The organism is Amycolatopsis sp. NPDC058278, assembly GCF_042881395.1.
In the GTDB taxonomy this organism is placed as follows: Bacteria; Actinomycetota; Actinomycetes; order Mycobacteriales; family Pseudonocardiaceae; genus Amycolatopsis.
In genome coordinates, this window is the sequence record NZ_JBHVXZ010000035.1 from 1 (window position 1) to 54,345 (window position 54,345).

At 71.2% G+C, this 54,345-nt stretch carries 55 protein-coding genes (1 of these 55 only partly in view); 31 read left to right on the forward strand and 24 right to left on the reverse strand.

The annotated features are described in order from the left end of the window. Positions 1-104 precede the first annotated feature (104 nt). The 3 genes from ACFVYA_RS19725 to ACFVYA_RS19735 all read right to left on the reverse strand — a co-directional run bounded on the left by ACFVYA_RS19725 (position 105) and on the right by ACFVYA_RS19735 (position 5,374). The gene (locus ACFVYA_RS19725; RefSeq protein ID WP_285986650.1) at positions 105-1,274 is read right to left on the reverse strand and encodes an acyl-CoA dehydrogenase family protein; all 1,170 of its coding nucleotides are present in this window, start codon (positions 1,272-1,274) and stop codon (positions 105-107) included. Between the two features lie 95 nt (positions 1,275-1,369). Then, entirely contained in the window at positions 1,370-3,499 is a 2,130-nt protein-coding gene (locus tag ACFVYA_RS19730; protein ID WP_387046730.1) for a bifunctional lysylphosphatidylglycerol flippase/synthetase MprF, read from the reverse strand. Between the two features lie 105 nt (positions 3,500-3,604). After that, a complete protein-coding gene (locus ACFVYA_RS19735; protein WP_387046732.1) occupies positions 3,605-5,374 on the reverse strand; it encodes a sensor histidine kinase in 1,770 nt (589 codons plus the stop codon). Between the two features lie 141 nt (positions 5,375-5,515). Here ACFVYA_RS19735 and ACFVYA_RS19740 point away from each other — a divergent pair, with 141 nt between their 5' ends. The 3 genes from ACFVYA_RS19740 to ACFVYA_RS19750 are packed head-to-tail and all read left to right on the forward strand — an operon-like array spanning position 5,516 to position 7,121. Further along, complete coding sequence (locus tag ACFVYA_RS19740) at positions 5,516-5,878, forward strand: response regulator (RefSeq protein ID WP_387046734.1); 363 nt, start codon at positions 5,516-5,518, stop codon at positions 5,876-5,878. After that, the gene (locus ACFVYA_RS19745) at positions 5,875-6,486 is read left to right on the forward strand and encodes a sensor histidine kinase (protein WP_387046736.1); all 612 of its coding nucleotides are present in this window, start codon (positions 5,875-5,877) and stop codon (positions 6,484-6,486) included. Before ACFVYA_RS19740 ends, ACFVYA_RS19745 begins: the two co-directional genes overlap by 4 nt. Then, positions 6,477-7,121: a response regulator gene (locus ACFVYA_RS19750; RefSeq protein ID WP_387046739.1), complete on the forward strand. Its 645-nt coding sequence runs from the start codon at positions 6,477-6,479 to the stop codon at positions 7,119-7,121. The genes ACFVYA_RS19745 and ACFVYA_RS19750 overlap by 10 nt, the downstream gene beginning before the upstream one ends. A 53-nt stretch (positions 7,122-7,174) precedes the next feature. Here ACFVYA_RS19750 and ACFVYA_RS19755 read toward each other — a convergent pair whose 3' ends face one another. Together ACFVYA_RS19755 and ACFVYA_RS19760 are read right to left on the reverse strand one after the other, a co-directional pair. Next, on the reverse strand, positions 7,175-7,909 hold the full coding sequence (locus ACFVYA_RS19755) for a hypothetical protein (protein WP_387046740.1): 735 nt from the start codon (positions 7,907-7,909) through the stop codon (positions 7,175-7,177). 5 nt (positions 7,910-7,914) lie between these two features. Continuing rightward, the gene (locus tag ACFVYA_RS19760) at positions 7,915-8,874 is read right to left on the reverse strand and encodes an ATP-binding cassette domain-containing protein (RefSeq protein WP_387046742.1); all 960 of its coding nucleotides are present in this window, start codon (positions 8,872-8,874) and stop codon (positions 7,915-7,917) included. A 183-nt stretch (positions 8,875-9,057) separates the two neighbouring features. Between ACFVYA_RS19760 and ACFVYA_RS19765 the strand changes: the two genes are divergently transcribed. Together ACFVYA_RS19765 and ACFVYA_RS19770 are read left to right on the forward strand one after the other, a co-directional pair. Beyond that, positions 9,058-9,858 (forward strand): type II CAAX prenyl endopeptidase Rce1 family protein, encoded by an 801-nt coding sequence (locus tag ACFVYA_RS19765; protein ID WP_387046744.1) that lies wholly within the window; start codon positions 9,058-9,060, stop codon positions 9,856-9,858. A gap of 97 nt (positions 9,859-9,955) precedes the next feature. Next, on the forward strand, positions 9,956-10,642 hold the full coding sequence (locus ACFVYA_RS19770; protein WP_387046746.1) for a 4'-phosphopantetheinyl transferase family protein: 687 nt from the start codon (positions 9,956-9,958) through the stop codon (positions 10,640-10,642). Between the two features lie 9 nt (positions 10,643-10,651). On the opposite strand, the gene ACFVYA_RS19775 is transcribed toward ACFVYA_RS19770, so the two are convergent. Both ACFVYA_RS19775 and mihF read right to left on the reverse strand, forming a co-directional pair. Further along, positions 10,652-11,803: an isochorismate synthase MenF gene (locus ACFVYA_RS19775; RefSeq protein ID WP_387046748.1), complete on the reverse strand. Its 1,152-nt coding sequence runs from the start codon at positions 11,801-11,803 to the stop codon at positions 10,652-10,654. An 83-nt stretch (positions 11,804-11,886) separates the two neighbouring features. Then, complete coding sequence (gene mihF / locus ACFVYA_RS19780; RefSeq protein WP_167344432.1) at positions 11,887-12,198, reverse strand: integration host factor, actinobacterial type; 312 nt, start codon at positions 12,196-12,198, stop codon at positions 11,887-11,889. 444 nt (positions 12,199-12,642) lie between these two features. On the opposite strand from mihF, the gene ACFVYA_RS19785 reads away from it, so the two are divergent. From ACFVYA_RS19785 to ACFVYA_RS19820, 8 genes are all read left to right on the forward strand, one after another. Next, positions 12,643-14,271 (forward strand): long-chain fatty acid--CoA ligase, encoded by a 1,629-nt coding sequence (locus tag ACFVYA_RS19785; RefSeq protein ID WP_387046750.1) that lies wholly within the window; start codon positions 12,643-12,645, stop codon positions 14,269-14,271. 99 nt (positions 14,272-14,370) lie between these two features. Continuing rightward, the gene (locus ACFVYA_RS19790; protein WP_387046753.1) at positions 14,371-15,660 is read left to right on the forward strand and encodes an ABC transporter substrate-binding protein; all 1,290 of its coding nucleotides are present in this window, start codon (positions 14,371-14,373) and stop codon (positions 15,658-15,660) included. After that, entirely contained in the window at positions 15,657-16,565 is a 909-nt protein-coding gene (locus ACFVYA_RS19795; protein WP_387046755.1) for a carbohydrate ABC transporter permease, read from the forward strand. The genes ACFVYA_RS19790 and ACFVYA_RS19795 overlap by 4 nt, the downstream gene beginning before the upstream one ends. A 29-nt stretch (positions 16,566-16,594) precedes the next feature. Beyond that, positions 16,595-17,380, forward strand: a complete 786-nt coding sequence (locus tag ACFVYA_RS19800) for a carbohydrate ABC transporter permease (RefSeq protein WP_387046757.1) — start codon at positions 16,595-16,597, stop codon at positions 17,378-17,380. A gap of 53 nt (positions 17,381-17,433) precedes the next feature. Beyond that, the gene (locus ACFVYA_RS19805) at positions 17,434-17,826 is read left to right on the forward strand and encodes a DUF4190 domain-containing protein (RefSeq protein ID WP_387046759.1); all 393 of its coding nucleotides are present in this window, start codon (positions 17,434-17,436) and stop codon (positions 17,824-17,826) included. Between the two features lie 172 nt (positions 17,827-17,998). Beyond that, a complete protein-coding gene (locus ACFVYA_RS19810; protein WP_387046762.1) occupies positions 17,999-19,723 on the forward strand; it encodes a TIGR03767 family metallophosphoesterase in 1,725 nt (574 codons plus the stop codon). Positions 19,724-19,776: 53 nt separating this feature from the next. Beyond that, on the forward strand, positions 19,777-20,178 hold the full coding sequence (locus tag ACFVYA_RS19815) for a PaaI family thioesterase (protein WP_387046764.1): 402 nt from the start codon (positions 19,777-19,779) through the stop codon (positions 20,176-20,178). Between the two features lie 69 nt (positions 20,179-20,247). Further along, positions 20,248-21,510, forward strand: a complete 1,263-nt coding sequence (locus ACFVYA_RS19820) for a peptidase C39 family protein (RefSeq protein ID WP_387046766.1) — start codon at positions 20,248-20,250, stop codon at positions 21,508-21,510. A gap of 41 nt (positions 21,511-21,551) precedes the next feature. On the opposite strand, the gene ACFVYA_RS19825 is transcribed toward ACFVYA_RS19820, so the two are convergent. Next, positions 21,552-22,001: a carboxymuconolactone decarboxylase family protein gene (locus ACFVYA_RS19825; protein ID WP_387046768.1), complete on the reverse strand. Its 450-nt coding sequence runs from the start codon at positions 21,999-22,001 to the stop codon at positions 21,552-21,554. 77 nt (positions 22,002-22,078) lie between these two features. Between ACFVYA_RS19825 and ACFVYA_RS19830 the strand changes: the two genes are divergently transcribed. The 3 genes from ACFVYA_RS19830 to ACFVYA_RS19840 all read left to right on the forward strand — a co-directional run bounded on the left by ACFVYA_RS19830 (position 22,079) and on the right by ACFVYA_RS19840 (position 25,119). Further along, a complete protein-coding gene (locus ACFVYA_RS19830) occupies positions 22,079-22,933 on the forward strand; it encodes a sigma-70 family RNA polymerase sigma factor (protein ID WP_387046770.1) in 855 nt (284 codons plus the stop codon). Positions 22,934-23,401: 468 nt separating this feature from the next. Next, positions 23,402-24,499, forward strand: a complete 1,098-nt coding sequence (locus ACFVYA_RS19835; protein WP_387046772.1) for an S-(hydroxymethyl)mycothiol dehydrogenase — start codon at positions 23,402-23,404, stop codon at positions 24,497-24,499. Positions 24,500-24,564: 65 nt separating this feature from the next. Further along, positions 24,565-25,119, forward strand: coding sequence for a gamma-glutamylcyclotransferase family protein (locus ACFVYA_RS19840; RefSeq protein ID WP_387046774.1), 555 nt, complete (start codon positions 24,565-24,567; stop codon positions 25,117-25,119). Here the strand turns inward: ACFVYA_RS19840 and ACFVYA_RS19845 are convergent. Further along, entirely contained in the window at positions 25,097-26,716 is a 1,620-nt protein-coding gene (locus tag ACFVYA_RS19845; protein ID WP_387046776.1) for an FAD-binding oxidoreductase, read from the reverse strand. The two genes, ACFVYA_RS19840 and ACFVYA_RS19845, sit on opposite strands and share 23 nt — an antisense overlap. A gap of 97 nt (positions 26,717-26,813) precedes the next feature. Between ACFVYA_RS19845 and ACFVYA_RS19850 the strand changes: the two genes are divergently transcribed. The 6 genes from ACFVYA_RS19850 (at position 26,814) to ACFVYA_RS19875 (ending at position 31,887) form a co-directional block, all read left to right on the forward strand. Continuing rightward, positions 26,814-27,377, forward strand: a complete 564-nt coding sequence (locus tag ACFVYA_RS19850; protein WP_387046853.1) for a TetR/AcrR family transcriptional regulator — start codon at positions 26,814-26,816, stop codon at positions 27,375-27,377. Beyond that, positions 27,374-28,915: a glycerol-3-phosphate dehydrogenase/oxidase gene (locus ACFVYA_RS19855; protein WP_387046778.1), complete on the forward strand. Its 1,542-nt coding sequence runs from the start codon at positions 27,374-27,376 to the stop codon at positions 28,913-28,915. Before ACFVYA_RS19850 ends, ACFVYA_RS19855 begins: the two co-directional genes overlap by 4 nt. A gap of 72 nt (positions 28,916-28,987) precedes the next feature. Then, positions 28,988-29,257 (forward strand): helix-turn-helix transcriptional regulator, encoded by a 270-nt coding sequence (locus tag ACFVYA_RS19860; protein ID WP_043776467.1) that lies wholly within the window; start codon positions 28,988-28,990, stop codon positions 29,255-29,257. Next, on the forward strand, positions 29,254-29,793 hold the full coding sequence (locus tag ACFVYA_RS19865; RefSeq protein WP_387046781.1) for a DUF6498-containing protein: 540 nt from the start codon (positions 29,254-29,256) through the stop codon (positions 29,791-29,793). The genes ACFVYA_RS19860 and ACFVYA_RS19865 overlap by 4 nt, the downstream gene beginning before the upstream one ends. Beyond that, positions 29,786-30,700, forward strand: a complete 915-nt coding sequence (locus ACFVYA_RS19870) for an ABC transporter ATP-binding protein (RefSeq protein WP_387046782.1) — start codon at positions 29,786-29,788, stop codon at positions 30,698-30,700. Before ACFVYA_RS19865 ends, ACFVYA_RS19870 begins: the two co-directional genes overlap by 8 nt. Beyond that, positions 30,697-31,887 (forward strand): ABC transporter permease, encoded by a 1,191-nt coding sequence (locus tag ACFVYA_RS19875; RefSeq protein WP_387046783.1) that lies wholly within the window; start codon positions 30,697-30,699, stop codon positions 31,885-31,887. The genes ACFVYA_RS19870 and ACFVYA_RS19875 overlap by 4 nt, the downstream gene beginning before the upstream one ends. A gap of 87 nt (positions 31,888-31,974) precedes the next feature. Here the strand turns inward: ACFVYA_RS19875 and ACFVYA_RS19880 are convergent, their stop codons facing one another. The 4 genes from ACFVYA_RS19880 to ACFVYA_RS19895 all read right to left on the reverse strand — a co-directional run bounded on the left by ACFVYA_RS19880 (position 31,975) and on the right by ACFVYA_RS19895 (position 36,462). Then, complete coding sequence (locus ACFVYA_RS19880; RefSeq protein ID WP_387046784.1) at positions 31,975-33,321, reverse strand: cryptochrome/photolyase family protein; 1,347 nt, start codon at positions 33,319-33,321, stop codon at positions 31,975-31,977. Between the two features lie 61 nt (positions 33,322-33,382). Continuing rightward, the gene (locus tag ACFVYA_RS19885) at positions 33,383-34,699 is read right to left on the reverse strand and encodes a citrate synthase (protein ID WP_285986680.1); all 1,317 of its coding nucleotides are present in this window, start codon (positions 34,697-34,699) and stop codon (positions 33,383-33,385) included. 197 nt (positions 34,700-34,896) lie between these two features. After that, entirely contained in the window at positions 34,897-35,838 is a 942-nt protein-coding gene (locus tag ACFVYA_RS19890) for a carbohydrate kinase (RefSeq protein ID WP_387046787.1), read from the reverse strand. Between the two features lie 42 nt (positions 35,839-35,880). After that, positions 35,881-36,462 (reverse strand): TetR/AcrR family transcriptional regulator, encoded by a 582-nt coding sequence (locus tag ACFVYA_RS19895; RefSeq protein WP_285986682.1) that lies wholly within the window; start codon positions 36,460-36,462, stop codon positions 35,881-35,883. Between the two features lie 163 nt (positions 36,463-36,625). Here ACFVYA_RS19895 and ACFVYA_RS19900 point away from each other — a divergent pair, with 163 nt between their 5' ends. Genes ACFVYA_RS19900 through ACFVYA_RS19910 form a run of 3 tightly spaced genes read left to right on the forward strand, consistent with a single transcriptional unit; the run spans position 36,626 to position 38,925 of the window. After that, on the forward strand, positions 36,626-37,762 hold the full coding sequence (locus tag ACFVYA_RS19900) for an acyl-CoA dehydrogenase family protein (protein ID WP_387046788.1): 1,137 nt from the start codon (positions 36,626-36,628) through the stop codon (positions 37,760-37,762). Positions 37,763-37,811: 49 nt separating this feature from the next. Then, the gene (locus ACFVYA_RS19905) at positions 37,812-38,357 is read left to right on the forward strand and encodes a Uma2 family endonuclease (RefSeq protein ID WP_387046790.1); all 546 of its coding nucleotides are present in this window, start codon (positions 37,812-37,814) and stop codon (positions 38,355-38,357) included. A gap of 13 nt (positions 38,358-38,370) precedes the next feature. Then, positions 38,371-38,925 carry a Uma2 family endonuclease gene (locus ACFVYA_RS19910; protein ID WP_387046792.1) on the forward strand — a complete coding sequence of 185 codons (555 nt, stop codon included), beginning with the start codon at positions 38,371-38,373 and terminating at the stop codon, positions 38,923-38,925. Between the two features lie 48 nt (positions 38,926-38,973). Here ACFVYA_RS19910 and ACFVYA_RS19915 read toward each other — a convergent pair whose 3' ends face one another. Genes ACFVYA_RS19915 through ACFVYA_RS19925 form a run of 3 tightly spaced genes read right to left on the reverse strand, consistent with a single transcriptional unit; the run spans position 38,974 to position 41,578 of the window. Beyond that, the gene (locus tag ACFVYA_RS19915; RefSeq protein ID WP_285986686.1) at positions 38,974-40,191 is read right to left on the reverse strand and encodes an amidohydrolase; all 1,218 of its coding nucleotides are present in this window, start codon (positions 40,189-40,191) and stop codon (positions 38,974-38,976) included. A gap of 11 nt (positions 40,192-40,202) precedes the next feature. Then, positions 40,203-40,706: a GNAT family N-acetyltransferase gene (locus tag ACFVYA_RS19920; RefSeq protein ID WP_387046795.1), complete on the reverse strand. Its 504-nt coding sequence runs from the start codon at positions 40,704-40,706 to the stop codon at positions 40,203-40,205. After that, entirely contained in the window at positions 40,673-41,578 is a 906-nt protein-coding gene (locus ACFVYA_RS19925; RefSeq protein WP_387046796.1) for an aldose 1-epimerase family protein, read from the reverse strand. Before ACFVYA_RS19925 ends, ACFVYA_RS19920 begins: the two co-directional genes overlap by 34 nt. 66 nt (positions 41,579-41,644) lie before the next feature. Between ACFVYA_RS19925 and ACFVYA_RS19930 the strand changes: the two genes are divergently transcribed. From ACFVYA_RS19930 to ACFVYA_RS19945, 4 genes are read left to right on the forward strand one after another with little or no spacing between them, the layout of a single operon-like run. After that, a complete protein-coding gene (locus ACFVYA_RS19930; RefSeq protein WP_387046797.1) occupies positions 41,645-42,223 on the forward strand; it encodes a TetR/AcrR family transcriptional regulator in 579 nt (192 codons plus the stop codon). Next, positions 42,223-43,056 (forward strand): MBL fold metallo-hydrolase, encoded by an 834-nt coding sequence (locus ACFVYA_RS19935; protein WP_387046799.1) that lies wholly within the window; start codon positions 42,223-42,225, stop codon positions 43,054-43,056. The genes ACFVYA_RS19930 and ACFVYA_RS19935 overlap by 1 nt, the downstream gene beginning before the upstream one ends. After that, the gene (locus ACFVYA_RS19940) at positions 43,053-43,877 is read left to right on the forward strand and encodes an MBL fold metallo-hydrolase (protein ID WP_387046801.1); all 825 of its coding nucleotides are present in this window, start codon (positions 43,053-43,055) and stop codon (positions 43,875-43,877) included. Before ACFVYA_RS19935 ends, ACFVYA_RS19940 begins: the two co-directional genes overlap by 4 nt. 57 nt (positions 43,878-43,934) lie before the next feature. Then, positions 43,935-44,942, forward strand: a complete 1,008-nt coding sequence (locus tag ACFVYA_RS19945; RefSeq protein WP_387046802.1) for a hypothetical protein — start codon at positions 43,935-43,937, stop codon at positions 44,940-44,942. On the opposite strand, the gene ACFVYA_RS19950 is transcribed toward ACFVYA_RS19945, so the two are convergent. The 3 genes from ACFVYA_RS19950 to pdxH all read right to left on the reverse strand — a co-directional run bounded on the left by ACFVYA_RS19950 (position 44,943) and on the right by pdxH (position 47,686). Beyond that, the gene (locus ACFVYA_RS19950; RefSeq protein ID WP_285986692.1) at positions 44,943-45,500 is read right to left on the reverse strand and encodes a DUF3558 family protein; all 558 of its coding nucleotides are present in this window, start codon (positions 45,498-45,500) and stop codon (positions 44,943-44,945) included. A gap of 23 nt (positions 45,501-45,523) precedes the next feature. After that, on the reverse strand, positions 45,524-46,789 hold the full coding sequence (locus ACFVYA_RS19955; RefSeq protein ID WP_387046855.1) for an MFS transporter: 1,266 nt from the start codon (positions 46,787-46,789) through the stop codon (positions 45,524-45,526). A gap of 219 nt (positions 46,790-47,008) precedes the next feature. Then, positions 47,009-47,686, reverse strand: a complete 678-nt coding sequence (gene pdxH / locus ACFVYA_RS19960; protein WP_013230168.1) for a pyridoxamine 5'-phosphate oxidase — start codon at positions 47,684-47,686, stop codon at positions 47,009-47,011. Between the two features lie 229 nt (positions 47,687-47,915). Between pdxH and ACFVYA_RS19965 the strand changes: the two genes are divergently transcribed. Then, positions 47,916-49,598, forward strand: a complete 1,683-nt coding sequence (locus ACFVYA_RS19965) for a cytosine permease (RefSeq protein ID WP_285986694.1) — start codon at positions 47,916-47,918, stop codon at positions 49,596-49,598. Between the two features lie 45 nt (positions 49,599-49,643). Here ACFVYA_RS19965 and ACFVYA_RS19970 read toward each other — a convergent pair whose 3' ends face one another. Beyond that, positions 49,644-50,354 (reverse strand): TetR/AcrR family transcriptional regulator, encoded by a 711-nt coding sequence (locus ACFVYA_RS19970; protein WP_387046805.1) that lies wholly within the window; start codon positions 50,352-50,354, stop codon positions 49,644-49,646. 89 nt (positions 50,355-50,443) lie between these two features. Between ACFVYA_RS19970 and ACFVYA_RS19975 the strand changes: the two genes are divergently transcribed. Further along, positions 50,444-51,544: a lipase family protein gene (locus ACFVYA_RS19975; protein ID WP_387046808.1), complete on the forward strand. Its 1,101-nt coding sequence runs from the start codon at positions 50,444-50,446 to the stop codon at positions 51,542-51,544. 59 nt (positions 51,545-51,603) lie between these two features. On the opposite strand, the gene ACFVYA_RS19980 is transcribed toward ACFVYA_RS19975, so the two are convergent. The 4 genes in view from ACFVYA_RS19980 to ACFVYA_RS19995 are tightly spaced (each overlapping or abutting the next) and all read right to left on the reverse strand, a layout consistent with a single transcriptional unit that may run on beyond the window. Continuing rightward, positions 51,604-52,323 (reverse strand): urease accessory protein UreD, encoded by a 720-nt coding sequence (locus ACFVYA_RS19980; RefSeq protein ID WP_387046809.1) that lies wholly within the window; start codon positions 52,321-52,323, stop codon positions 51,604-51,606. Then, the gene (gene ureG, locus ACFVYA_RS19985) at positions 52,320-53,006 is read right to left on the reverse strand and encodes an urease accessory protein UreG (RefSeq protein ID WP_387046811.1); all 687 of its coding nucleotides are present in this window, start codon (positions 53,004-53,006) and stop codon (positions 52,320-52,322) included. Before ureG ends, ACFVYA_RS19980 begins: the two co-directional genes overlap by 4 nt. After that, positions 52,996-53,676: an urease accessory protein UreF gene (locus ACFVYA_RS19990; RefSeq protein WP_387046813.1), complete on the reverse strand. Its 681-nt coding sequence runs from the start codon at positions 53,674-53,676 to the stop codon at positions 52,996-52,998. The genes ureG and ACFVYA_RS19990 overlap by 11 nt, the downstream gene beginning before the upstream one ends. Beyond that, positions 53,676-54,345: the 3' portion of an urease subunit alpha gene (locus ACFVYA_RS19995; RefSeq protein WP_387046815.1), read on the reverse strand. The gene runs 1,046 nt beyond the window's last position; only the last 670 of its 1,716 coding nucleotides appear in the window; the start codon falls outside the window, past its right edge; the stop codon is at positions 53,676-53,678. The genes ACFVYA_RS19990 and ACFVYA_RS19995 overlap by 1 nt, the downstream gene beginning before the upstream one ends.

Here is a 54,345-nt window from a genome sequence, read left to right on the forward strand (position 1 = left end):
GTCAAGGCCGCCGTCCCGGCGGCCTTGACGGCTTCGTCATCCGGGGCTGCGCCCCGGGCCGGGGGCTCCGCCACCCGGAACCCCCGAAAGAAGCTGGTCGCGTTTCAGCCCAGTGTGCCGCCGACCTTCACGTGTCCCTTGAGCAGGTTGCGGGCGATCGTCCGGCGCTGGATCTCGTCGGTGCCTTCGTAGATGCGCAGCAGCCGCAGCTCGCGGTACCAGCGCTCGACCGGCAGCTCCCGCGTGTAACCCATACCACCGTGGATCTGCAGGACGCGGTCGACGATTTCGTTGGCCTTCTGGCCGCCGTACAGCTTCGCCATCGACTGCGCGTGCCGCGAATCGAGGCCCTGGTCGACCTGCCAGGCGGCGTGCAGCACCAGCCACCGCAGCGCTTCCAGCTCGACGCCGGAGTCGGCGATCATCCACTGGATGGCCTGCCGCTCGGCGATCTTCTGCCCGAACGTCTCGCGGGTGTTGGCGTGCTCGATGGCCATCGAGATCAGCCGTTCGCACGAGCCGATCGCGCGGGCGGGCAGCAGGTAGCGGCCCTGGCCGATCCACTGCATGGCGAGCTCGAAGCCGCGGCCCTCCTCGCCGAGGATCTGCGTCTCCGGGACGCGGACGTCCTGGAAGATCAGCGACGCCGGGCCCCACTCGCCCATGGTGTCGATGTACTCGGACTTCCAGCCGGCTTCGCGGTCGACGAGGAAGCAGGTGACACCGCCGTTCGCGCCCTTCTCCGGGTCGGTGATCGCGAAGACCATGGTGAAGTCGGCCTCGTTGCCACCGGTGATGAAGGTCTTCTCACCGTTGATGATCCAGTCGCTGCCGTCCTTGCGGGCGGTGGTCCGGATGGCCTTGGCGTCCGACCCGGCGCCCGGCTCGGTGATCGCGAAGCACGACTTGCGCTCGCCCGAGATGGTCGGCAGCAGGTAGGTCTGCTTCTGCTCCTCGTTGGCGTGGAACAGGATGTTGTCGGCGGCCCCGCCGAAGCGGAACGGCACGAAGGTCCGGCCGAGCTCGGCCTCCAGCAGCGCGGCCATCACGGCGGACAGGCCCATGCCGCCGTACTCCTCCGGGGTCAGCACGCCCCAGAAGCCGGACTCCTTCGCTTTGAGCTGGAGGTCCTTGAGCTCCTCGCCGGTGAGGCCGGGCTGGTGGGCGCGCTCGCGCCGGAGGACTTCCTGCTCGAGCGGGATCAGCTCCCGCTGGACGAACGTGCGGACCCAGTCGCGCACTTCCCGTTCTTCGGTGCTGAGTGAGAAATCCATGGGTGAGCTGCTCCTCCGACACTGGCTAAGCGCTTGCTTACCCATCATTGTGCGCGCCTCTTCTCGCCCGCGCAAGAAGTCGCCGCCCGCGGGCGTCAGGCGTGCGTGGTGGCCAACTTCACCAAGGCGCGCAGGCTCGTGTCCGGCAGGTACGCGCGGGTGAGCGCCACGCCGATCCGCGGGAGGTCGCCTTCGTCGCGGTACGCCAGGTACATCGGCTCGTGGCGCGGGTTGAACTTCGCCTTGAACGAGTGCAGCGACCGGAAGCCGTACACCGGTTCCAGCTCCCGGCTCAGCACCTCCAGCAGTCGCTCGACCGGCGCCGCTTCGGTGTCCGGTCCGGAACGAGCCAGCGGCGCGCCCGAAAGCGACACGAACCGCATCCCCTCCGCCTGGAAGGCCAGCACGCCCGCGCCGATCAGGAACTCCATCGCGGGCCGGAACCCGTCGCCGCGGCGACGCATGAGGTCCAGGGTCCAGCCATGGACCTCGCCGCCCGGCCCGTGCACCGGCAGCCACGAGGTGACGCCGTGCACGCTGCCGTCGGCGTCGACGGCCAGGCCGACCCGGGTCGCCGGGTCCAGGGCCTCCTCCATGCCGCCGAGCGTGAAGCCCATTTCCGGCATGCCTTTGTCGCCGACCCATTCGTCGCAGATGGCGCGGACCTGGCTGCGGACGCCCCACGGCTCGTCGGCCAGCACGACGTGGCGGTAGCTCATCCCTTCCTTCGCGGCGCGGTTGAGCGCCGAGCGCACGTTCTGCCACTTCCGGCCCCGCAGCTCGAGTCCCTCGAGGTCGACCAGCGTGTCCTCGGCGATCTGCACCCGGCTCCAGCCCAGCCGCGCGGCGGCGTCGGCGACCGGCCGGGTGACGGAGAACAAGCACGGCACGACGCCGGCGTGCTCACAGGCGACGGCGAACGCGCGGACCGCGCCGGCCGCGGAGCCTGCCGGGCCGATCGGGTCTCCGAGGCCGACGGCCACCCCGGCGTGCCGCCGGTACGCGAGGACGGACTGCCCGTCCTGGCTGCGGAAGTGCGCGTTGTCCGGCCAGGTGGCCATCCAGGACAGCGTGCTGCCCCCGTGCCGGCCGAGCAGGTCGCGGACGACGGCCGCGTCGGCCCCGCCGATCCCGGCGGACACCCCGAACCCGCGGCGCAACGGGGCCCGGAACGCCCAGCGGGTCAGGACGAGCAGGACCAGCTCGGCCGCCCACAGCACGGCACCGGTCGTGGTGAGGACCTTCTCCGCCGTGGACTCCTGGCCGAAGGCGGACCCGAGCACGGCCACCGCCCCGGCGAGCACGTTGATCGCGGCGAGCGTCACCGCACCCCACCACGCCACGCGCCGGCCGCCGCGCAGCCCGTTCGCCAGGAGCGCGACGAAGGCGATGTTGACGGCGATGCCCCAGCCGGTGTCGTCGCCGCCGGTGGTGCCCAGGGGGCTGTCCGCCGGGAACAGCCAGAGCACCAGTTCGGCGACGGCGATCAGGGTGAGGCCGGTGGCGGCGAACAGGCGCCATTCGCGGCGCCCGGCCCGCACCCGGCCCGGCGGGCCGACGTGGTGGCCACCGGCCAGGCGGCGGCTCAGCGGAAGGGCGATCGCGACGGCCCACAGGTGTTCGAGGTCGGCGAGCCCGCCGAGGAACAGGAAGGACACGCCGACGTAGACCCACAGCCCGGCGCGCAGCCGCAGCCGCCACGGCGAACGCAGCGTCGCTGACACCGCCGCCGCGCAGGCGAGCGCGCCCGCGGAGAAACCCGCGTCGACGTGGGCGGCGAGGCTGTGCGCCCACGACCACCCGGTGTCCCGGAAGACCAGGAGCGTCAGCGCGGCACCGAGCACGCCGGCCAGCTGGCCGAGTCCGCAGATCACCACGGTCCGCCCGGTGCCCAGCCGCCATTCCGCGCCGCCGGCGAAGACGGCGAACGAGAGCAGCACCGGCAGGTAGAAGACCGGCGTCAGGGCGAGGAACGAACCGGTCACCGGCGTCCACCACCCGCCGTCGGCCAGCGCGGGCAGGCCGTAGCCGACGTGGCCGAACCACGTCCGGTCGCTCGCGGCGTCCCACAGCGTGCCGGTCGCGATGCCCGCGACGATGATCGCGATCAGCACGCCGGTCGTGAAGGGCAGCCGCCGGAGCAGCACCGTGGCCACCGCGTGGACGCGTGCCGGCGCCGCCGCCGTGCCGGTCACGGGCTCGGTGAATGTTCGCGAGCTGCTCATCGCTGTCTCCTGGGAAGTGGCCCGGTGCTCGGAAGCCCAGCATCCGCCGGACGCTCGTCGCCGGTCACCGGGCCAGCCCGCTTGGGGGCCGGGGTTAACCCTGGCCTACGCCGGCAGTTCCGCCCGGACCACGGTTCCGCCGCCCGCCGGGCTCACCACGGTCAACCGGCCGCGGAGCGCCTCGACGCGGTCGGTGAGGCCACGCAGCCCGGAGCCCGCGGCGGGGTCCACCCCGCCGATGCCGTCGTCGGCGATTTCGATGACCGCCGTGGGGCCCTCGCGAAGGACGCGCACGGTCACGACGCCGGCCCGCGCGTGCTTGGCGACGTTGGCCAGCGCCTCGGACGCGACGAAGTACGCCGCGAACTCGATCGGCTGGGGCAGCCGCGGGCCGGCGGCGTACGCCACCGTCGTGGGCACCGGCGAGCGGGTGGCGAGCGCCTCGAGGGCGACGTCCAGGCCCTGGTCGAGCGCGGCCGGGTGGATGCCGCGGGCGAGCTCGCGCAGTTCGGCGAGCGAGCGGGCCAGCTGGTCACTGGCCGAGGTGACGAGCTGTTCCGCGTCCGTCGGGTCGCGCCGGATCTGCCGCTGGATCAGCCACAGCTGCATCGCGAGCGTCACCAGGCCCTGCTGGGCGCCGTCGTGCAGGTTGCGTTCGATGCGACGGCGTTCGGCGTCCCCGGCGGCGATGATCCGTTCGCGGGAGTGCTCGACCTCGGCCAGGCGCCGCCGCGCCTCGGTGTGCAGGTGCTGGTTCTCCAGGGCGATCGTCGCCGCGGCCGTGACCGCTTCGACCAGTTCGGGATCGTCGTCGAGGGACCGGTCGTAGACGAGCACGGCGACCCGGCTGCCGTCGCGCTCGACACCGGCCACCGACCGGGACGCACCGGTGCCGGGCAGGGTGACCGGGCTGCCGTCCAGGTCGGTGTAGGCGCCCGCCGCGGTGGCGTAGCCGACCACCAGGTCCGGGTCGCCGAGCGCCTTGGCCAACGCACCGCGCAGGTCGTCGGGCCGCAGGGTGCGCAGCCCGCGGAACAGGCCGGCCAGCCCGCCCCTGGCCAGCCGGGAACGCAGCAGCCCGGCCAGGAACGCGACGGGCACCGTGAGCAGCGAGCACACCCCGATCCAGAGCAGCACCATCGACTTCTCGCCGGTCAGGAACTGCGCCACGAGCAGCCACCCGAACAGCAGCAGGCAGGCGGCTCCGGCGACACCCGGCGCCAGCGCCCGCCGTCCGGGCGTGGACGCCGAGCGCCAGCGCACCGCGACGACGACGGCGGTGCCGGTCACGGCGGCCAGCAGCGTGCCGCGCTGGGCAACGTCGACGAGCTCGGCGAGCCGCTCGTGCGGCCAGATCGCGATCGGGTTGCCCGGCACCCCGGAGAACAGCAGGAACAACGGGGCGAGGACGAGCAGTTCCAGCAGGACCGCGCCGGCGAGCACCCGGTCCGCCGTCGTGCGCACCCGCCCACCGGTGAGGAAGGTCAGCACGAGCACGACGAAGAACAGCACCCACAGGTCCGGCAGCCACAGGCCGACGACCTGCGCCGGCGGCCACGCGAGCTGGCTCACCAAGGGACTGACGAAGAAGGCGAAGCCGGTGATGGTCATCAGCAGCCCGCTGTGGTTGTCCGGCCGGCGGCGCCAGGCGATCAGCCCGCAGGCGGCGAAGGAGCCGCCGATCAGCCGGAACGCGACGTCGATCGCCTCGACCGGTGCCCCGTTCGGGAACAGCATCGGGACCAGCGCGCCGAACTCGGCCGCGAGCGCCACGGCCCAGAGCAGCAGCCAGAAGCCCGGTCCGTGCCCGGAGCGGGCGAACCGGTGGGTGGTGGTGCGGGCCTGCCCGCCGGCGAACGCCGTTTCCGAAGCCATGACCTGTCCTGCTGCGGTCGACGGGTCCCCCTGGCAGCCGCACGGTAATGCAGGACGACCCCCGCCGGTACCGCTGAACCGCCGCGGATCCGCAGGGTTGTCCCGGTAGCTGCCGCCCGGCGGCGCTGCGACGATGAGGGGATGGTTCCCCGGGTCCTGATCGTGGACGACCACGCCGCGTTCCGGTCGTTCGCCCACCGTGTCCTGGTGGCCGACGGGCTGGTCGTGGTCGGCGAGGCGGCCGACGGCGCCGCGGCGATCGCGGCCGCGCCCCGGCTGCGGCCCGACGTGGTCCTGCTGGACGTGGGCCTGCCCGACATGGACGGCTTCGCCGTCGCCGCGGCACTGGGTGCGCAGGACGAAGCGCCCGCCGTGGTCCTGGTATCCAGCCGCTCCCGGGACGACTACGGGTCACTGGTCGACGCCAGCAGCGCCGTCGGGTTCATCGCGAAGTCCGCGCTGAGCGGCGACCTCGTCCGGCGGCTCCTGGAGCCGGGGACGTGACGACGCCCGAGCCGGAGAGCGCCCGGCTCGTCGACGCCGCGGACGAATTCCGGCGCCGGCTCGAACGGCAGCTGCACGACGGCGCCCAGCAGCGGCTCGCTTCCGCCGTGCTGGCCTTGAGCCTGGCCGCCCGGACACTCACCGGCGACGCGGCCGCACTCGTCACCGAAGCGAGGGAAGAACTGGGTCTGGCCATGGCAGAGTTGCGGGAACTGGCCCGTGACATCTACCCGGTGTTGCTGGCCGAAGCCGGCTTGGGGCCGGCGCTCGCCTCGCTCACCTACCGTTGCCCGGTGCCCACCGTGGTCTCGGCCGTGCCCGGCGGGCGGCTCCCCGGGCCGGTGGAACGGACCTGCTATTTCGTGGTGTTCGAGGCGCTGAAGAACGTGGCCGGGCACTCGCACGCCGGCCGGGCCGAGGTCGTGGTCCGCGCGCAAGGAGGTCAGGTGAACGTCGAAGTGAGCGACGACGGTGTCGGGGGCGCCGACCCGGGCGGGCCGGGCCTGCGCGGGCTGGCCGACCGGGTGGCCGCCCGCGGGGGCAGGCTGCGGGTCGTGAGTCCCCGCGGCGCCGGTACCCGAGTGCGGGCCGACGTGCCATGCGGGTGATGATCGCGGATGACGCGGTCCTCTTCCGCGAAGGCGTGGCGCGCGTGCTGACCGAAGCCGGGTTCGACGTCGTGGCGCAGGTCGGCGACGCCGCGTCGCTGCTGCACCGGGTGCGTCAGGACCCGCCGGACGCCGTCGTCGTCGACATCCGGATGCCGCCGACGCACACCACCGAGGGCCTGGACGCGGCCCGGGACCTGCAGGAGCGGCACCCGTCGGTCGGCGTGCTGGTGCTGTCGGCCCACGTCGAGCCGCACTACGCGCTGCAGCTGATCGAGTCCGGCGCGCGCGGCGCCGGTTACCTGCTCAAGGAACGCGTGGCCGACCTCGACGAGCTGACCGAGGCCATCCGCCGGGTCGCGGCCGGTGGGCTGGTCATCGACCCGTCCGTGGTCGCGCAGCTGGTCGGGCGCCGGCGCACCCGCAGCCCGCTCGACCAGCTGACCGATCGCGAGCGGGACGTGCTGAAGGTGATGGCCGAAGGACGGTCCAACCAGGCCATCTGCCAGCGGCTCTACCTGAGCCAGAAGACCGTGGAGGCCTACGTGCGCTCGGTGTTCACCAAGCTCGGCCTGCACCAGGGCGCGGACGACAACCGGCGGGTCCTCGCGGTGCTGACCTACTTGCGCGGCTGAGCGCACGCCGAAGTGGCCGGACCCGGTCCCGGATCCCGCCACCTCGGCTCGCCTCAGGCGTCCCTGCGCTTGGCCACCGCGATCGCGATCGCCAGCAGACCGCCGCTCACCGCCGCGAAGTAGCCCATCGCCACCCACGGCTGTTCGGTCAGCGCGGCGCGGTCCGCAGGCGGGCCGCTGAGCAGGAACTGCTTGGCGGCCTGGAACGGCAGCCAGCGGGCGCCCGACTCGAACCCGGGGATCATCGCGAGCAGCGACTCGGCCATCAGCGCCCAGGTCAGCACCAGCGCCACCGCCCCCGCGGTGTGCCGGATCAGGATCCCCACCGCGACGGCGAACACCGCGGCCACCAGGTAGACCAGGCCGACCCCGCCGACCTGACGCCATTCGGCCAGTCCGTGCAACGCGAGGTCGCGGCCCGGCATCAGGACCAGGCCCAGCGCCCAGCTGCCGAACGCGGCGAGCAGCCCGACCAGCCCGGCGGCGAGCGCGACGACCAGCGTCTTGGCCAGCAGCACCGCGCCGCGGGCCGGCGCGGCCAGGAACGTCGTCCTGATCATGCCGACGGAGTACTCGGTGGTCACCGCGAGCGTCGCCATCACCATGACCACGGCCATGCCAAGGCCGTAGCCGAGCTGGGTCGACGGAACACCGGAGAAGCCGGTGTCTTCGTTGCCCGCCATGGAAATCGAGCCCACGCCGACGGTGGCGAGGACACCGAACGCGGCGCACCACCACGGCGACCTGATCGACGTCAGCTTGATCCGTTCGGCTGCGATGAGGGACATCGTGGTCACCTTCCCGCCGCGGCGAGCGCCGCGGAGTCGTTCCGGTCGCCGGCGGGTGCGCCGGCGCTGTACTCGACGTCGTGCCCGGTGATCTGCATGAACGCCTCTTCGAGCGAGGCCCGCTGCAGGGCCAGCTCGTGCAGCACCACCCCGGCGCCCGCGGCCAGCTCGCCGATCCGGGCGATGCCGGTGCCGGCGACGACCAGTGCCTCGTCGTCGCCGGGGTCGGCCTGCACGTCGATTCCGTCCCGCAGCAGGACTTCCGCGAGTTCGAGCAGCTGGGGGCTGCGCACCCGCACGGTCGAGGTGACGGCGCCGTCGACGAACTCGGCGGTCGAGCTCTCGGCGATCAGCCTGCCCCGCCCGATGACGACCAGGTCGGTCGCGGTGAGGGCCATCTCGGGGAGCAGGTGGCTGGACACCAGCACGCTGCGTCCTTCGGCGGCGAGGTCCCGCATGAACCGGCGGATCCAGACGATGCCTTCCGGGTCCAGCCCGTTGACCGGCTCGTCGAACAGCAGCACCCCCGGATCGCCCAGCAGCGCGCCGGCGATGCCGAGCCGCTGGGACATGCCCAGCGAGAAGGTGCCGGCGCGGCGGTCGGCGACCGCCGTCAGCCCGACCTGGTCGAGCACCTCGTCCACCCGGGCGGCCGGCAACCGGTTCGACCGGGCGAGCCAGCGCAGGTGGTTGCGGGCGGACCGGTTGGGGTGCACCCACTTCGCGTCGAGCAGCGCGCCGACCTCACGCAGCGGGTGCGGCAGGTCCTCGTAGGGTCTGCCACCGATCAGGGCGTGCCCCGACGTCGGCCGGTCCAGCCCGAGGACCATGCGCATGGTCGTCGACTTGCCGGCGCCGTTCGGGCCGAGGAAACCGGTGACCCGGCCGGGCCGGACAGTGAAGGACAGGTCGTCGACGGCGAGCGTCGGGCCGTAGCGCTTGGTGAGTCCGCGAGTTTCGATCATGAGTTCCTCCTCGTGGTGCTGTCGAGAAGCCACTGTGGCTGCCGGCCCCACCGCGCCAGCAGCGGGAAAACCCTGGCGGCCACGGGGAAAACCCTCACCGGACACCGGGGCGCGCCCGCTACCGCCCGGACCCGGCCCGGCGCATCGTCGAGGGGAACCGCACGCCGACGCCAGGAGGCACCGATGCCGATCACCGCGTGGACCCGCCGCCACCGCCTCACCGTGTTCTTCGGTCTCGCCTTCGCCGTTTCCTGGTGGGCCTGGCCGTTCTACGTCGCCGGCAGCTCTCCGACGCCGTTCTTCGCCTGCGGCCCCTTGGTCGCGGCGATCGTCGTCATCGCCGTCGCCGACGGCCGGGCCGGCTTCCGCGACCTGCTGGCGCGGCTGACGCACTGGCGGGTCGGCTGGACCTGGTGGGCCGTCGCCATCGCGCTGCCCCTGGCCGTGCTGGCGGTCGCCTCGCTGGCCAACGTGACGCTCTGGGGCGCTCCCGCGCCGGGTCTGGGCAACCTCGCCTGGACCGACATCGCGGTGGTCGCCGCGATCCGGTTCGTCGACCCGCTCGACGGGCCGTTCGGCGAGGAGCCGGGCTGGCGGGCCTACGCGCTGCCGCGGCTGCAGGAGAAGTGGTCCCCGCTCCGCGCCGGCACCACCCTCGGTGTGGTGGTGGCGCTGTGGCACCTGCCGCTGGTCACCTCGGGCAAGCTGGCCCCGATCGGCCTGGTCGTGACCTTCGCGATCACCCTGGTCTACGTGTGGCTGGTCAACCGCACCGGCGGAAGTGCGCTGATGGCGCTGGTCTTCCACGTGGCCCAAGGCGCGATCAGCTACGCCGCGCTCGGCTTCCGCGGTGCCGACGCCGACCGGATGGACTGGCTCACCGGCGCGTTGTGGTGCCTGATCGCCTTCGGCGTGGTGACCGCCGACCGCGCGGCTTGGCGGACCGCTCCCGCCCCGGCTGTCACCGGGCACGCCCACGTCTGACAGCGGCCCGGCGGTCGGCCGCCACCGGCGGAACCACCCCAGACCTCGGCCGGAAGTCGTGACAACGGCTTCCGGGCCCGGAAGGATCGGGGGTGTGATGGAGATCGAGGTCCGCTGGTCGTCACCGTTGCCCGTCGAAGATCGCTTCATGCGCCTGCTCGACGACGTCGAGCAAGGGCGGTTCGAGGCGTACCGGCAGGAGGCGGACAAGCGGCGGTTCCTGACCGGCCGGGTACTGGCGAAGACGGTCGCGGCCGAGCGGCTCGGCCTGGCGCTCGAGGCGGTGAAGTTCGACGCGACCTGCGAAGACTGCGGCAAGCCGCACGGGCGGCCGCGGATCCCCGGCGCGGACCTGACGCTGTCGATCTCGCATTCGGGCGAGCTGATCGGCGTCGCGGCGACCCCGTCGGTCCCGGTCGGCCTCGACGTCGAAACGGCCACCCGCCGCGCGGACGACGGCCTGATCGAGTACGCGCTGAGCCCGGTGGAGGCCGAGCACCTGGCGGGCCTCGACGCCGCGGAGAAGGCGGCGGCGTTCTTCGTCTACTGGACCCGCAAAGAGGCCGTGATGAAGGCCACCGGCAAGGGCCTGCGCATCCCGCTGCAGAGCATCACGTTCTCCCGCTACGACGAACCGGCGAGCCTGGCGTCCTCGGGCGATCCGGCCCTGGACCCGGCGACGACCCGCCTGGCGGACCTGAAGGCCGCGGACGGCTACCGGGCGGCCATCGCGGTGCTGACCACCGACGAACTGTCGGTGACCGAGGAGCACTGGGTCCCCTAGGCGAGCCGCTCAGACCGGCAGGTCCGCCAGCCCCATCGCCGTCAGCAGCGTGCGGAACTTCGCCGTCGTCTCGTCCAGCTCCGCCTGCGGGTCCGACGCCGCGACGATCCCGCCGCCCGCGTACAGCCGCATCGACGTCGAGGCGATCTCCGCGCAGCGGATCCCCACCGCCCACTCGCCGTCGCCCGCCGCGTCGACCCAGCCCACCGCTCCCGCGTAGTAGTCGCGGTCGAACGGCTCCAGCTCCTGCACCAGGTCGCGGGCGCCCTCGGTCGGCGTGCCGCAGATCGCCGGGGTCGGGTGCAACGCCGCCGCCAGGTCGAGGGCCGTGATGTCCGGGTCCGCCAGCTCGCCCGTGATGGGTGTCCGCAGGTGCCAGATCGCCGGCGTCGTGACCAGCTCCGGCCCGGCCGGGACGTCCAGCGTCCGGCAGAACGGCCGCAGGGCCTCGACCAGGTAGTCGATCACCACCGCGTGCTCGAGCTGGTCCTTGCGGGAGGTCCGCAGTGCCTCGCCGTTCGCGCGGTCGGCCACCGGGTCGGCCGAGCGCGGCATCGATCCGGCGTGCGGTGAGGAGAACACCGTCCGGCCGGTCCGCCGCAGCAGCAGCTCGGGTGTGGCGCCGACGAGCGACCGGCCGCCCGGCAGCTCGGCCGCGTACGTGAAGTGCCGGGGGTTGCCGACGGCCAGGTTGCGCACGATGCTCTCGGCGGGCACCGGCGCGGCGAACTCGAGGTCCAAGGCACGGGCCAGGACGACTTTGCGCAGGTCACGCTCGTCCAGTGCGAAAACCGCGGCGCGCACGGCCTCCATGTGCAACGCGGGAGACGGCACCGCACGCACCCGCGAGGGCGCGGGGAGCACCTCACGCGGCAGCGAAGGCGCCCCTTCGGACCGGTGGACGGTCCGGGGCACGACGAGGTGGCCGGGCACCTTCGTGTCGGGCCCGGTGTCGAACGGGAGGACGCCGACGGCCAGCGGGGCGCCCGTCTCGGCCAGGACACCCGGGATCACCGAGGCGAGCCGGCGGGGGTCCGTCTCGGTGACGGTCCGGATGGTGCCCTGCGCGAGGAGTGCGCGCTGGGCCGTCGTGAAGAGGAAGTCGCCTCGCTGGTAGCGGGCGGCGAGGTCAGCCGGGGTTGCCGGATCAGGAGAACTCACAAGACCAGCGTCCCAGGCTTCGGAGGATCCGCGAGGGGAGTGTCACCAGCGACACTCCCCTCGCGGTCAGCTCCTGGTGACGGCTACTTGAGCGCGTCGATGAGCGCCTCGCGCTGGCGCTCGCCCAGGCCGGCCGCACGCCGGTCCGGGTCGATGCCGGCCTGCTCGAGCAGGGCAGCGACCTTCACCGCGCCGAGGCCGGGGACGGCCTTCAGCAGCTGGGTGACCTTCGTCTTCCCGATGGTCTTGTTCTCCTTGGCCTGCTTGAGCACCTTTTCGATGCTCTCCTGGCCGGACTTGATCGACGCGAGCAGCTCCGAACGCGCCTTGCGAGCCTCGGCGGCCTTGGCCAGGGCCTCGGCGCGCTGCTCCGGAGTCAACGTAGGCAGAGCCAACGTAGTGTCCTTTCCTCTCAGGTCTCCGCTTTCGCGGCCGACAGCTTTTGTGAGCGCTTGCTCCTGCAAGCGCTGCTCAGCCGTCTCTTGCCACGGGCCCAGTAAACGCCACCCGCTTCGTGGCCGTGCAACCGACACGCACTTATTACCCCCGGAGGTGATACCGGGCAACCCGCTCCGGCCTGCGGAAACGCTCCCAAGAAGTGGGCCACGTGGCCTCTCTCACCCGGAAGTGGAGCCTCCGTTACGCACTGTTCTCGTGCACATTTCCTTGCATATAAGGAAAAGCCGAAAAATTGATGATCTTGATCATCGTCCGGTGGTCGCCCGATCGCGCGACGACCGTGACCGAACGGAGCCGTAGTTGACCATGCCCGCTTCACCCGATCCGCACTAGAGTCGGCGCAACCCCAGTTCACCGGCGAGCGACCCCCGGGAGCGACCATGTTGAGCACCATGCAGGACGGCCAGCTGTCGCTGGCGAACCTGCTCCGCCACGGCACGTCGGTGCACTCGGCGAGCGAAGTCATCACCTGGACCGGTTCAGAAGCCCGTCGCGAGAGCTACCGCGAACTCGGCCGCAACGCCGCGCGGCTCGCGAACGCCCTCAAGAGCCTCGGCGTGACCGGTGACCAGCGCGTCGGCACGTTCATGTGGAACAACGCCGAGCACATGGCCGCCTACCTGGCCGTCCCCGCCATGGGCGCCGTGCTGCACACGCTGAACATCCGGCTGTTCCCGGAGCAGCTCGTCTTCGTCGCCAACCACGCCGAGGACCACGTCGTCATCGTCGACGGCACCCTCGTCCCCCTGCTGGCGAAGCAGCTGCCGCAGTTCAAGACGGTCCGGCACGTCATCGTGGCCAACGGCGACGCCGCGGCCCTCGAAGCACCCGACGGCGTCGAGGTGCACGCCTACGCCGAGCTGCTGGCCGCCCAGCCCGACACCTTCGACTGGCCGGACGTCGACGAACGCTCCGCCGCCGCGATGTGTTACACCTCGGGCACGACCGGTGACCCCAAGGGTGTCGCCTATTCACACCGGTCGATCTGGCTGCACTCGATGCAGGTCTGCATGACCGACAGCATGCGGCTCGCGCAGCACGACAAGGCCCTGGCCATCGTGCCGATGTTCCACGCGATGGCGTGGGGCCTGCCGTACGCGTCGCTGATGGTCGGCGCGTCGCTGCTGATGCCGGACCGGTTCCTCCAGCCGGCGCCGATCTCGGCGATGCTGGCCGCGGAGAAGCCGACGTTCGCCGGCGCGGTGCCGACCGTCTGGCAGGGCCTGCTCGCCCACCTCGAAGCGCACCCGCAGGACATCTCGCACCTGCGCGAGGTCGTCGTCGGCGGCTCGGCGGTGCCGCCGTCGCTGATGCACGCCTTCCAGGAACGGCACGACGTCCCGATCTTGCACGCCTGGGGCATGACCGAGACGTCGCCGCTGGGCAGCGTCGCCCGCCCGCCGGCCGCCGCGACCGGTGAGGACGCCTGGAAGTACCGCTACACCCAGGGCCGCTTCCCGGCCTCCGTGCGGGCCCGGCTGATCGACGACGACGGCGCGGTACTGCCCTGGGACAACGAAGCCGTCGGCGAACTCGAGGTCCAGGGCCCGTGGATCGCGGCGTCGTACTACGGCGGCGCGGAGGTCGACCCGGACAAGTTCCACGACGGCTGGCTGCGCACCGGCGACGTCGGCAAGATCAGCCCGGACGGCTTCCTCACGCTGACCGACCGCGCCAAGGACGTGATCAAGTCCGGCGGCGAGTGGATCTCCTCGGTCGACCTGGAGAACCAGGTGATGGGCCACCCGGCGGTGGCCGAGGCCGCGGTCGTCGGCATCCCCGACGAGAAGTGGGACGAGCGGCCGCTGGTCGCCGTCGTGCTCAAGGAAGGCCAGCGCGTCACGCCGGAAGAGCTGCGGGACTACCTGTCCGACAAGGTCGCGAAGTGGCAGCTGCCGGAGAACTGGACGTTCGTCGACGAGGTGCCCAAGACCAGCGTCGGCAAGTTCGACAAGAAGCGGATCCGCGCGTCCTACTCCGAGGGAAAGCTCGACATCTCACAGCTCTAACGGGTAAATCTCCGGCGAGTCTCATGCCTCTGGCGGTCACCATAAGGGACCCTTGCGCCCTTATGGTGGCCTTCGGAGCACGTCGGAGGGGTTCTGGGGATGCAGCGGAACAGGCGGAGTTTCCTCGCACTGGCGGGAATGGGCGCGCTGGCGACGGCCTGCGGGTCGAACACCGGGCGGCAGGGTGACCCGCCGCCCTCGACGGCGTACTCGGCGGGGCCGCCGCCGTCGGACGCCCCGAAGGTCGCGCTCCAGCAGTGGTACCACGCGTACGGCGAGGAAGGCGTCCAGGACGCCGTCAAGCGGTACGCGTCGAGCTACTCCGGCGCGGCCGTGACCGTGCAGTGGAACCCGGGCGACTACGACTCGAAGATCGTCACCGCGCTGCAGAACAGCAAGGTGCCGGACGTCTTCGAGGCGCAGGTCAAGATCGACTGGGTGCGGCAGAAGCAGGTCCTCCCGCTCGACGACGTCATCGGGCCGGTGAAGGGCGACTTCAGCCCGGCCGTGCTGGCCGCGCAGACCGTCGAAGGCCGGGTCTACGGCATCCCGCAGGCCACCGACACGCAGGTGCTCTTCTACCGCAAGAGCCTGCTGCAGGCCGCGGGCGTGCAGCCGCCGCAGACGGTCGACGAGCTCGTCGACGCCGCCGCGAAGCTGACGAAGGACGGCGTCAAGGGCTTCTTCGCGGGCAACGACGGCGGTGTCGGCGTGCTCACCGGCCCGCTGCTGTGGTCGGCCGGGCTCGACTACCTGAAGAACGGCAACCGCGAGGTCGGCTTCGACGACCCGCGCGCGGCGACCGCGCTGGGCAAGCTGCACACGTTGAACGCCAACGGTTCCCTGCTGCTCGGCGCGCCGGCGGACTGGTCGGACCCGGGCGCGTTCATCGACGGCCTGACCGCGATGCAGTGGACCGGGCTGTGGAACGTGCCGAAGATCCGCCAGGCGTTCGACGACGACTTCGGCGTCCTGCCCTTCCCGAAGCTGGACGGCAGCGGCGCGCCGTCGGTGCCGGTCGGGGCGTACGGCGCGATGGTGAACGCCAAGAGCGCGCACGTCGCCGAGGCCAAGGCGTTCGTGAAGTGGCTGTGGATCGACCAGACGCAGGACCAGCTGGAGTTCGCGACGAAGTTCGGCTTCCACGTGCCGGCCCGGCAGAGCCTGGTCGGCCGGGCGGACAACCTCAAGTCCGGCCCGGCCGCCGACGCGGCCCGGTTCGTCCAGGAGAGCAGCCACCTCGTCGGCGGTCCGGTGTGGACCCAGCCGTCGAACACGGCGCTGTCCGACGCGGTCGCGAAGATCGCGAAGGAGGGGGCGGATCCGGTCGCGCAGGTCAAGACCGCGGTCGAGGTGGCGCGCGCCGAGCTGAAGCGCCTGTTTGGATGACATCGGGGCGGAAGCGGCGCGATGCGCGCGCGTTCTGGCTGTTCGTGGGGCCGTTCCTGATCGGGCTGGCGGTTTTCGCGTACCTGCCGATCGGCTGGAGCGCGTACCTGTCGTTCTTCGACGCGCGCAACACGGTGACGCCGACCGAGTTCGTCGGGCTGGACAACTACGGGCACATGCTCACCGACGAGCCGTTCCTGTCGAGCCTGGGGACGTTCAGCGTCTTCGCGGTGTTCATCGTGCCGCTGACGTTCGTCTTGTCGCTGGCGCTGGCGCTCGGCGTCAACCGGCTGCGGTTCGCGCGGGCGTTCTTCCGGTCGGTGTTCTTCCTGCCGTTCGCCTGCTCGTACGTGGTGGCGTCGCTGATCTGGAAGACGTCACTGTTCTCGGGTGTCCGGTACGGACTGGCCAACACGGTGCTTTCGGTCTTCGGCGTCGATCCGGTCGCCTGGACCGGCACGGTGCACCCGCCGCTGTACTGGGTGGTGCTGGTGACGGCGCGGCTGTGGCTGCAGCTGGGGTTCTACATGATCCTGTTCATCGCGGCCCTGCAGCGGATCCCGGTCCAGCTGTACGAAGCGGCGTGGCTCGACGGCGCCAAGCCGGGCTGGCCGGTGTTCCGCCACATCACGCTGCCGCAGCTGCGCGCGACGGCGGTGGCGGTGTTGCTGTTGAACCTGATCAACGCCTACCAGGCGTTCGACGAGTTCTACAACATCATGGGCGACGCCCGCGGCTACCCGCCGTTCGCCCGGCCGCCGTTGGTGTACTTGTACTACACGTCGCTGGGTTCGGGCGGCCAGGACCTCGGCCGCGGCAGCGCCGGCGCGGTGCTCCTGGCGCTGATCATCGCGCTGGTGACGTTGCTGCAGGGCCGGGTGCTGCGCTTCGGGCGGGCGGTATGAGGGCGTTCCTGCGGTGGGCTTGCTTGTCGGTGGCGGCGGTTCTCTTCCTGCTGCCGTTCTACCTGCTCCTGCGCAACGGCCTGGCCTCGCGAGCGGACCTGACTTCTCCACAGTGGACGTTCTTTCCGTCCACAGTGCACTGGGAGAACTTCGCGCGGCTGTTCTCGCTGTCGGACGTCCCGTTCGCCCGCAGCCTGCTGAACTCGGCGCTGGTCGCGACCCTGCAGACGGTCGGCCTGCTCGTGGTCTGCTCGATGGCGGGCTACGGCTTGGCGCGGATCCCGTACCGGCATTCCAGGATCGTGTTCTACGCGGTGCTGGCGACGCTGATGATCCCGACGTCGGTGACGTTCGTGCCGAGTTTCGTGGTCGTCTCGTCGCTGGGCTGGCTGTCGGACTTCCGCGGCCTGGTGATCCCCGGGCTGTTCAGCGCCTTCAGCGTTTTCCTGTTCCGGCAATACTTCCTCGACTTCCCCCGTGAACTGGAAGAGGCAGGCCGGGTGGACGGGCTCAGCCGGTGGGGCGTGTTCCGGCGGATCGTGGTGCCGAACTCGAAGGGCTTCTTCGCGGCGATCGCGGTCATCACGGTGATCGGCAGCTGGAACGCGTTCCTGTGGCCGCTGATCATCGCCCAGTCACCGGATTCGTGGACGGTCCAGGTGGCGCTGTCGGGGTTGCTGACGGCGCAGAACCCGCAGCTGAACCTGCTGTTCCTGGCGGCGGCGGTGTCGATCCTGCCGATCGTGCTGCTGTTCGCGTTCCTGCAGCGGTACCTGGTGCGCGGGGTGGCCGAGTCCGGTTTGGGCGGCTCGTAACACGCGGCGATCCGGCGGCGACTTGGGGACGTCTCTCAGGAAGCAGGTGCGTGATGACCAGTTCGACCCCCTACCCGCCGGTCAACCCGGACGACCCGCAGTACCCGGCGTCGGCGCCGGTACCGGCGTACCCGGCGCCGTACGCGGCCATGCCGGGCCCGTACCCGATGCTGCGCACCAGCGGGCTGTGCGTCGCCGGCATGGTGGTCGGGATCCTGGCCCTGCTCGGCTTCTGGATCCCGATCGGCGACGTGGTCCTCGGCCTGGTCGCGATGGGGCTGTCCTGGGCCGGCCTGCGCCAGAGCACCCAGCCCGGGTACACCGGCCGCGGCATGGGCATCGCGGGCCTGGTCTGCGGCGGCATCGCCATGATCCCGGCGGTCATCGTGGTGATCATCTTCCTCACCGCGGCCACCGCCGTGACCACGTGCGGCGCCTTCTGCTGACGGTGGCCGCACGCCAGCGGCGGAAATGACCACAACCTTCGGCGGTACACCCCTCCCCAGCACCTGTGACAAGGTGAACTCAACTGTCACGGTGAATGTTTTTCACGTTCACCTCGCGTCCACCCGGGTCCGGCACGGTGCCGGTCAACCGAGAAGACTGGGGAGCGAACTCATGGCCGAACTCACCCGGCGCACCTTCGCCACCGCGGGCGCCGCCGGTGTCGGGCTCCTGCTCTGCACGCCCACCGCGAACGCCCTCGACCGCGCGCTCCGGCTCACGAGCACCCGCTCGGTCACGACCACCGGCACCACGCTCGACCAGGTCGCCACCGGGGGCGGTACCGCGACCTACTCGCGGCTGTCCGCCGGGCCCGGGTGGCCGCTCGTCGTGCGCGGCGAACTCGCCGCCCCGAAGAGCGGGCGCGACGACCGGCGCCGGGCGCTGTCGGCCTTCGTGCAGTTCACCGACCTGCACATCACCGACGCCGAAAGCCCCGCGCGGTTCGAGTACCTGCACCCGTTCATCGGCTCCGCGCACCGGCCGCAGGAGGCGCTCGGCACCGTCGCGACCAGCGCGCTGGTCGAACGGGTCAACAGCGTGCGGCAGGGCCCGTTCACCGGGCGGCCGTTCGACCTCATGGTCACCACCGGCGACAACACCGACAACCACGAGCTGATCGAGCTCGACTGGTTCCTCAAGGTCCTCAACGGCGGCACCGTCACCCCGAACTCCGGCGACGCGAACGCGTACGAAGGCGTCCAGAGCTCCGGCAACGACGAGTACTGGAACCCCTCGATCCCCGGCGTGGGCGACAAGTACTCGGCGAAGGGCTTCCCACAGCTCCCCGGCCTGCTCGAAGCGGGCATGAAGACCTTCACCGCGCCCGGCCTCGACGTCCCGTGGTTCTGCACCTTCGGCAACCACGACGACAGCATCGTCGGCTCGCTGCCGGCGCAGATCCCCGGGATCGACGCCTGGTACACCGGGAAGTACAAGGTCATCGGCAAGGACGAGACCACCGCGAAGAAGCTCGCCGACGCGATCAAAAAGGGTTCCGGCGTCCCGGTCGCGGAACTGTTCGGCGGCAGCGGCACCATCCGCGAGGTCACGCCGGACGCGCGGCGGCGCCCGTTCGGCACCGGCGAGTTCGTCCGCGCCCACCTCGACGCCGCCAACACCGGCCCCGGCCCGGTGGGGCACGGCTTCACCAGCGCCAACGCCGACGGCCAGAACGTCTACTACACCTTCCGGATCGCGCCGGGCATCACCGGGATCAGCCTCGACACCACCACCGACGCCGGGTTCGCCGACGGCTCGATCGGGCTCGCGCAGTACTCCTGGGTCGAGTCGACGCTGAAGCGCAATAGTTCGACCTACTACGACTTCTTCGGCCGCAAGGTCACCCACGCCGTCACCGACGAACTGTTCCTCCTCTTCAGCCACCACACCAGCGGCTCGATGGGCAACCTGCTGCCGGACTCGCGCCACCTGCTCGACCCGCGCCTCGACGGCAACGCCTTCGTCGCGCTGCTCAAGCGGTTCCCGAACGTGCTGGCCTGGGTCAACGGCCACACGCACCTCAACAAGATCACGCCGCACACCGGGACCACCCCGCAGCAGAGCTTCTGGGAGATCAACACCGCGTCGCACGTCGACTTCCCGCAGCACGCCCGGATCGTCGAGGTCGCCGACAACGCCGACGGCACGTTGTCGCTGTTCACGACGCTCATCGAAGCCGAAGCGCCGTACGCCGTGGACTACGACGCCCGGACGCCACAGGCGCTCGCGTCGCTGTACCGCGAGCTTTCCTACAACGACATCCACACCGACCTCGGCCGGGTCGGCGCGGCCGAGGACCACAACACCGAACTGCTGCTCGTCAACCCGCTGAGCTGAGGTTACGCCGGAGGTAATCGCCCGGCCCCGGATCTTCGGGCAAGCTGCGGAGCATGACCGACCCCGAAGGCACCCAGCTCTTCCACCGCTCCATGCCGTTCTCCGAACGCCTCGGCGTCGAGGTCATGGAGCACGGACCCGCGCTCGTCCGCAGCCGGCTGAAGTGGGACGAGAGCCTCTGCACGCTCGGCGGCGCGCTGCACGGGGGCGCGCTCATGGCGCTGGCCGACTCGACCGGCGCCGTGTGCGCGTTCCTCAACCTGCCCGAGGGCGGCCAGGGCACGACGACCGTCGAATCGAAGACGAACTTCCTGCGCGCGGTGCGTTCGGGCTACGCCGTTGCGTCGTCCAGACCACTGCACGCGGGCCGCAAGTTCGTCGTGGTGGAGACCGAAATCCACGACGACGACGGCAAGTTGGTCGCGAAAGTGACACAGACGCAGGCCGTCCTGTAGGTACCTGTTTACAGGCCCGGCCGGAGCGGCGAAAATTCCTGGCTACTGGGGGCCGATCAGGGAGCCGCGATGCGCGTACGCAAGTTGTTCACCTTATTGTCAGTGGTCGTGTTGTCTGCGGTAACCGTGCACGTCGCCGAGGCCGGGCCCGTCCGCCCGCGCGACGACGAGGCGATCGACTACCACGAGTGGACCGGCGGCCGTTTCCACGAAGGCGGCTTCGCCGGGGTCGCGCTCACCCACGACGGCCTGCGCCTGGCCCGCCCGATCGGCACGGTGGAGCACACCGAGCCGGAGCTGGGCACGACCAGAACGTACGAGTACGGCCAGTGGACGTCACCGGAGTACCGGCAGGGCTTCGGCGCGACGCAGCTGGTCGCGTCGTGGAACGCGAAGACGCCCGCGAAGACCTGGCTGCAGGTCGAGGCGCAGGCCCGGACGTCGGCGGGCGCCCAAACCGCGTGGTACGTGCTGGGCCGCTGGGCCAGCGGCGACGCCGACATCCTGCGCACCAGCATCGACGGCCAGGACGACGCGAACGCGCTGGTCGACGTCGACACGCTGGTCACGAAGACCGGCGTGACGCTGAAGTCGTACCACCTCCGGGTCAGCCTCTACCGCGAAGCCGGCTCGGGTGCGACGCCGTCGGTGAGCCTGCTGGGCGCGATGACTTCGGCCGTTCCGGACCGCTTCGAGGTGCAGCCGACGAAGCCCGGACGCGCCACCGGGATCGAGCTGAAGGTGCCCGCGTACGCGCAGAACCTCCACAAGGGACAGTTCCCGCAGTACGGCGGGGGCGGCGAAGCCTGGTGCAGCCCGACGTCGACCGAAATGGTGGCCGAGTACTGGGGCAAGAAGCCGTCGGCGGCGGAGCTGGCCTGGATCCCGGCGGACTACGTCGACCCGCAGGTGGCGTTCGCGGCGCGCTACACCTACGACCACGCGTACGACGGCACGGGCAACTGGCCGTTCAACACCGCCTATGCGGCGTCGCGCGGGCTGCGCGGCCACATCACGCGGCTGCACTCGCTGAACGAGCTGGAGAACTACATCGCGCGCGGCATCCCGGTGATCACGTCGCAGTCGTTCCTGTCGTCGGAGCTCGACGGCGCCGGCTACGGGACGTCGGGTCACATCATGGTCGTCGTCGGCTTCACGAAGGACGGCGACGTGATCGCGAACGACCCGGCGTCGAGCAGCAACGACCGGGTGCGCAACGTCTACAAGCGGGACCAGTTCGAGAAGATCTGGCAGCGGACGAAGCGCTACCGCGCCGACGGCAGTGTCGCCGGCGGTCCCGGCGGCATCGCGTACATCATCACGCCGGCTTGACGCCGGCCCGGCGGGGCGCCTCGCGGGCGCCCCGCCGGACTTCACCAGGTCTTGCCGGCCTGCTCCCGGATCGCGCGGTTGATCCGGTTGAAGAAACCGGTCAGCGCGATGTGCGTGACGATCGCGGACAGCTGCCGCTCGTCGAAGTGCTCGGCGGCGGCCGCCCAGATCTCGTCGGTCACGCCCGGCTGGCCGTCCTGGATCCGCGTGGCGGCCTCGGTCAGCGCGAGCGCGGCCCGCTCCGGCTCGGTGAAGAACGGCGTCTCGCGCCAGGTGACGACGCTGTGCAGCCGGTCGTCGGTCTCGCCCTGCCGTTTCGCCGACTGGACGCCCGCGTAGGCGCACGGGGCGCAGCCGTTGATCTGGCTGGCCCGCAGGTGGACCAGCTCCAGCAGCAGCGGATCGACGCCGGCGGCGTGCACCACCTTGAACAGCTGCTGAACCGCGCCGGTCACCTCGGGATCGCTTCGGGTCTTCAGCCGTGGTTCCATCGTTCCTCCATCGGTTACCTGTGCCCCTCCGGGCCCGTCATGTCCACGACGGAGCAGAAGCGAGGAAGGTAACGACCATGTCCGACACCCTGGCCGAGACGTTCGAAGCGCAGCGCGACCGGCTGCGCGCGGTGGCCCACCGCGTGCTCGGTTCGCACGCCGACGCCGAGGACGTGGTGCAGGAGGCCTGGCTGCGGCTGTCGCGCCAGGACGCGGCGTCGATCGAGAACCTCGACGGCTGGCTCACGACGGTGGTCGGCCGGATCAGCCTGGACGTGCTGCGTTCGCGGAAGGCCCGCCCCGAGGCGCCGTACGAAGAGATCGTCGTGACGGTCGACGACGGCCCGGAGGCGGACGCGGAGCTCGCCGATTCGGTCGGGCTGGCGCTGCTCGTGGTCCTGGAGTCCCTCGGCCCGGGCGAGCGGCTGGCGTTCGTCCTGCACGACCTGTTCGCGGTGCCGTTCGAAGAGATCGGCCGCATCCTCGGCAAGTCCACGGCGGCGGCCAAGATGCTCGCCAGCCGAGCCCGCAAGAAGGTTCGAACACCTTCACGCCCGACCGGCTCTTCGCAGCGCGAGGTGGTCCAGGCATTCCTGACGGCGGCCCGCGACGGCGACTTCGAGGAACTGCTGCGCGTGCTCGACCCGGAGGTCCGCCTGACGGTCGACACGCCGGACGGAGTGGTGGTGGTCCTGGGAGCGACGAACGTGGCGGCGGGCGCCCGCATCGGCGCGGCGGCGGCCGGCCGGCCGGTGCTGGTCGGCGGCCTGCCGGGCGTGGTGGCGTGGCGCGCGGACGGGACACCGCTGTCGGTGGTGGCGTTCACGGTGGTGGACGGGCGGATCGTCAGCATCGCGTCGGTGGCGGACCCGGTGAAGCTCGCGTCGATGGAGCTCCCGGAACCGCCGGAGACTGTCGGTGGTGCTCGGTAAGCTGGAAACCGGGGGCCGGAGGTCCGGCGCTTCGCATGACTCGCCGAGTGCGAAACCAGGTGGCGCACGGTCCGCCGGGCCGCGGCGGTGGCCGAAGGCCCGCCGAGCCGTCACCGCCGGGCCGCCATGTCGACCGGCCCCCGCACCGCCGCCCGCCGCGCCGACCGACCCCGCGCCCGCCGCCGTACCCCGACTCCTGCACCACCGCCCGCCGCACCCGCCAACCCCGCACCCCGAATGCCGAGCCGCCACCCACCGAGCCGCCGCGCCGACCGACACCCACGCCGCCGATCGCCGCGCCGACCAGTCCAGGTGAAGCCCCCCGCCCGCGACCCCCGGCTCACTAGTTGCGCACCACGCAACTAGTTGCGCCTTGACCACCGAACCTCACTCATGCGGATGTCGCCATCTCCGCATGATCCGTGATTAGCTGCGGTCGACCAGCAGCGCAGCCGGAAGGTGGTTCGAATGCCGTACGAGGTCCAGGGGGTTGTTTCGCGGGCGAAGGGCGAGCCCGTCTCGCTGGAGACCGTCCTCGTGCCCGATCCCGGTCCCGGCGAAGCCGTCGTGAACGTCCAGGCCTGCGGCGTCTGCCACACCGACCTGCACTACCGCGAAGGCGGGATCAACGACGACTTCCCGTTCCTGCTCGGCCACGAGGCCGCCGGGGTCGTCGAGGCCGTTGGCGAAGGCGTCACCGATCTCGAGCCGGGCGACTACGTCATCCTCAACTGGCGCGCCGTCTGCGGCACCTGCCGGGCCTGCAGGCGCGGCAAGCCGTGGTACTGCTTCTCGACCTTCAACGCCACCCAGCCGATGACGCTCCAGGACGGCACCAAGCTGTCGCCCGCCCTCGGCGTCGGCGCCTTCCTCGAAAAGACCCTCGTCCACAGTGGACAGTGCACGAAGGTCAACCGGGAAGCCGAGCCCGCCGTCGCGGGGCTGCTCGGCTGCGGTGTCATGGCCGGGCTCGGCGCGGCCATCAACACCGGCGCCGTCACGCGCGGCGACTCGGTCGCCGTCATCGGCTGCGGTGGGGTCGGGGACGCCGCCATCGCCGGCGCGAAGCTGGCCGGTGCCACCACGATCGTCGCGATCGACATGGACGACCGCAAGCTGGCCTGGGCGAAGGACTTCGGCGCCACCCACACCCTCAACAGCAAGGGCCTGTCCGAGGCGCAGGTCGTCGAAGCCATGCAGGACGCCACCAACAGCTTCGGCCCGGACGTCGTCATCGACGCCGTCGGCCGTCCCGAAACCTGGCGGCAGGCGTTCTACGGGCGCGACCTGGCCGGCACGGTCGTGCTGGTCGGCGTCCCGACGCCGGAAATGCGGCTGGACGACCTGCCACTGATCGACTTCTTCTCGCGCGGCGGCTCGCTCAAGTCGTCGTGGTACGGCGACTGCCTGCCCAGCCGGGACTTCCCGATGCTCGTCGACCTCTACCTGCAGGGACGGTTGCCGCTGGACAAGTTCGTCACCGAGCGCATCGGCGTCGACGGCGTCGAGCAGGCCTTCGAGCGCATGCACCACGGTGACGTCCTGCGCAGCGTGGTGACTTTCTGACCCTCTTCACCGACGACGAGTATCCGGCCGAACCCTATCCCGGGGCCCGGCCGGGCCACTCGTTCGTGCACGTCGACGGAGCCGGGCACCCGCTCGACGCCGCCCCCGAAGGCTGGCGCGACCGGATGGCCGTGCTGGCCTACGGCTCGAACGCGAACCCGTCGAAGATCACCTGGCTGCGCGCCCGTCTCGGCCTCGAAGGCCCGGTCGTCGTGGCGCACGCGCGCTGCGCCGGCCTCGCCGCCGTGTGGGCCGCCGGCTTCCGCGTGGTCGACGACCAGCGCCCGGCCACCCTCACCGCGCTGCCGGGCGTCGAAGAGCACGCCATCTGGTTCGTGACGCCGGACCAGCTGGCGGTCCTGGACCGCTGCGAAGGCCGCGGCACCCGCTACCACCTGGCCCGGCTCACCGACCCCCACATCACCCTCGAAGACGGCACGCGCCTGACCGACGTCCACACGTACGTCGGCGCCGCGCCGATCCGCTACCCCCTGCTGGTCGACGGCGCGCCGGTGCGCACCTCCGACGTCCCGCAGACCGAAGCGGCGCGGCTGCAGGGTGTCGCGGCCGACGGCCACGGCGTGCCCTGCGAAGTCGTCACACCAGCTTTCCGGGGTTGAGGATCCCGGTCGGGTCCACGGCGGACTTGGCCGCGCGCAGCACCTCGACGCCCAGCGTGCCGATCTCCGCGCTCAGGTAGGGCGCGTGGTCGACGCCGACGGCGTGGTGGTGCGAGATCGTGCCCAGCCCGGTGATCGCCTCGCAGGCCGCCGCCTTCGCGCGCTGCCACTGGCCGGCGGGGTCGGCTTCGTCGCGGGCCGTCAGCACCGTGAAGTACAGCGACGCACCCGTCTCGTACGCGTGCGAAATGTGGCACATGATGATCGCCCGGCCCAGCGCGGCCGTCAGCGCCGCGCGGACGTCGTCGCGCAGCTCGTCCACATTGGACCAATAGGCGGCCGTTTCGAGCGTCTCGACGCAGATGCCCATGTCCAGCAACGTGTCCCGCTGCCGGGGCCCGGCGAACCGGCCGTGCCGCCACGACTCGCCGAGCGCCTTGCCGACGCGCACGGCACCCGAGGCCTTCAGCCGCCGGGTCGTCTCACGGCGGCGCAGCGCCACGTCGTGCGCGGTGCCTTCCCAGCCCACGATGAGGAAACACGGCCGTCGCACGCCCCGCGCGGCCAGGTAGCGGCGCAGCACCGCCGTCTTCACCCCCGCGTTCAGCGCGAGTGACACCTCGGTCTCGTCCCCATCGGACAGCCGGGTGACGTCGGCGAGCACGTGGTGCTGCGCGAGGTCACGCACCGCTTCGGCGCCGGCCGCCCAGCCCGGCAGCGCGTAGCCCTCGTAACGGCGGACCGGCGGCGCCGGCCGCACCCGCAGCGCGACTTCGGTGATCACGCCGAGCGTGCCCTCGCTGCCGATCGCGAGCTGGCGCAGGTCCGGCCCGGCCGCGGACGCCGGGGCGACGCCGAGCTTCCACGGGCCGCGCGGGGTGGCCAGCCGCACGCCGGTGACCATGTCCTCGAACCGCCCGTAGCCCGACGACGCCTGGCCGGCCGAGCGCGTCGCCGCGAAGCCGCCGATCGTGGCGCGCTCGAACGACTGCGGGACGTGCCCGAGCGTCAGGCCGTGCCCGGCGAGCAGCCGCTCGGCTTCGGGCCCACGGACGCCCGCCTGCAGGACGGCGATGCGCGACTCGGCGTCCACCGACACCAGCGCGTCGAGCCGGAGGAGGTCCAGCGCGATCACCGACGTCTTTTCGCCGCGCAGTGCGGCGACACCGCCGACCACCGACGTTCCGCCGCCGAAGGGCACCACTCCGACGTCGTGCCGGACGCAGACGTCGAGGACCGCCTGGACCTCGTCCGGATCGGCGGGGAGGACGACCGCGTCGGGCACCGGGAACTCCGCCGACGGCGAACGGCGCCGCAGCAGGTCGAGGTAGGACAGTCCGGTCGCCCTCGCCAGCCGGGCCGCGGCGTCGACCAGCACGTTCTCCGCGCCGACCACTTCCGCAAGCGCTTCCTCAGCAGGTTTCGCCAGTTTCGGTGACGGTATTTCCACCGGCAAATCGCCCGTCGGAGCAGCACCGGGGGCCGTCTGGCCGATACGCTGTTCAAGCCACTTGGCCGCCCGCGCGGGCAGCGGGGCGGCGCCGGCGGCTTCCTCGGTCCAGGACCGGCGGAGGCGGTGGTCAATGAGAGCGTTCACGACTACAGTGTGACATATGGACGTAAAACGTCACACCACGCAGACGGCGGGTTCCTCCGCGCTCGCGGACACCCGCAACCGCCAGACGGCGACACGGGTGGCCGATGACGTGCTGCTCGACGCCGCGCGCTCGTGCGTGCTGGCCGCCGGTGTGCGCCGCACCACACTCGCCGAAATCGCCCGCACCGCCCGCGTCAGCCGGATGACGGTCTACCGCCGCTTCCCCGACGTCCGCAGCGTGCTCGCCGCCCTGATGACCCGCGAGTTCAGCGGGTTGCTGCGCACGGCGAGCGAAGGCGGCGCCGACGCCGCGCACAGCCGCGACCGGCTCGTGCTCATCGCGGCGGCCGGGGTCCGCGCGCTGTCGACCGACCCGCTGTTCCGCACCCTGCTCGACGTCGACCCCGAGCTCGTCCTCCCGTACATCGTGGAGCGGCTCGGCGCGACGCAGAAGTTCGCCGAGCAGGCGTTGCACCAGCTCCTGGAGGCCGGCCACCAGGACGGCTCGATCCGGCGGGCGCCGGTCGCCGTGCAGTCCCGTTCGGTGCTGCTGGTGGTGCAGTCGTTCGCGTTCTCCCTGCGGCCGGCCACGGCGGACGTCGACGAGGCGGCGCTGATGGCGGAGTTCACCCACGTGCTCGACGCGGCATTGCGGCCATGACGTCCGGCTCGCTCAACGCGCGGCGCCGCGAACGCGAGCTCGCGGCGCTGGCGTCGGGCGAGCGCGTCGACCTCGTCGTGGTCGGCGGCGGCGTCACCGGCACGGGTATCGCACTGGACGCGGCCTCGCGGGGCCTGTCGGTGGCGCTGGTGGAGGCGCACGATCTGGCGTTCGGGACGTCGCGCTGGTCGTCGAAGCTGGTCCACGGCGGCCTGCGGTACCTGGCGCACGGCGAACTCGGCTTGGCGCACGAGAGCGCGGTGGAGCGCGGGATCCTGATGACCCGGACGGCACCACACCTCACGCGCGCGATGCCGCAGCTGTTTCCGTTGTACCCGAGCACTTCCCGCGTGCAGGAGCGGGTGGTCGCGGCCGGTTTGCGCGCCGGGGACGTGCTGCGCCGGGCGGCGCGCACGCCGTCGTCGGTGCTGCCGGGGCCGCGGCCGGTCCCGGCGCCGCTGGCCTTGGCCTTGGCGCCGGGGCTGTCCGCCGACGGCCTGCGCGGCGCCTTGCTGGCTTACGACGGCGCGTTGGTCGACGACGCGCGTCTGGTGGTCACCCTCGCCCGGACGGCGGCGTCGTTCGGCGCCCGAATCCTCACGCGGCTGTCGGCCACTTCGCTTTCGGCGGACCGGGTTCAGGTGCGCGACGGCCTTTCCGGCTCTACTGTGGACATCCACGCACGGCAGGTGATCAACGCGACGGGCGTGTGGGCGGGCACGCTGACGGGTTCGGTGCGGTTGCGGCCCTCGCTCGGTTCGCACCTGGTGCTGGCGCCGGGGACGGTCCCGATGGGGACGACGTCGGTCAACATCGGCGTGCCCGGCGAGACCAACCGGTTCGTCTTCCTGCTCCCCCAGCCGGACGGCCGGGTCTACCTGGGACTCACCGATGAGCCGCTCTCCGGACCGATCCCGTCCGTGCCGGCGGTTCCCGAGTCCGATGTGGACTTCTTGTTGTCGCTGGCTTCGTCGGTACTCGCCCGGCCGCTGACCCGGGCGGACGTCGCCGGGTCCTATGCGGGGCTGCGGCCCCTGGTCGAGGGAACCAGCGGCCGGTCGGCGGATCTTTCCCGCAAGCACGCGGTCCTGGCGGGGCCGGACGGGTTGCTGACGGTGGTGGGCGGGAAGCTGACGACGTACCGCCGGATGGCCGAGGACGCCGTCGACGCGGCGCTGCGCTTGACGGGACTTGCCGCTTCACCGTGTCGCACGGCCCGGTTGCCGTTGCTGGGGGCGGCTCCCCGGCCGGAGTTGTCCCTGGTGGACGCGGCGCCCCGGCTGGTGGCCCGGTACGGCACGGAGGCAGCGCGCGTGGCGGCGTTGGGCGAGGTGGACGCGGAGTTCGCGGCCCCGGTGGCGCCGGGAACGGAGATCACGGCGGCCGAGGTGGTGTGGGCGGTCCGGAACGAGGGCGCACTGGACGTCGAGGACGTGCTGGAGCGCCGGACACGGCTGTCGTTGATCCCGCCGGACGCCGAGGCCGCGACGCCGCGCGTGGCGGAACTTGTCGACAAGTCGCTGGCGGGCCTCCTCTGAGCGGACTGCGTCGACCGGACTTGATGTTCTCTTGATTTGACGTCCCGTTGGGTTTTTGCAACAGTTAGTGCCATGAGTCCGGTCAGACGCGGCAAGGAGCTGCCGATCTACAACCGGCTTCCCGTGCTCCGGGCGGAGCGCGGGATGACCCGAGCCGCGCTCGCGAGCGCCGTCGAAGTCAATCCACAGACCATCGGCGCGCTCGAACGCGGTGACCACTATCCGAGCCTGGATCTGGCGTTCCGGATCTGCGCGGTGTTCGACCTGCCCGTCGAGGCGGTCTTCAGCCGCGAGCCGTTCACGCCGCTGTCCACCCAGGTCTACCGCGAGGGGGGAGCATGACCGAGCAGCCGGGCCGCCTCGCGGCCTACTGGGAACGCCAGCTCGGCAAGCTGGAGGAAGCCGAACGGAAGCGCGCCCGGCGACTGCCGGGCTGGCGCACGCGGAAGCACCGCCGGACGCTCGTCGTCGTGCTGGTCTTCGCCGACCTCGCGCTGGTCGCCGGGGCCACCCAGTTCAAAGCGGACCCGCGCTGGGTCTTCCCGGCCTTCTGGCTGACCGGGCTGGTCGTCGGCGGTTTCGCGTTCCTGACGCTGCGCGTCCTGACCGGGCGGATGAGCGGCAGCTTCTCGCGCCTGCTGGACGAACGCGAGCGCGAGTGGCGCCACCGCGTCACCTACATCGGCTACCAGGCGCTCAGCTACCTGATGCTGATCGCGATGTGCTACGGCCTGGTCGTCGCCGACACCCCGGAAAGCGCCGCGATGATGCTGTCCGCGCTGCTGGTCACCGGCACGACCATCCCGGCCGTCGTGCTGGGCTGGTCGCTGCCGGACGACGACCCCGAGGATTTCGAGGAGGGGATGGGGAATGCCTGAGGGGACACTGGAGATCGACCGGATCTCCAAGCGCTACGGCGCCAAGGTCGCGCTGGACGGCGTCTCGTTCGAGGTCCGCGCCGGCGAGCTGTTCGGCTTCGTCGGCAGCAACGGCGCCGGCAAGACCACCACCATGCGGATCACGCTGGGCGTGCTGGCCGCCGACGGCGGTGAGGTCCGGTTCGGCGGCGAACCGGTCACGCACGAAACCCGGACGCACATCGGCTACATGCCGGAAGAACGCGGGCTGTACCCGAAGATGAAGGTGCTCGACCAGCTCGTCTACCTGGCCGAGCTGCACGGGCTCAGCGCCGGCGAAGCGCACCGCAACGCCGAGAACTGGATCACCCGGCTCGGGCTGGCCGAGCGCCGCAAGGACGAGGTGCAGAAGCTCAGCCTCGGCAACCAGCAGCGCGTCCAGCTGGCCGCGGCGCTGGTGCACGACCCCGCCGTGCTGGTGCTCGACGAACCCTTCTCCGGCCTCGACCCGCTCGCCGTCGACGTGATGAGCGGCGTCCTGCGGGAGAAGGCCGCCGCGGGCGTGCCGGTCGTGTTCTCCAGCCACCAGCTCGACCTCGTCGAGCGGCTGTGCGACCGGGTGGGGATCATCCGCGACGGCCGGATGGTCGCCGTCGGCACGGTCGACGAGCTGACCGCGGGCGCGCGCAGCAAGCTCGTCGTGACCGCGCCGGCCGCGAGCAACGGCTGGGCCGCGGGCCTGCCCGGCGTGCGCGTGCTGGAGCAGCACGGCACCACCACCGTCCTCGACCTCGAACCGGGCGCGGACGACCAGGCCGTGCTCGCCGCCGCGCTGGCGACCGGGCCGGTCACCGAGTTCAGCCGCCGTCGCCGCTCGCTCACCGAGCTGTTCCGCGACGCGGTGTCCGAGAAGGGGGAAGCGCGATGAGGACGTTGAGCGGCCGCCGCGCCGTCTGGCTCGTGATGAAGCGCGAGCTGAACACCCGGCTCCGCACCAGGTCGTTCGTCGTCGGCACCGGCGTACTGCTGGTGCTGCTGCTGGGGTACGTCCTCTTCCAGACGTCGCTGGCCGGTTCGGCGGACAAGAAGACCGTCGGGCTGACCGGCCAGGCGATCGGGATCGCCCGCCAGCTGCAGACCGAAGCGGCGCTTTCCGGCCGCGAGATCAGCACGGTCGTCGTCACCGACGCGGCGGAAGGCCGGAAGAAGGTCGAAGACGGCGACGTCGACGCGCTCGTCTCGGGCAGCGCGGCCCAGCTTACCGCCACCTACAAGTCCTCTTTGGACACCGAACTGCGCCGGGTGCTCGACCAGGTCGCCCAGCAGCAGGTGCTCGACGGCGTGCTGTCGTCCGCGCAGCTGGAACCGGCCGAGGTGATGGCCAGGGTCAACGGCACCCACGTCCGTGACGACGCCCTCTCGCCGCAGCCGGCCGACCAGACGCAGCGGCTGGTCGTCGGGCTGGTCGTGGCGTTCCTGCTGTACATGAGCATCATCACCTACGGGATGATGGTGGCCCAGGGCGTCGTCGAGGAGAAGTCGAGCCGGGTCGTGGAGATCCTGCTCGCCAGCGTGCGGCCGTGGCAGCTGTTGCTGGGCAAGGTGATCGGGCTCGGCCTGGTCGGCCTGACCCAGCTGGTCATCCTCGCGGTGGTCGGGCTGGGCGCCGCGGCGGCGACCGGCGTGTTCACCCTGTCCGGCTTCGCGACCGGCGCGGTGCTGTGGGGCCTGCTCTGGTACCTGCTGGGCTTCCTGTTGTACGCCACCATCTACGGCGCGCTGGGGTCGCTGGTGTCCCGGCAGGAGGACACCCAGTCGGTGGTCGGGCCGCTCAACATCATCCTGGTCGTCGGGTTCATCGCCGGGTTCAACCTGCTGGTCCAGGACCCCGCGAGCTCGGCGACGAAGATCGTCTCGCTGATCCCCCTGCTGTCGCCGATCCTGATGCCGGCCCGCATCTCGACGGGCGCGGCGGCGGGCTGGGAGATCGGGCTGTCGCTGGCGCTGACCATCGCCCTCGTCGCCCTGCTGACCTGGGTCGGCGGGAAGATCTACGGCAACAGCGTGCTGCGGATCGGCAGCCGCATCAAGCTGTCGGAGGCCCTGCGTGGCTGAGGTGCAGCCGTCCGACCGTGGAGCGGATCGAGCCGAGCGCCACCGGCGATCCCGCGCTCGCGGTCGTGTGGCGCGTCAAGCCGCTTGTCACGACGTGATCTTGCCGTAGCGCTCCAAGGACACCTGGCGCTCGTGGGCGTGGTCGACCATGGGTTCCGGGTAGTCGGCGGGGCGGTCCTTCAGCTTGTGCACCGCCTTCCCTTCGACGGAACGCAGCTCCGGCACGTACTTGCGCACGTAGTCGCCGTTCGGGTCGAACTTCTCCCCCTGGGTCGTCGGGTTGAAGATGCGGAAGTACGGCGCCGCGTCGGTGCCGCAGCCCGCGACCCACTGCCAGTTCAGCTGGTTCGACGCCAGGTCGCCGTCCACCAGGTGCTTCATGAAGTGGCGGGCGCCCAGCCACCACGGCAGGTGCAGGTCCTTCACCAGGAAGCTGGCGACGACCATCCGCACCCGGTTGTGCATCCAGCCCTCGGCCAGCAGCTGCCGCATCCCGGCGTCCACGATCGGGTAACCGGTACGGCCTGCGCACCACCGCTCGAAAGCCTCCGGGTCGCTGTCGTGTTTCATCCCGTCGAAGCGCTTGTCGTAGTTCTTCCGCGCCGTTTCCGGGCGGTGCCACAGGACGTCGGCGTGGAATTCGCGCCAGCAGATCTCGCTGCGCAACGACTTCGCGCCGGCGCGGTCGTCGCCGGAAAGGTCCGCCAAGATCGTCCGCGGGTGGATGCACCCCCAGCGCAGGTACGGCGAAAGCCGGGTGGTGCCTTCGCGGTCCGGCCGGTCGCGATCCTCGTCGTAGGTCTCGATGCCGTCGTCCAGGAATGCGTGCCAAACGTCGAGCGCGGCCTGCTCGCCGGGTTCGGGCAGCGTCGCGGAAACCGGGGGCGCCTTCGGGATCTTCAGCGACCGCGGCGGCTCCACCCAGTCCACAAGGGACGGTCCGGTGTCCGCGGGCGAGTGCCACCCGCGCGCGGTCCACGCCCGGTAAAACGGGGTGAAGACGCGGTACGGATCGCCGTCCGGCTTGGTGACGCGCCCGGGCGTCACGGCGTACGGCGAGCCCGTCCCGACCCAGTCGATGTTGTGCTCCGCCAACGCTTTCGCCACGGACGCGTCCCGGCGGCGGCCGTAGGGCCCGGTGTCGGCGCTGACGTGCACCGCGGCCGCGCCGATCTTCTTCGCCGCCTTCACGACCTCGGCCGCCGGCTCGCCGCGGACCAGCATCAAGCGGCCGCCGAGCTGTTCGTTCAGCTTCTCGAGGCAGCCGTAGAGGAACGCTTCCCGCGGCGCGCCACCCGGCTTGAGCAGCGCCTCGTCGAGGACGTACAGCGCGAGGACGTGCTTGCTGTGACGCGACGCCTCCAGCAGCGCGGCGTGGTCACCGAGCCGCAGGTCACGGCGGAACCACAGGACAACCGGCGCTTCTCTGGTCACGACGGAAAACGATAAACGCCCCGCCGTGCGGGTGCACGGCGGGGCGTTTACGCAAAAACGATCAGCGCTCCGACATCGGGGTGTAGTCCCGCGAAGCGTGGCCGGTGTAGATCTGCCGCGGGCGGCCGATCTTGGTGGCCGGGTCGTTGATCATCTCGCGCCAGTGCGCGATCCAGCCCGGGAGCCGGCCGAGCGCGAACAGCACCGTGAAGAACTTCGTCGGGAAGCCCAGCGCCCGGTAGATCAGGCCGGTGTAGAAGTCCACGTTCGGGTACAGCTTGCGCTCGATGAAGTAGTCGTCGGAGAGCGCCGTCTCCTCGAGCTTCTTGGCGATGTCGAGCAGCTGGTCGCCGCCCTTCAGCTTGCCCAGGATCTCGTCGGCGGTGTTCTTGATGATCTTCGCGCGCGGGTCGTAGTTCTTGTAGACCCGGTGCCCGAAGCCCATCAGCTTCACGCCCTTTTCCTTGTTCTTCACCCGCTCGACGAACTTGGCGACGTCGCCGCCGTCGTTCTTGATGCCCTCGAGCATGTCGAGCACCGCGGCGTTCGCGCCGCCGTGCAGCGGGCCGAACAGCGCGTTGATGCCCGCCGAGATCGAGGCGAACAGGTTCGCCTCGGACGAGCCGACCAGGCGCACGGTCGAGGTCGAGCAGTTCTGCTCGTGGTCGGCGTGCAGGATGAACAGCAGGTCGAGCGCCTTCGCGACGTCCGGGTCGACCTCGTACGGCTCGGCCGGGAAGCCGAACGTCATCCGCAGGAAGTTCTCCACCAGGCCGAGCGAATTGTCCGGGTACAGCAGCGGCTGGCCCACGGACTTCTTGTAGGCGTAGGCGGCCAGCGTCGGCACCTTGGCGAGCAGCCGGATCGTGGACAGCTCCACGTTCGGCTCGTCGAACGGGTCGAGCGAGTCCTGGTAGAAGGTCGACAGCGCCGACACCGCGCTCGACAGGACCGGCATCGGGTGCGCGTCGCGCGGGAAGCCGCTGAAGAACGCCTTGAGGTCCTCGTGCAGCAGCGTGTGCCGCTGGATCTTCTCGGTGAAGTCGGCCAGCTGGGTCTCGGTCGGCAGCTCGCCGTAGATCAGCAGGTAGGAGACCTCGACGAAGGTCGACTTCTCGGCCAGCTGCTCGATCGGGTACCCGCGGTAGCGGAGGATGCCGGCGTCACCGTCGATGTAGGCGATGGCGGACGACGCGGCCCCGGTGTTGACGAAACCGGGGTCGTAGGTGATGTACCCCGTCTGCGCCAGCAGCTTGCCCAGTTCGATCCCCGGCGCGCCTTCGACCGGGTGGACGATCTTGAACTCGTGCTCGCCACTCGGCAGGGTCAGCTTCGCGGTTTCTCCGCCGGACTGCCCCGCAGTCGTCGCGTCGGACATGCAAGTCCCTCTCACGTTGGGCACGGGCCGGCGGCGCCTGTACGTTCCACAGGTAGCCACGTGTTCACGCGAGGAAACACTGGCGCCTCGCTGCACACCGCCCCGCTGGGGTATGAAGAATGCCCCTCTACGCTAGTCGAGAAACCCGCCTTCGCGCAGCGGTGACGTTGCTCCTGAGGGCCCCTTTGGGACCAGGTTCACACGGTGGACGCCATGTCGGCGGACGTGGGCGGTTCGGCGCCGCTGCGGGACACCGTGATCGACGCCGCTTTCGCCGCGAACTCCAGCGCCTCCCGCCACGCGCCGGCGTCGAGGGAGGCCAGGTCGGTGGCCTCGCGGGTGTGCAGCCAGGCCAGCAGCGCACCGTGCACGGTGTCGCCCGCGCCGATGGTGTCCACGACGGTGACTTTTCGCGACGGCACGTGGGCCAGCTCACCTGCGGCGGTGATCACCGAGAGCCCGTCGGCCCCCCGGGTGAGCACCACGGCGTCCACACCGGACTCGATCCACGTCTTCGCGGCGGCGACCGGGTCGGCGCCCTCGGTGAGCCAGGCGGCGTCGTCGTCGGAGATCTTCAGCAGCCGGACGTCCGGCAGCCAGGACGCGAACCGGGCCCGGTAGGCGGCCGGGTCGGTGATGAGCGCCTCGCGGATGTTGGGGTCGAGCACGGTCAGCACGCCGCGGGCCGCTTCGCGCCGCAGCATCGCCTCGTACGCCGAGGCGCCGGGCTCGAGGACCATGCCGAGCGTGCCGAGTGAGAGCGCGGTCACACTCTCGGCCAGCGGGCCCGGATCCGCGACCAGCCGGTCGGCGGTGCCCTCGACGTAGAACGTGTAGCGCGCGGCGCCCTTCGCGTCGAGCGCCACGACGGCCAGCGTCGTCGGCTCGTCGCCGCGCTGCAGCAGCGAGGTGTCGACGGCGGAGGCGTGCAGCCGTTCGATCATCGCGTCGCCGAAGCGGTCGGTGGACACGCGGGAGAGGAACGCCGCGGGCACACCGAGCCGTCCGGCGGCCAGCGCGACGTTGTACGGGCCGCCGCCCAGCCGGGGCAGCAGCGCGCGCAGCCCACCGTCCACAGTGGAATCCAAGGGGTCGCCGGGAACCAGGTCGACCAGAGCTTCTCCGCCTACGACGATCACGCCGCGCAGTTTAATGGAGTTCCGGCTGACAATTCCTGTCCGCTATTTGTTCAGGCCGCCGAGCAGCAGTTCGCCCAAAGCGGTGAACGCGTCGGCGTCGGACACGTCGGTCCGCTGGGCGAGCACGCCGGTCTGGATGCCCTCGATGATCAGCCCGGTCATCTCGGCCACCAGCCGGGCGTGGACGTCCCGGAACACCCCGTCGGCAACACCCTTGTCGATGAACTGCCGGAGCCGTTTCGCGGCGAACCGGCTGTTGAGCTGGTAGGCCTCCCGGGCCGGGCCGAATTCGGCGAGGTCCCGCATGAAGGCCGCCGACGCCCGGTTGAGGTGCTCGGCGACCCCGGCCAGGTACTCGCCGATGAGCTTGGGGGCGTCGTCGATCCCGGCGATGCGCTCCTCGATCCGCTCCGCGGCGCCCCGGAAGAACCGCGTGACGACCTTGACGGCGAGCTGCTCCTTGCTGGGCGCGAGCGCGTAGAGCGTCGACTTCGAGCAGCGCAGACGGCCGGCCAGGTCGTCCAGCGTGAAGACGGCGAAGCCCTCGGCCAGGAAGAGCGCCTCGAGCTCGCCGAGCAGCGCCTGCTGGCGGGCGGTCGGCCGGCGGCGGGGTTCGGGGCGCATCGGCTCACTATCTCCTACGTCTTCCGGCCACCCCAGGCCTGTCTTACTGTACTCTGAACGAGCCCAGAGTACTGTTTTCAGTACTGAAGCATTCCGAGGCTTCGCCCCGGGCCGGGGGCGCCGCCACCCGGACCCCCGACAGACGCTGGTTTGGAGGACGACGATGCCCGCCGAACGCCTGCTGCCTTCATCGGAAGCCGAGGACCTGGTCGCCCTGGCCACCGAGATCGCGCGCGACGAGCTCGCTCCGCGGGCAGCGGCAGCCGAGGAAGCGGAGCAGTTCCCCCGCGAGCAGTTCCGCCTGCTCGGCAAGTCCGGCCTGCTGGGCCTGCCGTACAGCGAGCGCTGGGGCGGCGGCGACGTCTCGTACGAGGTCTACCTGCAGGTCCTGGAGGAGATCGCGACGGCGTGGATGACGGTCGGCGTCGGGCTGTCGGTGCACACGATGTCTTGCTACGCGCTCGCGGAGTACGGCACCGACGAGCAGCGCGACCGGTGGTTCCCGGACATGCTCGAAGGCTCGCTGCTGGGTGCGTACGCGCTGTCGGAGACGCAGGCGGGCTCGGACGCGGCGGCGCTGTCGACGCGCGCGCGTCTCGACGGCCCGGACTACGTCGTCAACGGGACCAAGGCGTGGATCACCCACGCGGGGGTGGCGGACTTCTACATGACGATGGTCCGCACGGGCGATTCCGAAATCTCGTGCCTGCTGGTCGACGGGGCCACGCCCGGCCTCTCGGCCGCACCGCGCGAACGGAAGATGGGCCTGACCGGCTCGCCGACGGCCCAGATGATCTTCGACAGCGCCCGGGTGCCCGCTTCGCGGCTCCTGGGTGACCCGGGGGCCGGGCTGCGGATCGCGCTGTCGTCGCTGAGCTCGGGCCGGCTGGGGATCGCGGCGTGCGCGGTGGGCCTGGCCCAGGCGGCGCTGGACGAAGCGGTGGCCTACGCGAAGGGGCGCTCGCAGTTCGGCCGCCCGATCATCGACTTCCAGGGCATCGAGTTCCTGCTGGCGGACATGGCCGCGACGGTGGAGGCGTCCCGGGCGCTGTACCTGGACGCGGCCCGGCGCCGGGACCGCGGGATGCCGTTCAAGCGCCAGGCGTCGATCGCCAAGCTGGTGGCGACCGACGGCGCGATGAAGGTGACGACGGACGCCGTGCAGGTCCTCGGCGGGGCCGGGTACACGCGGGACTTCCCGGTGGAGCGGTACATGCGGGAGGCGAAGGTGCCGCAGATCTTCGAGGGGACGAACCAGATCCAGCGGCTCGTCATCGCGCGGGAGCTGAAGAACGCGTAGCCCGATCCAGCGACCCGTGTCGCGCGCGGGGGACGGATACCGTGGCGGCATGCCCGGTCATCTGCTGACCATCCAGGAGTACGCGGCGCTCGACGGCACCGGTTTCACGGAGCTGGTGGAAGGCCGCCTGGTGACCTCACCCGGCTCCGGCCGCCGACACGACGTGGCGGTGTGCCTGCTGGCCGGCCAGCTCGAACGGCAGCTGCCGCGCGGGCTCGCCTTCGTCGTCCGCAACGACCTCGACCTGCGCCTGGCACCGGACGGCGAGCCCGGCTTCGCCCGGCGGCCGGACCTGCTGATCGTCGGCCGCGCCGCGCTGGCCCGCGGCGACGGCCTGGTCCGGGCCGACGAGGTGCTCATCGTCGTCGAAATCGTGGCCCCGGACTCGAAGCGCACCGACTACCAGGTCAAGCACGACGAGTACGCCGACGCCGGGATCCCGCACTACTGGATCGTGGACACCGCCGAGCCGGTCTCGCTCGTCGCCTGCCACCGAGGCGGGGCCGGCTACGTCGACACGCCGGCGGTCACCGGCACCTTCACGACGGATGTCCCGTTCCCGGCGCGGCTCGACCTCGACGCACTGGTCTCGTGAGCTGGGAGGCCCGATGGCAGTAGTTCCGGTGCGATTGCTGACAATCGAGGAGTACGCGGCGCTCGGTGAAACCGAAGTCGGCTACACCGAGCTAGTGGAAGGCCGGGTGGTGACATCACCCAATCCTGGCGCGACGCACAATCTGGCTGCTTTCTCGCTGGCCGGACAGCTCGATCCGCAGTTGCCGCGCGAGCTGACATTCGTCCTCGGCGTCGACCTCGACCTACAGCTGGCTCCCGGCGACCAACCCAGCTTCTCGCGCCGGCCCGACCTGCTGATTTTCGACAAAGCCGCGCTTGCGCGCGGTGACGAGGAGATGCTTCGCGCCGACGAGGTCGCGGTGGTCGTGACACCGGAATCGAAGCGCACCGACTACCGGGTCAAGCACGACGAGTACGCCGACGCCGGAATCCCGCACTACTGGATCGTCGACCTCACCGAGCCGGTCTCGCTCGTAGCCTGCTACCGAGCAGGTTCCGGCTACCTGGACGCCCCCGCGGTCACCGGCACCTTCACCACCGATGTCCCGTTCCCGGTCAAGCTAGACCTGACCACACTCCTCGACTGATCGGGCAGCACGCCGGAACCGCCCGGTTACCGGCGTGCCGCCCGAAACTCAGCGAGTCTCCCGGTACCGGCGGTCCTTCGACACGCCCTCGCCCAGTGACTCGTCGAAGTGGTACACCTCGTCACCCCGGACGAAGACGCGCAGCGCGCGGTTCATCACGTCCAGCGGGTCGCCCGACCACAGCACCACGTCGGCGTCCAGGCCCGGCTTCAGCGAGCCGATCTGCCCGTCGAGGTCCAGCATCGACGCCGGGTTGATGGTCAGCGAACGCAGCGCCGTCGCCGGGTCGAGGCCGTCCTTCACCGCGAGGGCCGCCTGGTACACCAGGAAGTTGATCGGGATCACCGGGTGGTCGGTGGTGATCGCGATCTTCACGCCCGCGCGGGCCAGGATGCCGGCCGAGCGCAGCGTGCGGTTGCGCAGCTCGACCTTGGACTTCGTGGTGAACAGCGGGCCGAGGATCACCGGGACGTCGCGGGAAGCCAGCAGGTCCGCGATCAGGTGGCCTTCGGTGCCGTGGTTGATCACCAGCTTGTAGCCGAACTCGTCGGCCAGCCGGATCGCGGTCACGATGTCGTCCGCGCGGTGGACGTGCTGGTCCCAGAACAGCTCGCCGTCGAGGACCTTCGACAGCGTCTCCAGCGTCAGGTCCACCTCGTGCGGCTTGCCCTCGGACTCGGCGTGCGCGCGCTTCGCCTGGTAGTTGCGGGCCTTGGTGAAGGCCTCGCGCAAGATCGCCGCGACACCCAGGCGCGTCGACGGCGTCTGCTTCTTGTCGCCATACACGCGCTTCGGGTTTTCGCCGAGCGCGCTCTTCACGCTGACGTGCTCCGCGAACGTCATGTCCAGGATGCTGCGGCCCCACGTCTTGACACCGATCGTCTGCCCGCCGATCGGGTTGCCGGAGCCGGGCTTGATGACGACGCTCGTGACACCGCCCGCGAGCGCGTCGTCGAAGCCGGGCTCGTAGGGGTCGATGCCGTCGACGGCGCGGAAGCGGGCGCCGTTCGGGTCGGTCATCTCGTTGGTGTCGTTGCCGGCCCAGCCTTCGCCGTCCTCGTGGACGCCGAGGTGGGCGTGGGCGTCGATGAAGCCGGGCAGCACCCAGGTGCCGGCCGCGTCGACCAGTTCGGCGTCTTCCGGGATGTCGACGTCGACCTCGGTGCCGACCGCGACGATCTTGCCGCCGTCGATCAGGACCGTGCCGCCCTCGATGGGATCACCGTCGATGGGGACGACATAGCCCCCGACAATTGCCTTCGCCATAGTTCGCCACGCTAACGAACTCGTCCGGGGCCGTGCACGCGGGCCTTCTCCAAGTGCACGAGCTCGTGGTTGTTCTCGGGCGTCCGGTGCGTCTCGCGGTAGCCGTGCTTGGCGTACAGGTGCAACGGCCCCACGCTCTTCGAGCCGGTGAAGAGCCGGAACACCGTCACCTCCGCCGGCGCCGCCGACTCCGCGAACCGCAGCAGTCCGCCGCCCAGCCCGGCCCCCTGGCGGTCCGGAGCGACGACCAGGCGCCCGATCACCCCGACCGGCCCGGTCACCGTCAGCCGCACCGACGCCACCAGGCGACCCGATTCGCGCAGCCCCCAGGACAAGCCCGTGAGCGCCACCCGCGTCTCGTCCAGGGTCTCCAGCAGCGGCGGCAGATCCAGGTCTCCGTGCGCCCGGGCCTCGGTGACGTACGCGGCCCGTTGCAGCGTCAGGACTTCACCCGCGTCGGCGACGCCCAGGCGACGCGGCGTCACCGGACCCGGATGCCCCAGCTGCCCGACCACGACGCCGACGGCTCCAGCTCGATCAGGTCGGTGCCCGTGTTGAGCGCGTCGGCCGGACAGGTCATCGGCTCGATCGCCACCGCGCGGCCGCGGCCGACCAGGTCGTCCGGGGTGAAGACCTGGGCCCAGCGGAAGTCGGGGCCGGTCCAGACCAGCAGCTCCTGGCCGTCGTGGCTGAGGACGATGTGGTGCGTGCCGTCCTCGGCCTCCGCGAGGCCGCCGAACGCCGTGTCCAGGTTGACCCCCGCCAGCACGCGGCCGGTGCGGAAGTCGTACTCGGTGCCCTCGACGTCCTGCTCCTCGGCGTACGGCATTTGCTCGTCGGGCAAGGACGGCCGGACCCGGCTCGCGGGCAGCGCCAGCGTCAGCTCGTCGGTCGGGACGTCACCGATCCGGAAGTACGGGTGCGTGCCGACGCCGACGCCGATCGGCTGCTCGCCTTCGTTGCGGATCTCGTGGGTGACGGTCAGTTCGCGCGGCGCGACCTCGTACGTCACGGTCGCGCGCAGCGGCACCGGCCAGCCCGGCTGGACCGCGACGTCGACGGCCAGGGTGACCGACGATTCGGCGTGCTCCAGCAGCTCCCACTCGAGGTGGCGGGTCAGGCCGTGGATGGCGTTGCCGCGCGCCTCCTCGGTGATCTGGAGCTGCTGGGTCTCCCCCTGGAACGTCCACCGGCCACCCTTGGTGCGGTTCGGCCAGGGCAGCAGCACCTGCCCGGCGCCCATCGGCGGCTTCGCGTCTTCGGGGAACTCCTCGACGTACGGCACGCCGCCGACTTCGAAGGCACGCAGGCCGGCACCGATTTCGGTGACGACGGCGCGCGCGTTGCCGCGGGTGATCTCGAACTGCTGACCGGTCGGGTTGCCCATGCGCACGACCTTACCGATCCACGAAGTCACTAGACCGGTCGTCATAGTTTGCGCTACGGTTCCGTCATGGTTCGCCGCACCGACACGCGGCAGCGGATGCTCGACACCGCCGCCGACCTGTTCCAGACCCAGGGCTACCACGCCACCGGCCTGACCCAGCTGACCACGGCCGGCGGCGCCCCCAAGGGTTCGCTCTACTTCCACTTCCCCGGCGGCAAGGAGCAGCTCGCCACCGAAGCCGTCCGGCTGTCGAGCGAGCGCACGGGCGCTCTCCTCGAAGCCATCCTGGCCGGCGCTCCCGACCCCGCGACCGGGATCGACCGCGCGGTCGACGCGCTCGCGGGTTTCCTGACCGGATCGGACTTCCAGCGCGGCTGTCCTCTTGCGACGGTGGCGCTCGACGCCGCCGCGGCGAGCGAGCCCATCCGGGAGGCCTGCGCGGACGGCTACGCATCCTGGCACGGCGTTCTCGGTGGATACCTTGCCGGGCAAGGTCTTTCCGCCGGGCGAGCGGACGAACTCGCCACGATCGTGCTCGCCGCGATCGAAGGCGGGCTGCTGCTGGCCCGCACCCGCCGCGACCTCGCGCCGCTGCGCGCGGTCGCCACCCACCTGCACACCACCCTCGATCGGGAGTTCGCCTGATGCGCGTCCACCACCTCAACTGCGGCACCCTGCGCCCGCTGGGCGGCAAGCTGATCGACGGCCGGCCGGGCGTGTTCCGGCGCGCCACCATGGTCTGCCACTGCCTGCTGCTCGAGACCGCCACCGGGCTCGTGCTCGTCGAGACAGGCATGGGCACCCCGGCCGCGGTCGACCGGACCGCCTGGCTGGGCGCCGGGTTCGTCCGCCAGTCCAATCCGATCGCGGACCCGGCGCAGACGGCGATCGCCCAGGTCCGCGCACTCGGCTTCGACCCGGCGGACGTCCGCGATATCGTGCTGACCCACCTCGACCTCGACCACGCCGGCGGGCTCATCGACTTCCCGTGGGCGCGCGTGCACGTCTACGCCGAAGAGCTGCGCGCCTTCACCGACCCGCGCGACGACGAACGCGGCCGGTACCGCCGGATCCAGTTCGCTCATGGTCCACAGTGGACGTCCTATGCGGACAGCGGTGAGCCGTGGTTCGGCTTCGGTGCCGTCCGGCAGCTCGACGGCCTGCCGCCGGAGGTCCTGCTGATCCCGCTGTCCGGGCACACGCGCGGGCACGCCGGGGTCGCCGTCGACACCGGCCACGGCTGGCTGCTCAACGCCGGTGACTCGTACTTCTTCCACGGGCAGGCCGACCCCGCCGCACCGCACTGCCCGCCGGGCCTGAAGTGGTTCGAAGGCCACATGGAGACGGTGCGGGGCGCCCGGCTGGACAATCACCGCCGCCTGCGTCAGCTTGTTCAGGAGCACGGCGAGGAGGTCACCGTCTTCGCCGCGCACGACGAGACCGAATTCCTCCGGCTGAGCACCAGGAGCAGCGTATGAAGGTGCACCACCTGAACTGCGGATCGATGCGCCCGGTGGGTGGCAAACTGCTCGACGGCGAGCCCGGCCTGCTGCGGCGGGCGGAGCTGGTCGCCCACTGCCTGCTGCTCGAGACCGGCGACAGCCTGGTGCTGGTCGACACCGGGTTCGGCAGCCAGGGCGTGGCGCGCCCCGCCGAATGGCTCGGACAGCCGTTCCTGGCGATGGTCGGAGCCAAACCCGAGGCCGCCGAGACGGCCGTCGCGCAGATCGAGGCGCTCGGCCACGACCCGGCCGACGTCCGGCACATCGTCGCGACCCACCTCGACGTCGACCACGCCGGCGGCCTGGCCGACTTCCCGAACGCCGTCGTGCACGTCCGGGCGGAGGAGCACCGGGCCGCGACCGCGCCCGCGGACGCCGGGGAGAAGTACCGCTACCGCAGGGCGCAGTTCGCGCACCGCCCGCTGTGGAGCACCTACGACGAGACGGGCGAGCCGTGGTTCGGCTTCGAGGCGGTCCGGTCGCTCAAGGGCCTGCCGGAGGAGATCCTGCTGGTCCCGCTGACCGGCCACACCCGCGGCCACACGGGCGTGGCGGTCGACACCGGCGACGGCTGGCTCCTGCACGCCGGCGACGCCTACTTCTTCCACGGCCAGCTGGACCCGGTGGCCCCGCACTGCCCGCCGGGCCTGACGGCGTTCCAGAACATCGTCCAGACGCTGCGCGGACCGCGGCTGGAGAACCTGGCGCGGCTGCACGAGCTGGCGCGGACCCACCAGGACGAGGTCACGGTGTTTTCGGCGCACAGCCCGGTCGAGCTGGCCGCACTGCGCCGGTGATGCCGGGAACCGAATGATCTTCCGCCGCATCCAAGCCTCCGACGACAGGAGGTTCAGATGGTGGCGAAGATCCGTTGGTGCTCGGCCGTGCTCGGGGTGGTGGCCGCGCTGACGACGGCGTGCGGGAGCGAGCCGGGCCCGCGCCCGGCCGCAGCCGCGACGCCGGAACCGGCGCCGCTCGACCTCTCGGGTGTCGTGCTGCTGCACCATTCCGAGAAGACCGGCTTCGACGAGATCGTCTTCGCCGATCCGGCCTCCGGCGCGGCGAAGACGACCCTGTCCTTGCCTGGCTACGACTCGTCGCTGAACCGCTTGGACGGACCGGCCACCAAGCTGGATCTCGTCTCGCCCGACGGCCAGTACGCGACGCTCGAGACCTACGAAGGCGTCGATGTCTTCAAGCTCAACGCCGCCGACCGGAGGTACGAACGCACGGGCACCGTGCCGGCCCCGGAGCGGTCGATGAGCGAACGGGCCTCGCGGTTCCGGAACCCGCAGTTCAGCCCCGTCGGGTCGAAGCTGTACTTCGACGACGACGAGTCGGTGTACTCCGTCGACTACCGGCAGCTCGGCCGGCCGGTGGTGGAAGCCCGCATCGAGCCGAACACCAGCTCCGACCAGCACGTCGAGGACTGGCGGATCGGACCGCGGGGCGAAGTGCTGACCTGGCGGGACGTCCGGCACGCCGAAGACCGGCTGGCTTATCTGGCCGACTCGTCGGGCGCCATCGGGTACGCCTACTACGAAGAGCCCGGAGCGACCTACCAATTCGTCACCGCGCTCGACGCCACGACGACGCTGATGTCCGCCGTCACCGGCTCGGACGAGCACGGCGTGCTGATGCGCCTGACGCTCGACGGCGGAACGCCTCGGTTGACCAAGCTCGTCGAGAAGTCCGAGCCGATGATCGGCAAGGTGGCCGCCTCGCCGGACAAGGCCACCGTGCTCTACCAGACCTACCAGGGCGAGTGGTTCACCTCGCCGGTCACGCCGGGCGCGGTCGCGCGGCCCGCGTTCCCGCAGCTGCCGGCTACCGGGAGGTGGTCGCTCGTCGGCTGGGCTTGATCAGCCGGCGGCGAGGGCCTGCTTGACGAGCGGTGCGAGCTGCTCCGGCGTCATCTTCGCCGGGCCGGTGTAGTTGACCAGCACCGGCGTGCCCGCCACCAGCTCGGCCGAGGCGAGGGTCGCCGTCTTCTGGCCGTCGACGTAGTAGACGGCGCCGTCCGGGAAGCCCGGGACGTCCTGCGCGCCCGGCTTCGCCTTCTTGATCGACGCGAGCATCTCGGCGGGCTTGCCCTGCTTGCCCTCGTAGCGGGTCACCGCGAGCGCGCCCGCGGCCTTGCCGTCGTGCTGGTACTCGCAGGTGCGCGCCTTGCCGCCGTTGGCCGCGTTGTCCTGGACCGGGCCCGGCACCGCCTGGAGGTTGTCGAGGAACAGCGCCTTCGACACGGCCTCGGCGGGCAGCAGCTTGCACGGGTCGAGCGACCCGGCGGCGGCGTTCGTACTCGGCGCCGGCTTCGGCTTCGGGGCCGCGGAGGACGAAGGAGCTTTCGACGGTTCGTCCCCGGACGAGCAGGCGGTCAGCGCGGCAAAGGCGACAAAAGCGACAACTACGGTACGCATGTTCGCACCCTAACCCGATCGGACTACGACGTGGGCGCCCGGTATCGCCAGAAGGCCGGGAGCACGAACATCGACGCGCAGACCAGCACGATCACCAGCAGGCCGCCGACGCTCGCCGCGACCGTGGTGCCGAACGCGGCGGCGCCCCAGCCGTGGGTGAGGTCGGCGATCCGGGGGCCGCCGGCGACGACGACCGTGAAGACGCCCTGGAGCCGGCCGCGCATCTCGTCGGTGGTCGCGACCTGCAGGATCGCCATCCGGTAGACGGCGCTGACCATGTCCGCGGCGCCGGCCAGGGCCATGAAGACGACGGCGAGCCACAGCGAGTGCGCGAGCCCGAACGCGGCCACCGCCGCGCCCCACGCGCAGATCGCGACGACGACCGCGACGCCCTGGCGGTGGATGCGCGTGAGCCAGCCGGAGAAGAGCCCGATCAGCATCGCCCCCAGCGGCAGGGCGGCGTAGAGCCAGCCGAGCGCGGGACCGCCGCCGGGCGGGTCGCCGAAGGTCCGCTCGGCCATCTCCGGGATCAGCGCCCGCGGCATCCCGAAAACCATGGCGATGATGTCGACGACGAAGGAGGCCAGCAGGATCTTCTGCCCGGCGAGGTACCGGAAGCCGTCGACGACGTCCCGCAGCCCGGCGCGGCGCGAGGGGCCGTTGAGCGGCGGGATCGACGGCAGCCGCCAGACGGCGAGGAGGGTGATCGTCAGCGCGACGACGTCGATCAGGTAGAGGGTGGAGAGGCCGAGGACGGGGATCAGCGCACCGGCGAGCAGCGGCCCGAAGACGGCGCCGAAGGTGGACATCGTGCTGTTGAGGGCGTTCGCCGACGGCAGCAGTTCGGCGGGCACGAGCCGCGCGACGACGGCGCCGCGCGTGGGCATGTTGATCGCGAAGAGCGCCTGGTTGACGGCGAGCAGCCCGAGGACGAGCCAGACGGAGCCGAAGTTCAGGAAGGCCTGCAGCCAGAGCAGGGCGGAGGTGATCGCGACGAGGACGTTGGTGACAACGAGCAGCTTCCGCCGATCGACGGCATCGGCGACAGCACCGCCCCAGAGCCCGAAGATCAGCAGCGGCACGAGGGCGACGAGCCCGGTGAGTCCGACGTAAGCGGAGGACCCGGTGAGGTCGAAGACCTGCTTGGGCACGGCAACGGCGGTGAGCTGGGTCCCGACGGCGGTGACCACAGTGGACAGCCAGAGCCGCCGGAAGGCCGGGATCTTGAGCGGCCGGGTGTCGACGATGATGCGGCCGAGGACCTTGCGCAAGCCCGAGCGGGGCGGCAGGGTCCCCGGTTCACCAGTCACAACGCATCAGCTTAGCGGGGCTAACTATCTGGAGTCGCGTGATTTATGTCGCGCGGGGAGACCAGCAGCGCAGCCCCCGCCCACCCTGGGGGGCGTGCCCTTGTCCAGCGTATCGCGCCCCTCCGGCAAAAAGCCGGAAAAGCGGCCGCCGGAGCCCGGCTGTCCACACCACGACCGGCATGTGGACAGCCGGCAGGATCAAGGCGCCACGCGCTCGATGTTCCAGCCGTCGTCGTTGCGGACGTACCGGAGGCGGTCGTGCATGCGGTCCTCGCGGCCCTGCCAGAACTCCACCAGGTCCGGGCGGATCCGCCAGCCGCCCCAGTGCGGTGGGGCCGGGATCTGCTCCACGTCCGCGAACCGCCGCTCGATGCCGTGCAGCGCGTTGTCCAGCGCCCGGCGCCCATCCACCACACGGGACTGCGGTGACGCCCACGCGCCCAGCTGGGAGCCGCGGGGGCGCTGGGCCCAGTACTCCGCCGTCTCCTTGACGCCGACCTTCTCGACCTCGCCGCGGACGTGGACCTGGCGGTGGAGCGCGTACCAGGGGAACGTCACCGACGCGTACCGGGTCGCCGTCAGGTCGTGGCTCTTCGAGGACGTGTAGTTCGTGTAGAACACCACGCCGCGGTCGTCGAGGCCCTTGCACAGGACCGTCCGGGACGATGGGCGGCCCTCGGCGTCCGCCGTCGCCAGCACCATCGCGTTCGGCTCGGCGATGCCGGCGGCCACGGCCTGGTTCAGCCAGCCTTGCAACTGGTCGGTCCAGGTGGCCGCCAGCGCGGATTCGTCGAACGCCGCCCCGTCGTAGGCGACGCGCATTCCGGGCAGGCGCACTACGGCGTCTTCCACCTGGTCCTCGATCTCCGGCATCATCGCCAAACCTCCGTACCCGGTCGGGGCAGCTGTCACTTCGGCTCCTGCGCACGTTAGGGCCTCGCGCGCGGCAGCGGAACCCACTGAACGGTGACACCCGCCACCCCCGTCGCGCCACCAGGCCGTAACCGCTGGACAACAAGCTGTAACCCCCGTGTTACCCGCCGGACCAGGATCGATACAGGAAACGCCTACCTTCGGCCCGTTCCCCACCACCCCGGAGGCAGGCATGACCGAGACCCTGTCCAACGCCGAAGAAGCCGAAGAAAGCGCCCCGCCGAAACGCCGGTACGCCCCGCTCGCGGCGAACGAGAACCGCGAGGACTACTCACTGCGCTTCGCCGCTCATTCGTTCCGGAAATGGTCCCCGTTCGTCGTCGCGACGACGGCGCTGGGCGGCATCGCCTACCTCGCCGACTTCGCGATCGGCGCCAGCATCGTGCTCTCCTACGGCTTCACCTCCGGCGTCCTGGCGATCCTCGCCGCGGCCCTCGTCATCTTCGTGACCGGCGTGCCCATCGCGGCCGCCTGCGCGAAGTCCGGAGTGGACATGGACCTGCTGACCCGCGGAGCCGGCTTCGGCTACTTCGGGTCGACGCTGACGTCGCTCGTGTACGCGAGCTTCACCGTCATCTTCTTCTCGCTCGAAGGCTCGATCATGGGCCAGGCCTTCGAGCTCGCCCTCGGCATCCCGCTGCCCATCGGCTACCTCCTGGCGACGCTCATCGTGCTGCCCTTCGCCCTCTACGGCATGGGCGCGGTGGCGAAGATGCAGACCTGGACGCAGCCGCTGTGGCTCGCCGGGCTGGTGCTGCCGTTCGTCGTCGTGCTGGTCCGGGAGCCCGGCAAGTTCGCCGAGTTCGCCCACTTCGGCGGCACCGAGGGCACCGGCTCCGGGTTCTCCGCGATCGGGTTCGGCCTCGGCATGGGCGTCGCGCTGTCGTTGATCGGGCAGATCGGCGAACAGGCCGACTACCTGCGGTTCATGCCGGAGAAGACCACGGAGAACAAGCGGTCGTGGTGGGCCGCGGTGCTCGCCGCCGGACCCGGCTGGGTGATCCTCGGGGCCGCGAAGCAGATCGGTGGCGCGTTGCTGGCGTTCCTCGCCCTCGGTGTCGTCGGGAAGACGCACGCGCTGGAGCCGATCGCGCCGTACCTGGAAGCGGTGAAACCGGCGCTCGGGCCGGTGGCGCTGACGTTCGCCGCGCTCTTCGTCGTCGTCTCGCAGATCAAGATCAACACCACCAACGCCTACTCCGGCTCGCTGTCGTTCGCGAACTTCTTCTCCCGCGTGCTGCACAAGCACCCCGGCCGGGTCTGGTACGTGCTGGTCAACTGCGGGATCGCGCTCGCGCTGATGGAGTTCGGCGCGTTCGGTTTCCTGAACAAGATCCTCGGCTTCTACTCGAACGTCGCCATCGCGTGGATCGGCGCCGTCTGCGCCGACCTGGTGATCGCCAAGCCACTGGGCCTCTCGCCGCGCTACATCGAGTTCAAGCGGGCCTACCTGCACAAGATCAACCCGGTCGGGTTCGGCTCGATGGTGGTCGCGTCGGCGGTGTCGATCGCGGCCTACTTCGGCGCGTTCGGGCCGTTCCTGGCCGCGTTCAGCCCGCTGCTGGCACTGGTCATCGCGATCGTGCTGGTGCCGACGCTCGCGGTCGCGACGAAGGGCAAGTACTACCTGGCCCGGCCGAACACGGTCGCCGGCCCGGACACCGACGTCGACCTGCGCGCCACGCACACCTGCTCGGTCTGCGGCGATCCGTACGAACTGCCGGACGTCGCCGACTGCGCGAAGCAGGACGGCCCGATCTGTTCGCTGTGCTGCACACTCGACAACACCTGCCACGACCTGTGCCAGACGACCGGCCCGGTCGCGCTCGGCCTGCCGGCGGTCCGCACGACGTGACGTCCATGAGGGCCCTTTCCCGGCGCGGACGCCGGGAAAGGGCCCTCACGTTCGCCGGGCTCCCCCCTGCTCCCCCGCCCGGCTCGACTCTTCCACGCCGGAGGACGCGCCGGGGTTGCCGGGGCTTTCCAAGATCTTTCCGGGTCGCATGATGGCCGCCAGCATCAGCGCGCGCAGCTCCGCGCCGACGTCCTCCACCGGCAGCGGCGGCTCGTGCGCCTGCCACTCGCGCAGCAGCCCGGTGGCCGCGCCGACCAGCGCGATCGCCGTCAGCCGGTAGTCGCGGTCGGGCGCGGCGCCGTGCTCGGCCGCGTGCCGCGCCTCCGTTTCGATGAAGGTCGCCCAGCGGTCGACCCACACCTGGTGCTGCTCTTCCAGCTCCGCGCTGACGCCGACGGCTTCGACGTAGTTGAGCCTCGGGAGCCGGGGATCCACGGTGACCGTGTCGATGAAGACGTCGAGCAGCGTGGCGATCCGGGTCATGGCGTCGGCCTCGGCGACCTTGCCGAGCGCGGCGGTGACGTGTTCCAGCGCCAGGCTGTTGATCCGGTCGTGGAGGGTGCGCAGCACGTCCTCCTTGCCGGTGAACTCCTCGTAGAAGTTCCGCGTCGACACGCCGGCGCGGGCGCAGACCTCGGTGATCTTCGTCTGCCGGAAGCCGAGGGTGGTGAACAGCTCGAGACCGGCCGTGAGCAGCCGCTCGCGGCGGTCGGCGCGACGTTGTTCGGGTGCGACGCCGCCGTACGTGCGAGCCAACGGGGGTGTCCTCCTTCTGAGGGATTGCCGGATCCTACCGGGCTGGCTAAATTGTGAAAACCTTGATTACCAAACAGCCGGAGGCAACGATGCTTCGTCGGTTAGTGGTCGCCGTCGCGCTCCTTTTCGTGACAGCCGCCCCCTCCGCGCACGCGGACCCGGGTGTCCTCCTCGAACAGCGGCCCACGACGGTGTTCATCGGCCCGTTCCCGGCAACCGTCAAGGCCTGGCACCTCGTCTACCGCTCGACCTCGGCGACCGGCGAACCGAACGCCGTCTCCGGGACGCTGCTGGTGCCGCCGACGCCGTGGCCGCGCGGCGGCCCGCGGCCCCTGATCACGTACGCGGTGGGCACGCACGGCCTCGGCGACCAGTGCGCGCCCTCGAACCTGCTGGCCCACGGCGTCGAGAACGAAAGCGCGTTGCTGGCGCAGGCGTTGACGCAGGGGTGGGCCGTCGTCGTCACCGACTACGAAGGGCTCGGCACGCCGGGACCGCACACGTACGCGGTCGGCCAGTCCGAAGGCCGGGCGGTGCTCGACGCGGCGCGGGCCGCGGCCCGGGTGCCCGGAGCCGGGCTGTCCCCGGCCGGCCCGGTGGGCGTGTTCGGCTACTCGCAGGGCGGCCAGGCCGCGGCGTGGGCGGCCGAACTGCAGGCCACGTACGCGCCTTCGCTGAACGTCGTCGGCGTGGCGGCCGGCGGGGTTCCGGCGGACCTGAACGCGGTGTTCGCCGCCAACGACGGCGGCGCGGCGTTCGGCCTGGTCCTCGGCGCGGCCACCGGCTTCGCCGCGGCGTACCCCGACGTCCCGTTCACGTCGATCCTGAACGAGCGCGGCCGCGAGGCGGTGGCCCGGGTGTCGAAGGCGTGCACGATCGAGCTGGGTACGGCGGCACCGTTCGCGCACCTGCGGGACTTCGTGACGGTGCCGGACCCGATCCACGAGCCGCACTGGCAGGCCCGGCTGGCGGAGAACCACCTGGGCACGACCGCGCCGGAAGCGCCGGTGTACCTGTACCACGGGACGCTGGACGAGCTGATCCCGTTCAGCGTCGGAACGGCGTTGCGCGACCGCTGGCGGTCCCTGGGCGCGGCGGTGACGTGGCAGGAGTTCCCGCTGCTGGAACACATCGGCGGCGTCTCGATCGGCGGGCCGGCGGCGATGACCTGGCTGGGCACGAAGTTCTGAGGGTTCCGGGCCACCCGAAACCGTCGGTACCTCCCGGTAGCGTGGAAAACGGGGGCTGCTCAGAACGCCGGGACCCCGGCCTCGGCCAGCCCCTTCATCGCCGTCACGGCGTCCGGCGCCAGGGAAGTCACCAGCGTGCCGCCCGCGGCGAGCGGGCTGCGGGACCACCACTCACCCGAAGCCGCCGGCTCCTCCGGGCCGCCGACGACCAGGTCCGTGGCCAGTACCCGGCGTCCCGCCAGCACGGCCAAGCTGCCGTCCAGCCCCGCATCCCCCACCGAAAGCGTCTGGCGCAGCACCGGCAGCGAACCCCGCGTGACCGACGACGAAGTCGTCAGCGACCCCGGGCTCTCCCCGGCCCGCCCCAGCACGAGCACCTCCCGCGTGTGCAGGTAGGCATCCGAAGCCAGCGAAGCCCGGAAAACCGCACTGTGCCGGGCCCGCGCCGTGATCACCGTCGGCTCCGGCAGGTACTCCAGCGAACCGCCCGGCTCCACCACGATGTCCACAGTGGATACGGAAGACTCGCCGTGCAGCCCCGGCAGGGCCAGCGTCGCCGCCACGCCCGACAGGCGGAGGGAAGCGCCCGGCCCCACCCGCACCGTGAGCAGCAGGTCGTCCCCGCCCAGCGGGGAGGTCGCCGAGTTCACCAGGTGCACCACCGCCGTCGCACCGGAACGCCGGCGCGGGAACAACGTCAGCGGCGCCATCGAGCGCAGCTCCCGCAACACCGTGCGCGAGCCGTCGAAGCACGCCGTCAGCCGCGCGTGGGCCTTCACAGCAGGGAGCGGACCCAGTCGGCGACCGCCGGCGCGTCCGGGGTGTCCACAAGGGACTGGGTGATCACCGGCAGCGAACCCCGCATCCGGTGCGCGTCCGACGTCATCACGACCATGTCCGCGCCGACCAGGTGGGCGATGTCGATCTTGTTGATCACCAGCAGGTCCGCCGTCGTGACGCCGGGGCCGCCCTTGCGCGGCACCTTGTCGCCGCCCGCCACGTCGACCACGAAGATCTGGCTGTCCGCCAGGCCCCGGCTGAACACCGCCGTGAGGTTGTCGCCGCCGCTCTCGATGATCACCAGGTCCAGGCCGGGGAACTTCTCCTCGAGCCGCTCGACCGCGTCGAGGTTCGCGGTGATGTCGTCGCGGATCGCGGTGTGCGGGCACGCGCCCGTCTGCACCGCCTCGATCCGCTCCGGGTCCAGCACGCCCGCGCGGCGCAGGAAGTCCGCGTCCTCGGTCGTGTAGATGTCGTTCGTGACGACGGCGAGCCGGATCTCGTCGCCCAGCGCGCGGCACAACGCCGCGGTGAGCGCCGTCTTGCCCGAGCCGACCGGGCCGCCGATGCCGATCCGGTACGCGCGCCCGGCCGTCGGCGCGGCGTCGTAGTGGTCGGGTTCGCTGGCCGTCGGGTCGAAGTTGACCTCGTGGAAATGACCGTGACCGTGCTCAGCTGGCAAAGAGACGCACCTCTTCCTGGTGGTGCCGGGCGTGGGCCTCGGCGAACAGATCCAACGCGGGTGACCCCGGCGACGGCAGCGACGCCGGGTCGTCGCCCGCCACCGCGGCCGCGTCCGTGCACACCGAACGCAGGTCGAGCCGCGCGACCACGGCGTTGACGGCAAAGGGGTCCAGCCCGAGCAATCGCACTGCCGCGCTCGCCGGGCCGCTGACCGACAGGTACGCGGCCGCCATCGCGGCGTCGTACGGCGAACCACCCGCGACGCCGGCCAGCGCGCCCAGCACGATCGGGTGGTGCGGCCGCGGCGTCTCGGCCAGCAACCCCTCCAGCACGGGAGACGGCCACGCGATCCGGCCGGCCCGTGCGGTTCCCCGCCCCTGCGCCCGCGAAGCCTCCCGCTGAGCGAGCGACGGGGTGCGCGCGTCGAGTTCGGAATCCAACCGGGCCCAGTGTCCACCGGAGACGGATCGCGCGGCGGCGTGTGCCGAAGCGGCGGCGAAAACCGCCGCCAGGAAGCCCGCCGTCCGCAACCGTCCGGAAAGGAACCCCGGCAGATCCCGCACCGCAGTCACCAATTTTCGCGCAACGACCTCTTCCAGCCCGCCACTGTGGACGTGCCCGCCGCCGGGGAAGCGGGAGTCCGCGAGGATCAGCGCCGAAAGGTCCATCAGAACAGGAAGTACCTTTGCGCCATCGGCAGTTCCGTCACCGGCTGCGGTTCGATCAGCTCTCCGTCGACGTGCACCGCGAAGCTGTCCGGCTCGACGCGGACGTCCGGTGTCGTGTCGTTGAGCACCATGTCCGCCTTCGTCCGCGCGCGCATGTTCGACACCGCCACCAGCGGCCGGGTGATGCCGAAGGTCTCGCGCAAGCCACTGTCCAAAGCGGAGGGCGCGACGAAGTGCAGACTCAGGGCGGCCCCGATCGACGCACCGAACATCGGCCGCGCCATGACCGGCTGCGGGGTCGGGATGGACGCGTTCGCATCGCCCATGGCCGCCCACGCCGGGAAGCCGCCCTTCAGCACCACGTGCGGGCGGACGCCGAAGAACTTCGGCTCCCACAGCACGAGATCCGCGAGCTTGCCGACCTCGACCGAGCCGATTTCGGTCTCCATGCCGTGCGCGATGGCCGGGTTGATCGTGTATTTGGCGACATAGCGACGGGCACGCAGGTTGTCGGCCGCGCCGTCGCCGGGCAGGGCGCCGCGGCGGCGTTTCATCACGTGCGCGGTCTGCCAGGTCCGGATGATCACCTCGCCGATCCGGCCCATCGCCTGCGAGTCGGAGCTCATCATCGAGATCGCGCCCATGTCGTGCAGCACGTCTTCGGCGGCG

Bases quoted from the DNA above. Each gene is read 5' to 3' on its own strand.
- ACFVYA_RS19735 (WP_387046732.1), bottom strand. From the start codon at position 5,374: ATGGCTTCGGAAACGGCGTTCGCCGGCGGGCAGGCCCGCACCACCACC.
- ACFVYA_RS19725 (WP_285986650.1), bottom strand. From the start codon at position 1,274: ATGGATTTCTCACTCAGCACCGAAGAACGGGAAGTGCGCGACTGGGTC.
- ACFVYA_RS19940 (WP_387046801.1), top strand. From the start codon at position 43,053: ATGAAGGTGCACCACCTGAACTGCGGATCGATGCGCCCGGTGGGTGGC.
- ACFVYA_RS19815 (WP_387046764.1), top strand. From the start codon at position 19,777: ATGACCGACCCCGAAGGCACCCAGCTCTTCCACCGCTCCATGCCGTTC.
- ACFVYA_RS19770 (WP_387046746.1), top strand. From the start codon at position 9,956: ATGGAGATCGAGGTCCGCTGGTCGTCACCGTTGCCCGTCGAAGATCGC.
- ACFVYA_RS19950 (WP_285986692.1), bottom strand. From the start codon at position 45,500: ATGCGTACCGTAGTTGTCGCTTTTGTCGCCTTTGCCGCGCTGACCGCC.
- ACFVYA_RS19875 (WP_387046783.1), top strand. From the start codon at position 30,697: ATGAGGACGTTGAGCGGCCGCCGCGCCGTCTGGCTCGTGATGAAGCGC.
- ACFVYA_RS19785 (WP_387046750.1), top strand. From the start codon at position 12,643: ATGTTGAGCACCATGCAGGACGGCCAGCTGTCGCTGGCGAACCTGCTC.
- ACFVYA_RS19810 (WP_387046762.1), top strand. From the start codon at position 17,999: ATGGCCGAACTCACCCGGCGCACCTTCGCCACCGCGGGCGCCGCCGGT.
- ACFVYA_RS19765 (WP_387046744.1), top strand. From the start codon at position 9,058: ATGCCGATCACCGCGTGGACCCGCCGCCACCGCCTCACCGTGTTCTTC.
- ACFVYA_RS19860 (WP_043776467.1), top strand. From the start codon at position 28,988: ATGAGTCCGGTCAGACGCGGCAAGGAGCTGCCGATCTACAACCGGCTT.
- ACFVYA_RS19935 (WP_387046799.1), top strand. From the start codon at position 42,223: ATGCGCGTCCACCACCTCAACTGCGGCACCCTGCGCCCGCTGGGCGGC.
- ACFVYA_RS19925 (WP_387046796.1), bottom strand. From the start codon at position 41,578: ATGGGCAACCCGACCGGTCAGCAGTTCGAGATCACCCGCGGCAACGCG.
- pdxH (WP_013230168.1), bottom strand. From the start codon at position 47,686: ATGATGCCGGAGATCGAGGACCAGGTGGAAGACGCCGTAGTGCGCCTG.
- ACFVYA_RS19885 (WP_285986680.1), bottom strand. From the start codon at position 34,699: ATGTCCGACGCGACGACTGCGGGGCAGTCCGGCGGAGAAACCGCGAAG.
- ACFVYA_RS19825 (WP_387046768.1), bottom strand. From the start codon at position 22,001: ATGGAACCACGGCTGAAGACCCGAAGCGATCCCGAGGTGACCGGCGCG.
- ACFVYA_RS19870 (WP_387046782.1), top strand. From the start codon at position 29,786: ATGCCTGAGGGGACACTGGAGATCGACCGGATCTCCAAGCGCTACGGC.
- ACFVYA_RS19730 (WP_387046730.1), bottom strand. From the start codon at position 3,499: ATGAGCAGCTCGCGAACATTCACCGAGCCCGTGACCGGCACGGCGGCG.
- ACFVYA_RS19905 (WP_387046790.1), top strand. From the start codon at position 37,812: ATGCCCGGTCATCTGCTGACCATCCAGGAGTACGCGGCGCTCGACGGC.
- ACFVYA_RS19795 (WP_387046755.1), top strand. From the start codon at position 15,657: ATGACATCGGGGCGGAAGCGGCGCGATGCGCGCGCGTTCTGGCTGTTC.
- ACFVYA_RS19865 (WP_387046781.1), top strand. From the start codon at position 29,254: ATGACCGAGCAGCCGGGCCGCCTCGCGGCCTACTGGGAACGCCAGCTC.
- ACFVYA_RS19910 (WP_387046792.1), top strand. From the start codon at position 38,371: ATGGCAGTAGTTCCGGTGCGATTGCTGACAATCGAGGAGTACGCGGCG.
- ACFVYA_RS19820 (WP_387046766.1), top strand. From the start codon at position 20,248: ATGCGCGTACGCAAGTTGTTCACCTTATTGTCAGTGGTCGTGTTGTCT.
- ACFVYA_RS19805 (WP_387046759.1), top strand. From the start codon at position 17,434: ATGACCAGTTCGACCCCCTACCCGCCGGTCAACCCGGACGACCCGCAG.
- ACFVYA_RS19965 (WP_285986694.1), top strand. From the start codon at position 47,916: ATGACCGAGACCCTGTCCAACGCCGAAGAAGCCGAAGAAAGCGCCCCG.
- ACFVYA_RS19975 (WP_387046808.1), top strand. From the start codon at position 50,444: ATGCTTCGTCGGTTAGTGGTCGCCGTCGCGCTCCTTTTCGTGACAGCC.
- ACFVYA_RS19750 (WP_387046739.1), top strand. From the start codon at position 6,477: ATGCGGGTGATGATCGCGGATGACGCGGTCCTCTTCCGCGAAGGCGTG.
- ACFVYA_RS19760 (WP_387046742.1), bottom strand. From the start codon at position 8,874: ATGATCGAAACTCGCGGACTCACCAAGCGCTACGGCCCGACGCTCGCC.
- ACFVYA_RS19900 (WP_387046788.1), top strand. From the start codon at position 36,626: ATGCCCGCCGAACGCCTGCTGCCTTCATCGGAAGCCGAGGACCTGGTC.
- ACFVYA_RS19740 (WP_387046734.1), top strand. From the start codon at position 5,516: ATGGTTCCCCGGGTCCTGATCGTGGACGACCACGCCGCGTTCCGGTCG.
- ACFVYA_RS19915 (WP_285986686.1), bottom strand. From the start codon at position 40,191: ATGGCGAAGGCAATTGTCGGGGGCTATGTCGTCCCCATCGACGGTGAT.
- ACFVYA_RS19945 (WP_387046802.1), top strand. From the start codon at position 43,935: ATGGTGGCGAAGATCCGTTGGTGCTCGGCCGTGCTCGGGGTGGTGGCC.
- ACFVYA_RS19755 (WP_387046740.1), bottom strand. From the start codon at position 7,909: ATGTCCCTCATCGCAGCCGAACGGATCAAGCTGACGTCGATCAGGTCG.
- ACFVYA_RS19830 (WP_387046770.1), top strand. From the start codon at position 22,079: ATGTCCGACACCCTGGCCGAGACGTTCGAAGCGCAGCGCGACCGGCTG.
- ACFVYA_RS19990 (WP_387046813.1), bottom strand. From the start codon at position 53,676: ATGGACCTTTCGGCGCTGATCCTCGCGGACTCCCGCTTCCCCGGCGGC.
- ACFVYA_RS19790 (WP_387046753.1), top strand. From the start codon at position 14,371: ATGCAGCGGAACAGGCGGAGTTTCCTCGCACTGGCGGGAATGGGCGCG.
- ACFVYA_RS19835 (WP_387046772.1), top strand. From the start codon at position 23,402: ATGCCGTACGAGGTCCAGGGGGTTGTTTCGCGGGCGAAGGGCGAGCCC.
- ACFVYA_RS19855 (WP_387046778.1), top strand. From the start codon at position 27,374: ATGACGTCCGGCTCGCTCAACGCGCGGCGCCGCGAACGCGAGCTCGCG.
- ACFVYA_RS19930 (WP_387046797.1), top strand. From the start codon at position 41,645: ATGGTTCGCCGCACCGACACGCGGCAGCGGATGCTCGACACCGCCGCC.
- ACFVYA_RS19895 (WP_285986682.1), bottom strand. From the start codon at position 36,462: ATGCGCCCCGAACCCCGCCGCCGGCCGACCGCCCGCCAGCAGGCGCTG.